The sequence below is a fragment of the Streptomyces sp. RLA123 genome (assembly GCF_056270165.1).
Map to the genome: position 1 here is coordinate 2,639,384 of NZ_JBWDOR010000003.1, position 57,671 is coordinate 2,697,054.

Here is a 57,671-nt window from a genome sequence, read left to right on the forward strand (position 1 = left end):
GGGCGAGGAGAACGGCCGTCAGGGCGGCCAGTTCCTCGTCGCTGGCGTGGCCGCGCTCGACGCGAACGAGCGCCGCGGCGGAGCTGTCGGCAGGAGTGCTCACGGGGTCGGTCTCCCTTACTGGGGCGGGTTGCCGTGCTTGCGGGACGGCAGGTCGGCGTGCTTGGTGCGCAGCATGGCGAGCGAGCGGATGAGGACCTCGCGGGTCTCCGCGGGGTCGATCACGTCGTCCACGAGGCCGCGCTCGGCCGCGTAGTACGGGTGCATCAGCTCGGACTTGTACTCCTTGACCATGCGGGCGCGCATGGCCTCGGGGTCGTCGGCGTCGGCGATCTGCCGCCGGAAGATGACGTTGGCGGCACCCTCGGCGCCCATCACGGCGATCTCGTTGGTGGGCCAGGCGTAGGTCAGATCGGCGCCGATCGACTGGCTGTCCATGACGATGTAGGCACCTCCGTACGCCTTGCGCAGGATCAGCGAGATCCGCGGCACGGTGGCGTTGCAGTACGCGTACAGCAGCTTGGCGCCGTGCCGGATGATGCCACCGTGCTCCTGGTCGACGCCCGGGAGGAAGCCGGGGACGTCCAGAAGAGTGATGAGCGGGATGTTGAAGGCGTCGCACATCTGCACGAACCGGGCCGACTTCTCGCTGGCCTCGATGTCCAGTACCCCCGCCAGGGAGGCGGGCTGGTTGGCGACGATGCCGACCACCTGGCCGTCGAGGCGGGCCAGGGCCACGATGATGTTGGTCGCCCAGCGCTCGTGGATCTCCAGGTACTCGCCCTCGTCGACGATCTCCTCGATCACCTGGTGCATGTCGTACGAGCGGTTGCCGTCGGCCGGGACGATGTCCAGCAGGACGTCGCCGCGCCGGTCGGCCGGGTCGCTGGTGGGGGCCGACGGCGGGTTCTCGCGGTTGTTCTGCGGCAGCATCGACAGCAGGTAGCGGACCTCCTCCAGGCAGGTCTGCTCGTCGTCGTACGCGAAGTGCGAGACGCCGGAGATCTCGGAGTGGACGTCGGCGCCGCCGAGCCCGTTCTGTGTGATCTTCTCGCCGGTGACGGCCTGGACGACGTCCGGGCCGGTGATGAACATCTGCGAGGTCTCGCGGACCATGAAGACGAAGTCGGTGAGCGCCGGGGAGTACGCGGCGCCGCCGGCGCACGGGCCGAGCATCACCGAGATCTGCGGGATGACACCGGAGGCGCGGGTGTTGCGCTGGAAGATGCCGCCGTACCCGGCGAGCGCGGAGACGCCCTCCTGGATGCGGGCGCCGGCACCGTCGTTCAGCGAGACCAGCGGGGCGCCGGCCGCGATGGCCATGTCCATGATCTTGTGGATCTTGGAGGCGTGGGCCTCGCCCAGCGCGCCGCCGAAGATCCGGAAGTCGTGCGCGTACACGAAGACGGTGCGGCCGTGGACGGTGCCCCAGCCGGTGATGACGCCGTCGGTGTACGGCCTCTTCGCCTCCAGGCCGAAGCCGGAGGCGCGGTGCCGGCGCAGCGGCTCGACCTCGCTGAAGGACCCCTCGTCGAGCAGCAGGTCGATCCGCTCGCGGGCGGTCAGCTTCCCCTTGGCCTTCTGGGCCTGGGTGGCCTTCTCGCTGGGGCCGAGCCGGACCTGCTCGCGGATGGCGTGCAGCTCCGTGACGCGCCCGCGTGCGTCGTTCGCCGGCTGGGCGGCTTCGCCGCCCTCCTCGGCCTCGGCGGGCTGGGTCGGCACCTCGTCCAAAACGCTCATGACATCGACCATACGAGCGCAGGGCCCTCGGAATCGGCGTCCACTTCGTACAGTGTCCGGACCCGCTTCATGGAGCATCTGGACAGAACCAACACAAGAAAAGCCCCGCACGGCGTGTGCGGGGCCCTTTCTTTGTAGCGGTCGTCCACCCGGACTTCAGTGAATGGCTAGCGTCCGGTCACCGCCGCGGCCAAGGCGAGGACACGCCGGGCGTCATCCACATGGAGGTTCTCGATCATCCGCCCGTCGACCGTGACGACTCCCCGGCCCTCGGCCGTGGCGGCCTCGAAAGCCTCGATGATGCGCCGCGCCTTGTCGGTTTCCTCCGGGGAGGGGGCGAAGACCCTGTTGCAGATCTCCACCTGCTTGGGATGGATCAGCGTCTTGCCGTCGAAGCCGAACCGCCGGCCCTGGACGCACTCCGCCTCGAAGCCCGCCAGGTCCTGCACGTCGTTGTGGACGCCGTCCAGGATCGCCTTGCCCGCCTCGCGGGCGCCGAGCAGGGCCAGCGACAGCCCGGTCAGCAGCGGGGCCCGGCCGGGGACGTGCTCGGCGTGGAGTTCCTTCGCCAGGTCGTTGGTGCCCATCACCAGCACCGTGAGCCGCTCGGAGGCGGCGGCGACGGCACGGGCGTCCAGCATGGCGCGCGGGGTCTCGACCATCGCCCAGATCGCGGTGCGGTCGGGTGCGCCCGCCGCCTCCAGGGCGCGCTCGACGGCGTGCACGGTGGCCGCGGAGTCGACCTTGGGGACGACCACGGCGTCGGGGCCGGCCTCGGCGGCCGCGCGCAGGTCGTCCTCGTGCCACGGGGTGCCGGGCGCGTTCACCCGGATGGCCAGCTCCCGCCGGCCGTACTCGCCGGAGGCGGCCGCCGCGGCGACGCGCTTGCGGGCCTCGGCCTTGGCGTCGGGCGTGACGGAGTCCTCCAGGTCGAGGATGAGCGCGTCGGTGGGAAGGGTCTTGGCCTTCTCCAGGGCGCGCTCGTTGGCGCCGGGCATGTACAGCACGGAGCGGCGGGGCCGCAGGGTCGCGTCGGTCACCGGCTCTGCTCCTTCCAGGCGGCCTCGTACGCCTCGGCCAGTTCGGGGTCCCTGGCCGCCAGGTCGTCGGCCAGGTCGACGACGACCTTGCACTGCTTCACGGTCGCGTCGTCCTGCATCTTGCCGTCGATCATCACCGCCCCGGTGCCGTCGCCCATGGCCTCGATGACCCTGCGGGCCCAGACCACGTCGGCCGGGGCCGGGGAGAAGACCCGCTTGGCGATCTCGATCTGCACCGGGTGCAGGCTCCACGCGCCGACGCAGCCGAGCAGGAAGGCGTTGCGGAACTGGTCCTCGCAGGCCGTGGTGTCCTTGATGTCGCCGAAGGGGCCGTAGTACGGCAGGATGCCGTGCGCAGCGCAGGCGTCGACCATGCGCGCGACGGTGTAGTGCCACAGGTCCTGCTGGTAGGTCAGCCGCGGCAGCTCGACATCAAGATCTTTCGGGTCCTCCCGCACGAGGTACCCCGGATGCCCCCCGCCGACGCGGGTGGTCTTCATCCGGCGGCTCGCCGCGAGGTCGGCCGGGCCGAGCGAGATGCCCTGCATCCGGGGGCTGGCGCCGGCGATCTCCTCGACGTTGGCCACGCCCGAGGCGGTCTCCAGGATCGCGTGCACGAGGATCGGCCGCCGCACACCGGCCCGGGCCTCCAGTTGGGCGAGCAGCCGGTCGACGTAGTGGATGTCCTCGGCGCCCTCGACCTTGGGCACCATGACGACGTCGAGCCGGTCGCCGATCTCGGTGACGAGCGTGATCAGGTCGTCCAGGACCCACGGCGAGTCGAGGCTGTTGACCCGGGTCCACAGCTGTGTGTCGCCGAAGTCGGTGGCCTTCGCGATGGTCACCAGGCCGGCCCGCGCGGCCTCCTTGCGGTCGGCGGCGACGGCGTCCTCCAGATTGCCCAGCAGGACGTCCACCGTGGGCGCGATGGCGGGGACCTTCGCCGCCATCTTCTCGTTGCTCGGATCGAAGAAGTGGATCATCCGCGACGGCCGGAACGGTACCTCCCGTACGGGGACCGGGGCCCCCACGGCCAGCGGTCGGAAGAAGTCCTTCGCGGAACGCATGCGGTCTCCCAGGGTTCGAGGGTGGGGAGCGTACGGCGCTCACCCTATGATCCGCCGGGGTTCCGCGTTACTGGTCAGTACGTGTGCCGTTGGTCACGGAGAGTCCACGGCCCGGCGGACGGCCGCCCGAAGTCGTGGTTCGCCGGTGCGCCGTACGGATGACGGCGCGGACCGCCCGCCGGGTTCGAGGACGTGGTCGAATGGGTTTCCACCGATCCGGGAGGGACACGACCGATGGCCGCCGTGACCGTGCACAGCCTCACCCATTACCCCGTGAAGGGCTGTGCGGGCGTGCCCGTCAGCCGTGCCGAGGTGACCGCGACCGGCCTGGCCCATGACCGGTTGTTCATGGTGGTGGACGCCGCCGACGGCACCTTCCGCAGCCAGCGCAAACTGCCGCGGATGGCCGTGGTGCGGGCCGAGGTGACCGACGACGGCAAGCACCTGGCGCTGTCGGCGCCCGGCGCCGGGGAGGTGCGGGTGGAGGTGGCGCACGAGGGGGCGCTGCGCGAGGTGAGCATGTTCGACCGGCCGCTGGGAGCGGCCGTCGATCAGGGCGAGGAGGCCGCCCGCTGGTTCTCGGACGCCCTGGGACAGCCCTCGCGGCTGGTGCGGGTGCGGCCGGGCTTCGACCGGGACGGCTGGGGCGAGCACCCCGGCAAGGTCGGCTTCGCGGACGCGCACGCCCTTTCCGTCGCCTCGCTGGCCTCGCTGGACGACCTCAACCGGCGCATCCGGGAGCGTGGCGGGGAGCCGGTGCCCGTCGACCGCTTCCGCGCCAACATCGTGGTCGCCGGCTGGTCCGCGCCGCACACCGAGGACCGGGTCCGCCGCATGACCGCCGGCGCCGCGGTGCTGGGCTATTCCGCCCGCGCGGTGCGCTGCTCGGTACCGATGGTGGACCAGGCCACCGGGCGCACGGCCGGGCCCGAGCCGGTGCGCACCCTGGCGGACTACCGCCGGGAACCGGAGTACGGGAACAAGGTGAGCTTCGCGATGAAGGCGGCCGTGCTGCGGCCGGGCGTCGTGGCGGTCGGCGACCCGATCGAGGTCGAGGCATGGGAGTGAGCACGGCCCGGCGGCGCACACCTCGCGCCGCCGGGCCGGGTCGACCGTACCCGTGTCGAGGTCAGCAGCCCCCGCAGTTGTAGTAGAGAACGTCCCAGTGGCTGCCCTCGTCGGCGTAGATGTTGCCCGAGCCCGACTTGTACTGGGGCGCGCCGTCACCGCGCAGGCCGATGTAACCGAACGAGCCGTGGATGTAGTTGGTGACGCAGGTGTTCTTGCCGTAGTCCAGCTTGTAGCCGTTCCAGTGCGAGTACGTGCCACTCGCGTGCCCCGTCTCGGTCCCGCCGGTGATGTTCAGGGCGCAGCCGGTCGCGTGCTTGAGCGTCACGGCGCCTTGCGCGGTGGCCTGGTTCAGCTGGTCGAACGACGTGCAGGTGGCGTTGTTGCGGTTGGAGCAGCCGCCGGACGACGACCAAGTGATCCCGGCGGACCGGAACATCGCCGTGGCCTGGGCGTGCGTCAGCTTCGTGACGGCGTACGCGTCGTGCGAAGCGGCGAGCCCGACGCCGGGCGCGAAGAGGACGCCGAGCGCGAGGACGAGCGCGCTCAGGACGTAGCGGAACTTCATGGGGGAACCCTCCTGCTGATGACCGTGCACCTGTGGGGCGGCTGTGCAGGTGGAGCAGGAGGAGTGTTCCCGCGTTCTACGCGCGTATGCGCGGGAGTTGAACGCGGCCGGCCTCACGCGGAAGGCCCCGCACAGCGTGCGGCGGGGCCTTCGCGGGCCGACCGGCCGGGCATCCGCCCGTTACGGGAGGTCGCAGATCTGCGTCCATCCGTTGTTGTATCCGTTGCGGTAGCCCGACTGGTAGTCCTGCCCGGGCTCCCTCGGGTTGAAGTTGAACCCGAACTGCTGGCACGATCCGGGGGCACCCCTCTGGGCATCCGCGAGTCCGTCCCTGCTCCCCTGCTGGAAGCCACGCTGAGTGGCGGTCAGCGCGGGCGCGACCTTGTCGTGCGAGGCCGTCGCCGCCGCGCCCACGTGCGTGGGGGCGGCCGAGGCCTGTGACATCACGGCCGGCGAGAACGCCAGAGCCGCGGCTGCTGCGAGCGGGCTGACCAGGAGTGCGATGGTTCGCTTCACGCGCATTTCGTATCTTCTTCCTTCGAGACCGGGAACGCGCAGACGGTGCCTCGACCTGGCCAGGCGCACGAAACATGCCGTGGTGGGCCAGGGAGCGTAAACTGCTGTGCGATGCGATGGGCACCGTCAAGCCGGCGGATTCCGGCTTCCGCCGCCGCTTGACTACGGCTTGTAAGGTCCGCAACGGCGGCGTCCGTATTTCGACGGTATCCACCCATGGGGGAAATGTCCACCTTTGGGCTAACGCACCTGATTGATGGGTCAACCGCCCCAACATCCTTTGCCGTAAAGGTGGATGCCTGCGGCAATCAATACGCGACACGTTGTGCCACAGGCATTTCTGACGGCCCATGGGAAATGGCATGGAAAAGCGGACGCGGGTCCGGGCCCGCGTCCGCATTCCCTTGCCGTGGTCCCCGGCCCGCGCGCTCAGTCCCGCCGCGGCTCGACCCCGGCGCGCAGCAGCCCGTACGCGTAGGCGTCGTCCAGCGCCTGCCAGGAGGCCGCGATGACGTTCTCGCCGACGCCGACCGTGGACCATTCGGACGTGCCGTCGGAGGTGGAGATGAGCACGCGCGTCGTGGACTCGGTGCCGTGCTTGCCCTCCAGGATGCGGACCTTGTAGTCGACCAGTTCCAGCTTGGCCAACTGCGGGTACGTGCGCTCCAGCGCGACACGCAGCGCCCGGTCCAGGGCGTTGACCGGGCCGTTGCCCTCCGCGGTGCCGACCATGCGCTGGCCGTCCGCCCAGACCTTGACGGTCGCCTCATTGGCGTGGATGCCGTCGGGCCGGTCCTCCACGATCGCGCGCCATGACTCGACGCGGAAGTAGCGCAGCGGCCGGCCCTCGATCTCCTCGCGCAGCAGGAGTTCGAACGAGGCGTCGGCCGCCTCGTAGGTGTAGCCCGCGAGTTCGCGCTCCTTGACCCGTCCGACGACCCGTCCGATCAGCTCGCGGTCGCCGCCGAGGTCGACGCCGAGCTCCTTGCCCTTGAGTTCGACGGAGGCGCGGCCCGCCATGTCGGACACCAGCATCCGCATGGTGTTGCCGACCAGTTCGGGATCGATGTGCTGGTAGAGGTCGGGGTCGACCTTGATGGCGGAGGCGTGCAGCCCCGCCTTGTGGGCGAACGCGGAGACTCCCACGTACGGCTGATGCGTGGAGGGCGTGAGATTGACGACCTCGGCGATCGCGTGCGAGATCCGGGTCATGTCGGCGAGCGCGCCCTCGGGCAGCACGGTGCGGCCGTACTTGAGTTCCAGCGCCGCGACGACGGGGAAGAGGTTGGCGTTGCCGACGCGCTCGCCGTAGCCGTTGGCGGTGCACTGCACGTGCGTGGCGCCCGCGTCGACCGCGGCGAGGCTGTTGGCGACCGCGCACCCGGTGTCGTCCTGGGCGTGGATGCCCAGGCGGGCGCCGGTGTCGGCGAGGACGGTGCGGACCACGGCGGTCACCTGCGCGGGCAGCATCCCGCCGTTGGTGTCGCACAGGACGACGACGTCGGCGCCCGCCTCGTGCGCGGCGCGGACGACCGCCTTGGCGTAGACCGGGTTGGCCTTGTAGCCGTCGAAGAAGTGCTCGCAGTCGACGAAGACCCGGCGGCCCTGGGAGCGCAGGTGGGAGACGGTGTCGCGGACCATCTCCAGGTTCTCCTCGAGCGTGGTGCGCAGCGCCAGCTCGACATGGCGGTCGTGCGCCTTGGCGACCAGCGTGATGACCGGGGCCCCGGACTCCAGCAGCGCCTTGACCTGCGGGTCCTCGGCGGCGTTGCCTCCAGGGCGGCGGGTGGCGCCGAAGGCGACCAGTTGTGCGTGGTGCAGATCGAGCTCGGTGGCGGCCCGGGCGAAGAACTCGGTGTCGCGCGGGTTGGCGCCGGGCCAGCCGCCCTCGATGAATCCCACCCCGAAGTCGTCCAGGTGCCGGGCGATCGTCAGCTTGTCGGCGACGGTGAGGTTGATGCCCTCGCGCTGCGCTCCGTCGCGCAGCGTGGTGTCGAAGACGTGGAAGCTGTCGTCCAGTACGGCCGTCATGGTCTGATCCAACTCCTGTCGGGTGAGTGGTTCCGGAAAACCGGGTTCCACTTGCCCCCAATTTCCCTCGCGCTGATTCGCGCCCGGCACGGGTGGGCCGGGAAACGAAAAAACCTCTCGCGGGTGCGAGAGGTCTGCGCGCGGGTCTGGGACACGGTGATCGCTTCCGCCGAGGTCTGCGGTGAGCGGTCACTGAGGACCGGCGCGCCTGCTGCCAATAATCATGACGAACGAGGGCACGCTCGCAGTCTGCCACACCCCCGCCGACGGGTGGGACACGGTCTCACTATGCGGGCGAGAGGGCCTCGTCCAGGAACTCCTAGACGTGCCCGAGCGCCTGTTCGCGGTCCATGCCCAGGAGCCCGATGACCAGCGGCACCCCGAAACCGTCCGGAAGAGCGCGCAGCCGCACGGTCGTCCGCTCGGGGTCCGCCGGCCGGAAGTCGCCGCGGGAGATGCCCTCGGCGAGCAGGGCGCCGATCCCGGCGTTGTGCTCCCAGGACGCCCACTCCTGGGCGCCCCAGCCGTTGAACGTCCAGTCTGCGGCGGCCAGTCCGCGCCCGCCGGTGAGGAAGGTGGGGCCGATGTCGCGCATCCAGGCGTCGTCCAGCGGCGCTTCGGCGACCGTGACGGCGGTGCCCAGCAGTTCCCCGGCCCCGGCCGGGGAACTGCTGGGCGGGCCACGACGGTCACCGGCTCGAAGCGGGCGTGGAAGCACGCGGGCGCCCTGGCTTCCACAGCACTCCGGCACCTGTTGAACGGCACTCCAAGAACCCGGCGGTATCCGCGTACTCGGGACAACGCGAAGCGGCCGCACCCGGTCCCGGAGGGAACTCCGGGACCGGGTGCGGCCGCTTCGGACGTCGGGCGACCCGCAGGGCGGGTCAGCCACCGAGCGGGTGCATCCAGCCGTGCACGTCCGGGGACTGCCCGGTCTGGATGTCCAGCAGGGCCTTGCGCAGCTTCATCGTCACCTCGCCGGACTTCCCGTCCGCGACGGACCAGTCGGCCCGCGTGGACTTCACGGAACCGACGGGCGTGATGACCGCCGCGGTGCCGCAGGCGAAGACCTCCGTCAGGGAGCCGTCTGCGTTGCCGTTCTTCCAGTCGTCGACGGAGATGCGGCCCTCGGCGACCTCGTAGCCCAGGTCCCCGGCGATGCGCAGGAGCGAGGCGCGGGTGATGCCGGGCAGCAGGGAGCCGGTCAGCTCGGGGGTGACGATCCTGTCCCCGTACACGAAGTACAGGTTCATGCCGCCCATCTCCTCGATCCAGCGGCGCTCGATCGCGTCCAGCCAGACGACCTGGTCGCAGCCGTGCTCGATGGCCTGCGCCTGGGCGACCAGGGACGCGGCGTAGTTGCCGCCGGCCTTGGCCGCGCCCGTGCCGCCGGGTGCGGCGCGCACGTACTCCTCGGAGAGCCAGACCGAGACCGGCTTGACGCCGCCGGGGAAGTAGGCGCCGGCCGGGGAGGCGATGACCATGAAGAGGTACTCGTTGGCGGGCCGCACGCCCAGGCCCACCTCGGTGGCGAACATGAAGGGCCGCAGGTAGAGCGACTGCTCGCCGGTGCTCGGCACCCAGTCCCTGTCTTGGGCGACCAGGGCGTCACACGCGGCGATGAAGGTCTCGACCGGGAGCTCGGGCATGGCCAGACGGCGGGCGGAGGCCTGGAAGCGCTCGGCGTTCGCCTCGGGGCGGAAGGTGGCGACCGAGCCGTCCGGCTGGCGGTAGGCCTTCAGGCCCTCGAAGATCGTCTGCGCGTAGTGCAGCGTCATGTTGGCCGGATCGATGGACAGCGGCGCGTACGGCACGAGCTCCGCGTCGTGCCAGCCCCGGCCCTCGGTCCACCGGATCGTCACCATGTGGTCGGTGAAATGGCGGCCGAACCCGGGGTCGGTGAGGATCGCCTCGCGCTGCGCGTGCGGCAGCGGATGCGAGGAGGGCTTGAGCTCGATCGTGGGGATCGTCATAGATGAAGTCCTTCGCGTCTGGTCATGGCGGACCGCACCCGCAGTCCTCCAAGGTCCCAGGACATCCGAGTTTCCCCTCGCACAGCGGCCCCACCGCCGATTATCGCAGCGGTGGGGCCGTGGACATACACGTGCGGCCCGAGAGGTCTTGGTCAGTCGTGATCGTGCGCTGACCGTCCGGGCCGACTGAGGGGGCTGACCCGGCGGTCAGCCGGCTACTCGCGCGGCCAGCGTGTCGCCGATCTCACTGGTACTGCGCGTACCGGAGCGCTCCGCGAGGTCCGCGGCGACCGCGGTCTCGATGCGCTCGGCCTCGGCGTCGTAGCCGAGGTGCTGGAGCAGCAGGGCGACGGAGAGGACCGTCGCGGTCGGATCGGCCTTGCCCTGGCCGGCGATGTCCGGGGCGGAGCCGTGCACCGGCTCGAACATCGACGGGAAGTCGCCGCCCGGGTTGATGTTCCCGCTGGCGGCGAGGCCGATGCCGCCGGTCACGGCCGCGGCGAGGTCGGTGAGGATGTCACCGAAGAGGTTGTCGGTGACGATCACGTCGAAGCGCTCGGGCTGGGTGACGAAGAAGATCGTCGCCGCGTCCACGTGCAGGTAGTCGGTGGTGACCTCGGGGTACTCCTCACCGACCCGGTCGAAGATGTTCTTCCACAGGTGGCCGGCGTGCACGAGGACGTTGTTCTTGTGCACCAGCGTCAGCTTCCTGCGCGGACGGGCCTGGGCGCGGGCGTAGGCGTCCCGGACCACCCGCTCGATGCCGAACGCGGTGTTGAGGCTGACCTCGGTGGCCACCTCGTGCGGCGTCCCGGTGCGCAGGGAGCCGCCGTTTCCGACGTACGGGCCCTCGGTGCCCTCGCGGACCACGACGAAGTCGATCCGCGGGTCACCCGCCAGCGGTCCCCTGACGCCCGGGTAGAGCTTGGAGGGACGGAGGTTGACGTGGTGGTCGAAGGCGAACCGCAGCTTCAGCAGCAGCCCGCGCTCCAGCACGCCGGAGGGGACGGAGGGGTCGCCGACCGCGCCCAGCAGGATCGCGTCGTGGCCCTTCAGCTGCTCCAGCTCCGCGTCGGGCAGGGTCTCGCCCGTCTCGTGCCAGCGCTTGGCGCCGAGGAGGTACTCCTTGGTCTCCAGCTTCACGTCCTGCGGGAGGACGGCGGACAGGACCTTGAGGCCCTCGGCCACGACTTCCTGGCCGATGCCGTCACCGGGAATCACTGCGAGGCTGATGCTGCGAGACATGCCGGTCACCTTACTCGGCCGTCCACTGGATGACACACGCTGTCCGGATGATGGGCACCCCGACCGCCCGGTCGGGCGGCGTCCGTACGGATGACGGGACGCCGCCGGACGGGCACGACGAGCGGGGCGCGCGAGTGGATCACTTCACCATCGCGCACACGGCCAGGTAGGCGAGGCGGCGCAGGCGTCGGAGGGGGTGGGGCACGGTGGCGGTCATCGCTGCTCGTGTCCCGTCGATCCGCCGTTGTCGCGCCGGTCGAGGGCGCGCTGCAGGGCTTCGGCGGCGTTCTTGCGGGCGGTCTCGTCCATGGTGAACATCTCCCGGGTCAGAAAGAGGAGGGTTGCGTCGCCATAGAACGGGGCGGGGAGCGGCGCTGCAGGGGGTGACCTGCCAGAGGCGCGCGGCTCACGTCCGCCGGTCGCTGGTGGAGCGAGACGTTCGGCTTCTACCAAGCTAGGACAGCACGGCTCGTCTGTCTCCACAATTACTCGGACTTCCTACTATCTGAGACGGCGAAGGCCCGGCATCCCCCGATCGGGGGATGCCGGGCCCTGCCCCTTGCGGGCTCTACCGGGCGGCCGGAGCTCAGCCCATGTGCGGGTAGCGGTAGTCGGTCGGCGGCACGAGTGCCTCCTTGATCGACCGGGTCGACGTCCAGCGCATCAGGTTCTGCGCGGCGCCCGCCTTGTCGTTGGTGCCGGAGGCGCGGCCGCCGCCGAAGGGCTGCTGGCCGACGACGGCGCCGGTGGACTTGTCGTTGATGTAGAAGTTGCCGGCCGCGAAGCGCAGCTTGGCCATCACGTCGGCGACGGCAGCGCGGTCACGGGCGACGACCGAGCCGGTCAGCGCGTAGGAGGCGACCGATTCCATCTGGGTGAGCATCGCCTCGAAGGCCCCGTCCTCGGCGTCGTCGTAGACGTGGACGCCCAGGACCGGGCCGAAGTACTCCTCGCGGAAGATCTCGTTCTCCGGGTCGGAGGAGGCCAGCACGGTCGGCCGGACGAACCAGCCGACGCTGTCGTCGTAGGTGCCGCCGGCGACGATCTCGACCGACGGGTCGGCCTTGGCGCGGTCGATGGCCGCCTTGTTCTTGGCGAAGGCACGGTCGTCGATGACGGCGCCGATGAAGTTGGTCAGGTCGCTGACGTCGCCCATGGTGAGGCCGTCGACCTCGGCCGCGAACTCCTCCTTGAAGCCGTTCTCCCACAGCGAGCGCGGGATGTAGGCACGCGAGCTGGCGGAGCACTTCTGGCCCTGGTACTCGAAGGAGCCGCGGGTCAGCGCGGTCTTGAGGACGGCCGGGTCCGCGGACGGGTGCGCGACGACGAAGTCCTTGCCGCCCGTCTCGCCGACGATCCGCGGGTAGCTGCGGTACTTCTCGATGTTGGTGCCGACCGTCTTCCACAGGTGCTGGAAGGTACGGGTCGAGCCGGTGAAGTGGATGCCGGCCAGGTCGGGGTGGACCAGCGCCACCTCGGAGACGGCGATGCCGTCGCCGGTGACCAGGTTGATCACGCCCTTGGGCAGCCCGGCCTCCTCCAGCAGCGCCATCAGCAGCACGGCGGAGTGCGTCTGGGTCGGAGAGGGCTTCCACACCACGACGTTGCCCATGAGCGCGGGCGCGGTCGGCAGGTTGCCGGCGATGGCGGTGAAGTTGAACGGGGTGATCGCGTAGACGAAGCCCTCGAGCGGGCGGTGGTCGAGGCGGTTCCACACACCGGGCGAGTTGGTCACCGGCTGCTCGGCCAGGATCTGCCGGGCGAAGTGCACGTTGAAGCGCCAGAAGTCGACGAGCTCGCAGGGGCTGTCGATCTCGGCCTGCTGCGCGGTCTTGGACTGGCCGAGCATCGTGGAGGCGGCGATCGTCTCGCGCCAGGGGCCGGCCAGCAGGTCGGCGGCGCGCAGGATGATCGCGGCGCGGTCGTCGAAGGACATCGCGCGCCAGGCCGGGGCGGCGGCGAGGGCGGCCTCGACCGCGTCGCGCGCGTCGTCCTGGGTGGCGTTGGCGTAGGTGCCGAGACGGGCCCCGTGGTTGTGCGGCTGGACGACGTCGAAGCGCTCGCCGCCGCCCATCCGCTTCACGCCGCCGATGGTCATGGGCAGCTCGACCGGGTTCCCGGCCAGCTCCTTCAGCTTCGCCTCCAGGCGGGCCCGCTCCGGGCTCCCCGGGGCGTAGGAGTGCACCGGCTCGTTCACCGGGGCGGGGACCTGGGTCACGGCGTCCATGAAAGACATCTCCTTGTGTCCTTGGGGGGTCGGGAAGTCAGCGGGTGGGGAGGAAGGACCGCAGGAAGAAGGCCAGGTTCGCCGGCCGCTCAGCGAGCCGGCGCATGAAGTACCCGTACCAGTCTGCGCCGTACGGGACGTAAATGCGCATGCGCTCGCCGTCCTCCGCCAGCCGCCGCTGCTCGGCGGTGCGAATGCCGTAGAGCATCTGGAACTCGTAGGAGCCCTGCTTGCGGCCGGCCCGGTGGGCCAGCTCCTGGGCGATCGCGATCAGCCGCGGGTCGTGGGAACCGACCATCGGGTAGCCGTCGCCCGCCATGAGGATCTTCAGGCAGCGCACGTAGGCCCGGTCGACCTCGGTCTTGTCCTGGAGGGCGACGGAGGCGGGCTCCTTGTACGCGCCCTTGACCAGGCGGACCCGGGAGCCGGCGACGGCCAGGCGGCGGGCGTCCTCCTCGGTGCGGAAGAGGTAGGACTGCAGCACCGCGCCCGTACCCGGGTGGCTCTCGCGCAGGTCGGCGAGGATCGCCAGCGTGGAGTCGACCGTGGTGTGGTCCTCCATGTCGAGCGTGACGGTGGTGCCGATCTCGCTCGCCAGCTCGGCGACCGGGCGGACGTTCTCCAGGGCGATCTCGTGACCGCCGACCGGCAGCGCCTGGCCGAAGGCGGAGAGCTTGACGGAGACCTCGGCGCGGGTGCCGGCGCCCTCCGGGCGCAGCGCCTCCAGCAGCCGCAGGTACGCGTCCCGGGTCGCCACGGCCGTCGCCTTGTCGGTGACGTCCTCGCCCAGGTGGTCGAGGGTGACCTCCAGGCCGGACGAGGTCAGCGACCGCACGGTCTCCATCGCGGGAGCCAGCTCGTCGCCCGCGATGAAGCGGTTGACCACCGGACGGGTGATCGGCGCGCCCGCGACGACGCGGCGCATACGGTCGCTGCGCGAGGCGGCGAGCAGTACGGGACCCAGCACGGTCTCCTCCTGGTGCAAGGGCTGCCCAGGGGACAGGCAGCGTCGTCCGTGAAATCTAGGGTCCGCCTACCCCGGTCGCCATCGACACCTGTCACGCGTGGCAACGGCATCCCTCATACAGATGTATGAGGGAGAATGACGGCGTGCGCGGTGACTACCAGGAGCTGGTCGACGAGGTGTCGGCGCTCCTCGGCGCCCCCGCGACCCTGGAGGACCGGGACTTCCGGCTGATCGCCTTCGGCGCGCACGACAGCGAGGACGACGCGGTGATGGACCCCGTCCGCACCCGTTCCATCCTGACCCGGCGCTCCACGGCCGAGGTCCGCGCCTGGTTCGAACGGTTCGGCATCGCACGCGCCACCGGCCCCGTCCATATCCCCGCGGGGACCGACGCCGGGGTCTTCCGGCCTCGCCTGTGCCTGCCGGCGCGGCACGGCGGCGTCGTTCACGGCTATGTGTGGCTGCTGGACAGCGCCGGGCACACCGCCGGGCGACTGGCCGCGGCCATGGAGGTGGCCGCCCGGATCGGCGCGCTGCTGGCCGACGAGTCCCGGGTCGGCGCCGACGCCGGCCGCGCCCTGGCCGCCCTCCTCACCGCCCGTCCCGGCCGCGGCCGGGACGGCGCCCGCGAGGAGTTGCGGGCGGCCCTGGGTCCCGACGCGGAGGAGGTGCACGCGCTGGTGTGCGTACTGCCGTGGGGGGCCGACGCCGCGGGCGAGGCCGGTGCCGAGGCTCCGGGACCGCGGACGGTGCCGGGGGCGGCGGCCTTGTGCGTACTCCCTCCGGGCGACATCGAGGGCTTCCCGCTGCCCGGGCTCGCGGCGCTCGTACGACTGAGGTCGGCATCGGTCCCGGCCCCCGCGGTGAGCGCGGCCGGCCGGCTGCTGGAGGGCAACGGCACCAGGCAGGCGGCGCCGGCCGCGCGGGCCGGGGTCAGCGCGCCCCGCCAGGGGCTGGACGCGCTGACCGGCGCCTGGCACGAGGCCGTGGCCGCCGCCCGGGCCGCCCGGGCCCAGCCACGGCTCGGCCCGGTCGCCGAATGGGGCGCGATCGGCCCGTACCGGACGCTCGCCACCTTGCCGTCCGGCGCGGTCGACCCGGCCGTACGGCCGCTGCTGGAACCCGCGCACGCCGAACTCGCGCGCACCGCGGAGGTGTTCCTCGACTGCGCGGGGCAGGCCGGGCGCACCGCCGGTGAGCTGCGGATCCACCGGCAGACCCTGTACTACCGGCTGACGCGCGTCGAACGGCTCACCGGACTGGATCTGGACGACGGCGAGGACCGGCTGCTGCTCCACATGGCACTCAAGGCCGCCCGCCTCTGCGACTGACCGGACTGTTGCCGACCGAAGGGGGCACAAGTAACGTGGCGCGGGGCCTCGGGGGGTTTGATCAACGCGCGTGGGACGCGGGCAGCTCCCGCGCCCGGCGCGGCGGACGGCGGGACAAGGGGATCGGGAACCGGTGACTCACTCCACGGAGGCGTTCGGGCGCGAGCGCACGGCCCAGCTGGGCACGCCCGCGAAGGGCTCCGCCGCCTGGCCGCGACCGGACCGCCGACTGGTGCTCTCCCTGCTGCTCCTGGCGCTGTCACTGACGGCCTTCACCGCCTTGTGCCTGTCGATGCCCGTGCCGATGGCCGACATGCAGGTCTACCGGGCCGAGGGCGCGGCCGTCGTGAACGGCACGGACCTGTACGGCTTCACTGTCACCGAGTGGGACCTGCCGGCGACCTACCCGCCCTTCGCCGCGATGCTCTTCGTCCCGGCGACCTGGCTGCCGATCCCACTGCTCAAGCTCGTCTTCATGGCCGGCAACCTGGCGCTGCTCGGCCTGCTCGCCCACCTGTCGTGCCAGTCCGCCGGCCGGCCGCGGTCGCGCAGTTCGCGCTGGACCGTGGTGGTGCTGGCGATGGCCCTCGGGCTGTGGCTGGAACCGGTGTTCCAGACCATGCTGTACGGCCAGATCAACCTGCTGCTCGCGGTGCTGGTGCTGTGGGACCTCAGCCGGCCGGACGGCGCCCGGGGCAAGGGCATCGCCATCGGCATCGCGGCCGGCATCAAGCTCACCCCGGCGATCTTCGCCCTCTATCTGCTGCTGACCGGCCGCCGCAAGGAGGCGGTCGTGGCGGGGGCGAGCTTCGCCGGCACGGCGCTGCTCGGCGCGCTGGCGCTGCCCGGCGCGACCGTCGACTACTGGACCCGCTGCATCTTCGACACCAGCCGGATCGGCAAGGTCTGGATCGTCGACAACCAGTCGTTGCAGGGGCTGGTGGCACGCACCCTGCACACCCCGCACCCGGGGATGGTCTGGGCGGCGGCGGCGTTCGCCGTGGCCTGCGCGGGGATGGCGCTGTCGGTGTGGCTGGGGCGGCGGGGCAACGAGGCCTGGGGCGTGGTGTGCTGCGCGGTGACGGCCCTGCTGATCACGCCGATCAGCTGGTCCCACCACTGGGTGTGGTGCGTGCCGCTGCTGATCCTGCTGGCCGCGGACGCGCCGCGCTGGGTGCTGCGGGTGACCGCCGTGGTGTTCCTCGCCCGCAGCCTGTGGCTCGTGCCGAAGGCCGGCGACCTCGATCTGCACCTGGCGTGGTGGCTGCAGCCGTTCGCGTCCCCGTACCCGGTGCTGGGGCTGCTGCTCCTGGCCGCGGTGGCCGTGCGCTTCCGGCCCTCCTCCCCCGGCGCGGCGGCCGCGACGCGGCAGGGGCGGCCGTCCCGGATCTCCCGGATCGGCCGCCCCCAGCGCAGCGGGACCGGGATCAGTTCTCGAGATTGACCGCGCGGGCCGAGGTGGCGCCGATCTCCGCGGCGATGTCGGCCAGCACCGGCGCCGGGATGGCGGTGTCGACCGTCAGCGCCACCAGCGCCTCGCCACCGGCCTGGTCGCGGGCCACCTGCATGCCGGCGATGTTGACGCCGCCGTCGCCCAGGACGCGGCCGATGGTGCCCACGACACCGGGCCGGTCGGTGTAGCGGAGGAAGGCCATGTGGTCGGCGAGGACCAGGTCCACGTCGTCGTCGCCGACGGCCACGATCTTCTGGATGTGCCTGGGCCCGGCGAGCGTGCCGGAGACCGAGACCTCGGTGCCGTCGGACAGGGTGCCGCGGACGGTGACCAGGTTGCGGTGGTCCGGGGACTCGCTGCTCGTGGTCAGGCGCACCTCGACACCGCGCTCCTGCGCGAAGAGCGGGGCGTTGACGTAGGACACCGTCTCGTCGACGACGTCCTCGAAGACGCCCTTGAGGGCGGACAGCTCCAGCACCTTCACGTCGTGCTGAGTGATCTCGCCGCGCACCTCGACGTCCAGGCGCACCGCGACCTCGCCGGCGAGCGCGGTGAAGATGCGGCCCAGCTTCTCGGCGAGCGGCAGGCCCGGACGGACGTCCTCGGCGATGACGCCGCCCTGGACGTTGACCGCGTCCGGCACGAGCTCGCCGGCCAGGGCCAGGCGCACCGAGCGGGCGACGGAGATGCCGGCCTTCTCCTGCGCCTCGTCGGTCGAGGCGCCCAGGTGCGGGGTGGCCACCACGTTGTCGAACTGGAAGAGCGGCGAGTCGGTGCACGGCTCCTTGGCGTACACATCCAGGCCCGCGCCGCCGACCCGGCCCTCCTTGAGCGCCGCGAACAGCGCCTCCTCGTCCACGATCCCGCCGCGCGCGGCGTTGACGATGCGGACGTGCGGCTTGACCTTGCGCAGTGCCTCGTCCCCGATCAGGCCGACCGTCTCAGGGGTCTTGGGCAGGTGCACCGTGATGAAGTCGGAGACCTCCAGCAGCTCGTCGAGGCTGAGGATCTTCACGCCCATCTGGGCGGCGCGCGCCGGCTGGATGTAGGGGTCGTAAGCGACGATCTTCATACCGAAGGCCGACATGCGCTGCGCGACCAGCGCGCCGATACGGCCGAGGCCGACGACGCCGAGGGTCTTCTCGGCCAGCTCGACACCCGTGTACTTGTTGCGCTTCCACTCGCCCTGCTTGAGCGCGGCATTGGCCGGGGCGATGTTGCGCGCGACGGAGATGAGCAGGCCGCAGGCGAGCTCGGCGGCGGTCACGATGTTGGAGGTCGGCGCGTTGACGACCATGACGCCGGCCTTCGTGGCGGCGGAGACGTCGACGTTGTCCAGGCCGACGCCCGCGCGGGCGACGACCTTGAGCTTGGGAGCGGCGGCTACGGCCTCGGCGTCGACCTTCGTGGCGCTGCGGATCAGGATGGCGTCGGCATCGGCGATCGCGCTCAACAGCTCGGCTCGGTCCGCGCCGTTGCAGTGCCGGATCTCGAAGTCCGGCCCCAGGGCCTCGACGGTGGCGGGAGAGAGCTCTTCGGCGATGAGTACGACGGGGTTGCTCACGTGAGTCCTCACTAGTCCCTGGCCGGCGGCCGCGTCCCGACGGCCGAAGGCGGTGGAGGGGAGATGGCATGCCGCGTGGAGACGCACGACGCTGTGAGCCTGACGCGCTTGTTAAGGGAGTGTATCGGCGGCCGGCCGCGTATCCTGCGCCATCCCGGAAGGATCACCCGCACGAGGGTGTACGACCTGGCCAGAACGGACGGTCCCGGGGGCGCGGCGCCTCCGGGACCGTACAAACCGCGGGAGGCATTACGCCTCTTCGTCCACCCAGCTCATGAGCTTGCGCAGCTTCTTGCCGGTGGTCTCCAGCAGGTGGTTCTCGTCGGCCTTCTTGTACTCGTTGTACTTCGGCAGGCCGGCGTTGTACTCGGCGATCCAGTTGTTGGCGAAGGAGCCGTCCTGGATCTCGCCGAGGATCTTCTTCATCTCCGCCTTGGTGGCGTCCGTGATGATGCGGGGGCCGGTGACGTAGTCGCCCCACTCCGCGGTCTCGGAGATGGACCAGCGCATCTTCTCCAGGCCGCCCTCGTACATGAGGTCCACGATGAGCTTGAGCTCGTGCAGGCACTCGAAGTACGCGATCTCCGGCTGGTAGCCGGCCTCGGTCAGGGTCTCGAAACCGGCCTTGACCAGAGCGGTGGTACCACCGCAGAGGATCGCCTGCTCGCCGAACAGGTCGGTCTCGGTCTCCTCGGTGAACGTCGTCTTGATGACGCCCGCGCGGGTGCCGCCGATCGCCTTGGCGTAGGACAGCGTGAGCGCGAAGCCGTTCCCGGTCGCGTCCTGCTCGACGGCCGCGATACAGGGAACGCCGCGACCCTCCTCGTACTGACGGCGCACCAGGTGGCCCGGCCCCTTGGGGGCGACCATGCACACGTCGACACCGGCCGGCGGCTTGATGAAGCCGTAGCGGATGTTCAGGCCGTGGCCGAAGAACAGCGCGTCGCCGTCCTTCAGGTTGTCCTTGATGGACTCCTCGTACACCTTGGCCTGGATCGGGTCCGGGACCAGGATCATGATGACGTCGGCCTCGGCTGCGGCCTCGGCCGGGGTGACCACACGCAGGCCCTGCTCCTCGGCCTTGGCCTTCGACTTCGAGCCCTCGTGCAGACCGACGCGCACGTCGACCCCCGAGTCGCGCAGCGACAGCGCGTGGGCGTGGCCCTGGCTTCCGTAGCCGATGACCGCGACCTTGCGGCCCTGGATGATGGACAGGTCGGCGTCGTCGTCGTAGAACAGCTCGGCCACTTGGGGTCTCTCCTTGGTTCTGGCGGGTTGCCCACACAGTACGTCCGTGGGCTGCGAACTAGTCTTGCGGTCTCGCTATGCGGTCCGGTCGAGGGCGCGCAGGGAGCGGTCGGTGATCGAACGGGCGCCGCGGCCGATCGCGATCGTTCCGGACTGGACGAGCTCCTTGATGCCGAAGGGCTCCAGCATCTTGAGCATGGCCTCCAGCTTGTCGGCACCGCCGGTGGCCTCGATGGTGACGGCCTCCGGGGAGACGTCGACGGTCTTGGCCCGGAACAGCTGCACGATCTCGACGATCTGGGAGCGCGACTCGTTGTCGGCGCGCACCTTCACCAGGACGAGTTCGCGCTGGACGGCGGAACCGGCCTCCAGCTCGACGATCTTCAGCACGTTGACGAGCTTGTTGAGCTGCTTGGTGACCTGCTCCAGCGGAAGGTCCTCGATCACGTTCACCACGATGGTGATGCGGGAGATGTCGGCGTGCTCGGTGGTGCCGACGGCGAGGGAGTCGATGTTGAAGCCGCGGCGGGAGAACAGGGCGGTGATCCGGGCGAGGACACCGGGCTTGTTCTCCACCAGGACGGAGAGCGTGTGCTTGGACATGTGTCGGTCTTCTCTCGGTCTCTCGGTCTCTGTCGGTCCTCAGTCGTCCACCGCGTCGGCGAAGTCCGGACGGACGTCGCGGGCGGCCATGATCTCGTCGTTGGAGGTGCCGGCGGCGACCATCGGCCACACCATGGCGTCCTCGTGGACGATGAAGTCGACGACCACGGGACGGTCGTTGATGGCGTTGGCCTTCTCGATGATCTCGTCGAGATCGGCGGGGTCCTCGCAGCGCAGGCCGACGCAGCCCATGGCCTCGGCCAGCTTCACGAAGTCCGGGACACGGGTGCCGCCCCGCGGGCTCGTGCTCGCCCCCGTGTGGGAGCCGCTGCCGGCGTTGGTCTCGCCGCCGTGCAGGACGGTGTTGGAGTAGCGCTCGTTGTAGAAGAGCGACTGCCACTGGCGGACCATGCCGAGGGCGCCGTTGTTGATGATGGCGACCTTGATCGGGATGTTGTTCAGCGCGCAGGTGGTCAGTTCCTGATTGGTCATCTGGAAGCAGCCGTCGCCGTCGATCGCCCACACGGTGGACCCGGGCATCCCGGCCTTCGCGCCCATCGCGGCGGGCACCGCGTAGCCCATGGTCCCGGCGCCGCCGGAGTTGAACCAGGAGTTCGGGCGCTCGAAGGAGATGAACTGCGAGGACCACATCTGGTGCTGGCCGACGCCGGCGGCGAAGAGGCTGCCCTCCGGGGCCAGCTCGCCGATGCGCTGGATGACCTGCTGCGGGGACAGGCTGCCGTCGGCGGGCAGGTCGTAGCCGAGCGGGTAGGTGTCGCGCAGACCGTTGAGCAGCTTCCACCACTCGGTGTAGTCGCCCCGGTGGCCGGCGTCGTGGTCTGCCTGGACGGCGACGATCAGGTCGGCGAGGACCTCGCGGGCGTCACCGACGATGGGCACGTCGGCGACCCGGTTCTTGGAGATCTCGGCCGGGTCGATGTCGGCGTGGACGATCTTGGCGTACGGGGCGAAGGAGTCCAGCTTGCCGGTGACCCGGTCGTCGAAGCGGGCGCCGAGGGCGACGATCAGATCGGCCTTCTGCAGCGCGGCCACGGCCGAGACCGAGCCGTGCATGCCGGGCATGCCGACGTGCTGGGCGTGGCTGTCGGGGAAGGCGCCGAGCGCCATCAGCGTGGTGGTCACCGGGGCGCCGGTCAGCTCGGCCAGGATCCGCAGCTCGGCCGTGGCGCGGGCCTTCAGGACGCCGCCTCCGACGTACAGCACGGGGCGCCGGGCCTCGTTGATCAGCCGGGCGGCCTCGCGGATCTGCTTGGCGTGCGGCTTGGTCACCGGGCGGTAGCCGGGCAGGTCGGTGACCGGCGGCCACGAGAAGGTGGTCTGCGTCTGGAGGGCGTCCTTGGCGATGTCGACCAGGACCGGTCCGGGGCGGCCGGTGGAGGCGATGAGGAAGGCCTCGGCGATGGTCCGCGGGATCTCGGCGGCATCGGTGACCAGGAAGTTGTGCTTGGTGATCGGCATGGTGATGCCGCAGATGTCCGCTTCCTGGAAGGCGTCGGTGCCGATCGCCTTGGACGCGACCTGGCCGGTGATCGCGACCATGGCGACGGAGTCCATGTGCGCGTCGGCGATCGGGGTGACGAGGTTCGTGGCCCCGGGACCGGAGGTGGCCATGCAGACGCCGACCTTGCCGGTGGCCTGCGCGTAGCCGGTGGCGGCGTGGCCGGCGCCCTGCTCGTGACGGACCAGGACGTGGCGCACCTTGGTCGAGTCCATCAGCGGGTCGTACGCCGGAAGGATCGCGCCACCCGGGATGCCGAACACCGTGTCGGCGCCGACCGCCTCCAGCGAGCGGATGAGGGACTGGGCGCCCGTGACGCGCTCGGCGGTGACGGGCTGCGGCGCGGCGCCGCGGGCCCGCGGCTGCGGGTGGTGGGCCCCGGTGGCCTGCTCGGTCATCTGCTTCTCATCTCTCAGAAGTTTGAGGGTGGAGAGGGTGGTATGTCTGAATCCCAGGCAACAAAAAACCCCTCGTGCCCAGGGGCAAGCGAGGGGAGCGCGTCGGTGCTTCCACGAGGCGGGATGTGGCCCCGGGTCAGCCGACGCGCTTTCCAAGTACGAGAATTCGGGTGCGCATGGCACTGACCTTCCTCCTGCGGCCTGCGGGGTGTCAAGCGGGTGGGACGGGCGTCTCAGCATTCGAGAGAATCTCGTCCGGGGCGCACGTGCCGTGCGCGGGCGTCCTGCCGCCCGCCAGGAGCCCGGTGTCCCCGGGGACGGGGTAGCCGCCCCGGGTCAGCGAGGAGCGCAGCCGGTGCTCGTCCAGGGGACCCGAGAATGCCATGCCCTGCCCGTGTGTGCACCGCATCTCACGCAGCGCGAGCACCTGCTCTGGGCGGTCCACCCCCTCGGCCACCGAACGGATGCCGAGGTCCTCGGCGATGCCCAGCAGACCCGTGGTGATCTTGCGCAGCCGGGCGGACTCCACGACGCCCTCGGTCAGGCCCCGGTCCAGCTTGAGGACGTCCAGCGGCAGCCGCCGCAGGGCGTTCATGGGCGCGTAGCCGGTGCCGAAGCCCTCCAGGGCGATCCGCACGCCGAGGCGGCGCAGCGCGGTCAACCGGCGCTCCAGCTCGTCGAAGGAGATGCGCGGGTCCTGGTCGGCGAGCTGCAGCACCAGGGCGCCCGGCGGCAGCTCGTGCTTGTGGAGCATCGCCTCGATGTCCTTGGTGGGCAGCTCGCGGTGCATCAGCCGGCGGGTGGAGAGCCGGACGGCGACGGGGACCGGGAGGCCCGCCGTGTGCCGCAGGGCGGCCAGCCGCACGGCCTCCTCCAGCAGCCAGCGGGCCAGCTGGGAGGTGCGGTCGGTGTCCTCGGCGACACGGAGGAACTCCGCGGGGGTGAAGAGGATGCCCTGGGCGGAGCGCCATCGGGCCTGCGCCTCGACCGCGGTGACCTCGCCGCTGTGCAGGTCGACCACCGGCTGGTGGAGCAGCGCGAACTCGCCGTCGCGCAGCGCCGAGCGCAGGCGTCCCGCCAGCTCGGCCCGGCGTACGACCTCGGCCTGCATGGCGGGGGCGTACATCTCCACCCGGCCCTTGCCGGCCTGCTTGGCCCGGTACATCGCCAGGTCGGCGTTGCGCAGCAGCTCGCCCGGGCTGACGCCTGCGTCGGCGAAGGCGACGCCGATGCTGGCGGCCACCCGCACCTCCGTCCCGGTCACGCGGTAGGGCTCGGAGAGCGCGGCCCGCAGCCGGTCGGCGACCTGGTGCACCTGGTACTCGCGCAGATGGCGGTCGGCGCTGGTACCGCAGATGAGGGCGGCGAACTCGTCGCCGCCGAGGCGGGCCGCGGTGTCGCCGGCCCGCACCGACTCCTGGAGCCGGCGGGCGGCCTGGACGAGCAGCTCGTCGCCGGCCTGGTGGCCCACGGTGTCGTTGACCGCCTTGAAGCCGTCGAGGTCGATGAAGAGCACCGCGGTGGTGCCGGGCTCGCCGTCGCCGGCCCGGCGGCCCCCGAGGGCCTGCCGGATGCGCTCGGTGAACAGGGCGCGGTTGGGCAGGTCGGTCAGCGGATCGTGCGAGGCGTTGTGCTGCAGTTGCGCCTGGAGCCGGACGCGCTCGGTGACATCACGGCTGTTGAAGATCAGGCCGCCCTGGTAGCGGTTGACGCTGGACTCGACGTTGAGCCAGCTGCCGTCGCCGTGGTGGATGCGGCACTCGATGCGCGTGGCGGGCTCCTGCGCGGGATGCGCGGCCAGGAAGCGGCGCACCTCGTGCAGCACGCGCCCGAGGTCGTCGGGATGGATGTGGGAGGCGAACTCGGTGCCGACCATCTCCTCCGCCTCCCGCCCGTACACACCCGTGGCGGCGGGGCTGACGTAGCGCAGCACGCCGATGGGCGAGGCGATCATGATGACGTCGCTGGAGCCCTGCACCAGGGACCGGAAGTGGTTCTCCTTCTGGGCGAGCTCTTGGGCCAGGGAGATGTTGTCGAGCAGCATGATGCCCTGGCGCACCACCAGGGCGAGCACCACGGTGCAGCCGGCGAACAGCACCACGCGGTCGATCCTCCGGCCGTCGATGGCGTTGTAGAGGATGCCGAGGACGCAGACCGCGGCGGCGAGGTACGGCGTGAGCGCGGCCAGGGAGCCGCTCGCGGGGCGCGGCTGGGGCGCGGGGCGCCGCTCGGCGGTCTTCTCCCGGCTGGCCACCCAGGGCGCGTACGCCAGCAGCATGCTGCCCGCGAACCAGCCCGCGTCGAGGATCTGGCCGGAGCGGTAGTGCTCGCGCAGGAGGGGCGAGGTGAACAGGGCGTCGCACAGCACCGTCAGGGCGAGCGAGGCGATGGCGGTGTTGACCGCCGCGCGGTTGGCCGAGGAGCGCCGGAAGTGCAGCGCCAGCACCATGCTGACGAGCAGGATGTCGAGCAGCGGATACGCCAGTGACAGGGCGACACACGCGGTGCTCCGCCCGTCCCACAGCGCGGCCTGCGCGAGCGCCAGCGTCCAGGACAGGGTGACCAGTGAGCCGGCGATGAGCCAGGCGTCCAGTCCCAGGCAGACCCAGCCGGCCCGGGTCACCGGGCGCTTGGCCAGCACGAGCAGGCCGATGATCGCGGGTGGGGCGAAGAGCAGGAAACAGAAGTCGGCGAGCGAGGTGCGCGGTACGTCCTCGCGCAGCACGACCTCGTACCAGCCCCAGATGCCGTTGCCGAGCGCGACCATGGCGGACGAGACGGCGAACAGCACCCAGGCGGGCCGCTGTCGCCGGGCCACGGTGCGGATGTACGCCAGACACGAGACGGTGGCCGCCAGGGCGGCACCGGAGAGCCCGAAGTCCCCCATCACCACGGCCAGGTCCTCGGATCCCCATCCGAGGGCGGCGCCGGTCGCGTAGCCGCCGCAGAGCACGGCGATGACGAACTGCGGCAGGAGCCCGGCCCGGCTCTCGGGGACCGGGGCCCCCGCGAGAACCGCCCCTTGGGTACTCACGGCGTCGTCCGGGAATGCCGTGAGCGCTCCCGGCGTGGTGTGCCGTCGTCCCGCTTCCGGTGCTCTCTCCATCGGCCGCACATCGCCCGTCGCCCCCCATCAAGTCCTGAGCCGTCCCGCGCCCGTTCGCGGCATTCCATGCCACGCCGGTCGCGTTCCCCCAATCCGGGACGATACACCAGAGTGGTCACTCAGGGACATAGTTCCTCTACACAGCGTGACGGGCAAGCGACTCTGAGGGGCTTTCCAGTCACCCGGTGCCACAAGGGAGTTAAGGACCCGTCAGGTCGTGGTCACGATGTTGGCCAGGTTCTCACCCGCCGCGAACCTGCGCAGTTGCTCGCGCAGCAGCAGCTTGGCCCGCGGAAGGAAGGCGGACGTACTGCCGCCGACGTGCGGGCTGATGAGGACGCCGGGGGCGTGCCAGAGCGGGTGCCCGGCGGGCAGCGGCTCCGGGTCGGTGACATCGAGTGCCGCGCGCAGCCGGCCGGACGTCAGCTCGGCGAGCAGCGCACCGGTGTCCACCACGGGCCCGCGGGCGACGTTCACCAGCAGGGCGCCGTCCTTCATCCGGGCCAGGAACCCGGCGTCCACCAGCCCCCGGGTGGCCTCGGTCAGCGGGGTCGACAGGACGACCACGTCGGCGGCGGGCAGCAGGGCGGGCAGGTCCCCCAGGGCGTGCACCGGTCCGCGCGGGGAGCGGCGTGCCAGGCGGGCGACCCGGACGATGTCGCACTCGAAGGGCGCGAGCCGGTCCTCGATGGCGGCGCCGATGGATCCGTGGCCGACGATGAGGACGCTCTTGTCGGCCAGTGCCGGGTAGAACCCGTCGTGCCACTCCTCGGCGTCCTGCCCGCGCACGAAGCGCGGGATGCCGCGCAGGGAGGCCAGGGTGAGCGCCAGGGCCAGCTCCGCGGTGCTCGCCTCGTGCACACCGCGGGCGTTGCACAGGCGGACGCCGGGGGGCAGCTCCGACAGGTGCGGCAGCACATGGTCCACGCCGGCGCTGAGCGTCTGCACCACCTGAAGGCCCGTCATCCTCGCGAGCGGGCGGCCCGCGACGTCCGCGCCCTTCATGTAGGGCACCACGTAGAAGTCGGCCTCCGCCGGGTCGCCGGGGTAGTCCTCGGCGCCGTCCCACAAGAGGTAGTCGACGGTGTCCGGGAGCCCGTCGATGCCCTCGGCGGGGATCGGCAGCCATGCGGTGGGGCGGTGGTTCCGGGTGATGTCAGCCATGGTCAGGAGGCTATGACACAGTAGGGCGGCGCGAGAGGTCAGCGGAGGTCATCCAGGTGGAGCGCAGGACGGTCGGGGCGGCGGCTCTCGAGGTGGGCGCCGTGGGACTGGGGTGCATGCCGATGAGCTGGGCGTACACCACCTCGCAGCAGGACGGGGAAGCGTCCCTGCGGACCGTGCACGCGGCGCTCGACCGGGGCGCGACCCTGCTGGACACCGCCGACATCTACGGCCCGTTCACCAATGAGCTGCTGCTCGGGCGGGTGCTGAAGCAGCGCCGGGACGAGGCGTTCGTCTCCACCAAGTGCGGGCTGCTGGTGGGCGAACAGCACCTGGTGGCCAACGGGCGGCCCTCCTATGTGCGGCGGGCCTGCGACGCCTCGCTGCGGCGGCTCCAGACGGACGTGATCGACCTCTACCAACTGCACCGCTCGGATCCGGAGGTGCCGGTCGAGGAGACCTGGGGCGCGATGGCGGAGCTGGTCACGGCCGGCAAGGTGCGTGCGCTGGGATGGTGCGCGGTGGGCGCGCGGCCGGCACGCCGCTCCGGGTCGCGGATCTACGACGAGACGCTCGCCCACCTGCGGCGGGTGCAGCAGGTGTTCCCGGTCAGCTGTGTCCAGGCCGAACTGTCGGTGTGGTCGCCGGACGCGCTGGCCGAGCTGCTGCCCTGGTGCACGCAGCGCGGGGTCGGCTTCATGGCGGCGATGCCGCTGGGCAACGGCTTCCTGACGGGCACGCTCACCCCGGGCCAGGGCTTCGAGCGGGACGACAAGCGGGCACGGCACCCGCGGTTCACCGCAGAGATGATGGCCGCGAACCAGCCGATCGTGGCGGGACTGCGCCGGGTGGCCGAGGCGCGCGGCGCCACGCCGGCGCAGGTGGCGCTGGCCTGGGTGCTCGCCCAGGGACCGCAGGTGGTGCCGGTGCCGGGGACCAAGCGGGAGCGGTGGGCGGCCGAGAACGCCGGTGCGGCGGAACTCACCCTGACCACGGAGGACTTCACCGAGATAGCCGGCCTGCCGCCCGCGCGCGGCTCCTGGGACTGAGCACGGCTTTTCCCGCCGCGGCGGGAACCCGCAACGGCCGGGCGGTGTAGTGACGGATGTGATGTGCTTGAAGTCCGTACCGCAGGACCTCCGGGAGGGAAGCGTGGGACGCCGTGCCGCAGCCGTCGCCGCCGTGCTGGCCAGTGCCGCGCTGCTGACGACGGGATGCTCCTCCGCCGGGGACCCGTTGACGGCCCCGGCGACCTCCGATCCGGCGGCCTCCGCCCCGGCGGACCCGGCCCCGCCGTCCGGCGGTTCGGTGGCTCCCGCAGCACCGGCCATGGGCTCGGTGAAGGTCGTCGGTACCGTGGCCACCGGGCTGAACACCCCGTGGGGCGTGGCGGTCCTTCAGGACGGCGGGCTGCTGGTCGGCTCACGCGACACCGGCAGGATCGTCCGCGTGGATCCCGACACCGGCCGCACGACCCCCGCCGGCACGGTGCCCGGGGTCTCCTCGGGCGGCGAGGGCGGCCTCCTGGGGCTGGCGGTCTCCCCCGGCTTCGCGACCGACCACCTGGTGTACGCGTACTTCACCACCGACTCCGACAACCGCATCGCCCGCATGCTCTACGACCCGAAGAAGCCGGCCGGCGAACAGCTCGGCGCCCCCGACACCATCCTGCGCGGCATTCCGCACGGCGCCATCCACAACGGCGGCCGGATCGCCTTCGGCCCGGACGGGATGCTGTACGCGGGCACCGGCGAGAGCGGCGACCGCGGCCTGGCCCAGGACAAGAAGTCCCTCGGCGGCAAGATCCTGCGCATGACGCCGGACGGCCAGCCGGTGCACGGCAATCCCGAGGCGGACTCCCTCGTCTACTCCTACGGCCACCGCAATGTGCAGGGCCTGACCTGGGACGCCCAGGGGCGGCTGTGGGCATCGGAGTTCGGCCAGGACACCTGGGACGAGGTCAACCTCATCGAGCCGGGCAGGAACTACGGCTGGCCCGTCGTCGAGGGGCTCGCCCACCGTGCGGGCTACGCCGACCCGATCGCCACCTGGCACACCGACGACGCCTCCCCCAGCGGCATCGTCTGGTCCAAGGGCTCCTTGTGGATGGCCTCGCTGCGCGGCGCCCGGCTGTGGCGCATCCCGCTGGCGGGCACGAAGGCCGCGGCGAAACCCCAGGCCTTCCTCGTCGGCACGTACGGACGGCTGCGCACGGTCGTGGCCGGACCCGACGGCGATCTGCTGCTGACGACGAGCAACACCGACGGCCGGGGGGAGCCCCGCAAGGGCGACGACCGCATACTGCGACTGAAGGCCGGCTGACGACGACACCCCGGGGGTGCGATGTTCGTGCGGGCCCGGCCGGGCATCTCGTGCAGGTACATCGCCGACTCCTTGGGGACGGGGCGCATGGTCAACCGGCTTCCCTCTCCGGTGACTTCAGCCTCGTCCCCAAGGCGGGGGCGCCACATCGGGCAACCTCCCAGGCTCGGCGGCCGGGATGCCTTGGACGGCCCCGGCGCGTGCCCAGGTCAGCCGCCGCTGGGAGCAGCGGGGGCGGTCTGAGCGGGCACGGTGGGCAGTGAGGCGAACAGGTCGAAGTACATTCCGACCGCTATCAGCAGACCGAGGACACCGAGCACGAGCCCGCCCCAGGCGAGGGCGCGCACCCACGGGGCGGAGTCCCGCACGGCGAGCAGCAGGACACCCGCGACGATGAGGGCCACCAGCGCGAAGGCACCGTTGACCGCGGCCACCGTGTGCCAGGGCGCGGCGTATATCTGGTTGATCTGCTCGGCGGGGGTCGCGGAGGAGGCGCCGATCTGCCCGACGAGCTCACGGCGGGCGGACAGGACGGTGCCCATCCAGGTGCCGGTCAGGGAGATCAGGCCGAGGGCGGCGCCGACGACGGCCGCGGCGCCCGGGAGGACGGCGCCGGAGCGGGCGGCGGGGGTGTCCCCGTTCCCTTCGTCCTCGGCGAACTCGTCGTCCGCGTCGGTGTCGTCGGCGTTCTGGGCGTTCTTGGTGGTGCCGGCCTTCTCGGCCTGCTCTGTCTTCTCGGCGTGCTCCGTGCTCGTGCTGGTCTCGGTCTGCGCGCTGTTCTCGGGGGCGGCGTCCGCCGTGGCGCCGTCGGACACGGTCTCCACGGCGTCGGTGTTCGTGCCGGCTGCCGCGTCCGCGGTCTTGGTGGTCTCCATGAGCCGCAACCGTAGGGTCAAATTCTGAGAACTTCCTGAGAATCCACGCTTTCGGGCCCCCCGGACCCGGCGCAAGTGCCTTGCGGACCCTCGATGCAGATCCTCGGCAGGTGCCGGTCCAGCCGTTCGGGCAGCCACCAGTTCCACCGCCCCATCAGGTGCATCAACGCCGGGACCAGCAGCGTCCGCAGAACGAAGGCGTCCAGGGCGACGGCGGCGGCCAGGCCGATGCCGAACATCGCGATCACCCGGTCACCGCTGAGCACGAAGGCCAGGAAGACGGAGATCATGATGACCGCAGCGGAGTTGATCACGCGGCTGGTCTCGGTCAGGCCGACCCGGACGGCGCGGCGGTTGTCGTGCGTCTCCCGCCACTCCTCGTACATACGGCTCACCAGGAAGACCTGATAGTCCATCGAGAGCCCGAAGAGTACCGAGACCATGATCACCGGAAGGAAGGGCTCGATCGGCCCGGCGGCCCCGAGCCCCAGCAGCTCACTGCCCCAGCCCCATTGGAAGATCGCCACCACGATCCCGAAGGAGGAGGCCACGGCGGCCATGTTCATGACCGCCGCCTTGAGCGGGATGCCGATGCTGCGGAACGCCAGCAGCAGGAGCACACAGCCGAGGCCGATCACCGAGCCGACGAACAGCGGAAGTTTGCCGACGATCACCGAGGCGAAGTCCGCGTAGCCCGCGGTGACGCCGCCGACGTACACCTCCAGCGAGCTGCCCTCGGTGGCCTCGGGGATGACGTCCTGGCGCAGGTGGGTGACGAGCCGGTCGGTCGCCTGGTCCTGCGGGGCAGTGGTCGGGACGACGTCCAGGACCTTCAGCCCGTTGCCGTGCTGCGCGGACTCACTGTGGACGGCGGCGACGCCCTCGGTGCGCCGGAGGACGTCGGTGAGTCGCTCCAGGGCCGCCCGGTCGGCCGCGTCGCCGGACTTGGCGACCAGCTGCAGCGCTCCGTTGAAGCCGGGCCCGAAGCCGTCCGAGAGCATGTCGTACGCCTGCCGGGTGGAGGTCCCCGTGGCGTCGTTCCCCTGGTCCGAGGCGCCCAGGTGCAGGGACAGGGTGGGCACCGCCAGCAGCAGCATCACGGCGGCGGCGACCGCCGCGAGGATCCGGGGGTGCCTCTCGACGAAGGCGGACCAGCGGGCGGCGAGGCCGGTGGGCAGCTGGGGTGCGGGGCCGTGCTCGGCGAGCCGGCGGCGCTCCCGGCGGCTGAGTGCCCTCATGCCGATCACACCGAGCAGGGAGGGCAGCAGCGTCACCGAGGCGGCGACGGTGAGGATCACGGTGAGGGACGCGGCGACAGCGACGCCGTTGAGGAAGGACAACCGCAGGATCAGCATGCCGAGCAGCGCCGCGCACACCGTGCCGCCCGCGAAGACCACCGCCCGCCCGGTCGTGGCGACCGCCTGCTGCGCGGCCTCGCGCACCGCCAGCCCCTGTTTGAGCCCCCTGCGGTGCCGGGTGACGATGAACAGGGCGTAGTCGATGCCGACGCCCAGCCCGACGAGCATGCCGAGCATGGGCGCGAAGTCGGCGACCCGCAGCACGTGGCCGAGCAGTTCGATGGCCATGTACGCGGTGCCGACGCTGACCAGCGCGGTGATGATCGGCAGGAACATCGCGAAGAGCGAGCCGAAGGCCAGCAGCAGCACCACGGCCGCGACGGCGACACCCACGACCTCGCTCATGTGTCCGCCGCCGCCCTCGGTGAGCGCGATGGCGCTGCCTCCCAGGGCGACCGAGGTGTCGGCGTCGGCGGCCGCCTTCGCGGTGTCGACGACCTTCTGCACCTCGCCCGCGTGCAGTTCCTCCGACGGCTGGTCGAACATCACCGTGGCGTAGGCGGTGTGACCGTCCCGGCTGATCTGCCCGGCGCCCTCGGTGCTGTACGGGCCGGTGACCGAGGCGACCCCGGGGAGCGCCGCGACCTCCTCCAGGGCTCCGGTCAACCGTTCCCTGACGGGCGCCGCGCTGACGGTGCCCCGGCCGGTGTGCCAGACGATGGTGTCGCTGTCACCGGAGGACCCGGGGAAGGCCTCCTTGAGCAGGGCGGTCGCCTTGCTGGAGTCCGTTCCCTTGATGTCGTAGTCGTTGGAGTACGCGGAGCCGGCGACGAGTGCCGCCGCGGACAGGCCGACGAGGGCGGCCAGCCACAGGACGACGACGAGGAGACGGCGGTCGAGGCACCAACGGGCCAGTGCAGCCATACCTGCTCCTCCCTGGAGGTTGCGTGGATCTTTCCGGGAGGAGAAGGCCCCACGAAGAACACCACGTTCGTCTTCGACTGAACCAGGAAGAGCTGATCGTTGGCCGGTTTCGTGCCTTGAATCACACGCTCCGAGGGGAATTTATCGCGGCCTTATCGCCCGTGGACCTGCGACAACGCCGAAGGGGCGGGCCCCCGCCAACGGGAGCCCGCCCCTTCCTGCGTTGCCGCGCCGGCCGTACCGGCCGCGCGGGGATCAGCCCTGTACGCCGAGCCTCTCCAGCACCAGTTCGCGGACGCGCTTGGCGTCCGCCTGGCCACGGGTGATCTTCATGACGGCACCGATGAGCGCGCCGGCCGCGGCCAGGTTGCCGCCGCGGATCTTGTCGGCGACCGCCGCGTTGGCCGCGATGGCCTCGTCCACGGCGGCGCCGAGCGCGCCCTCGTCCGAGACGACCTTCAGACCGCGCTTGTCGACGACCTCGTCCGGCTCGCCCTCGCCGTCCAGCACGCCCTCGATGACCTGGCGGGCCAGTTTGTCGTTGAGCGAGCCCTCGGCCACCAGCGCCGACACCCGGGCCACCTGGGCGGGGGTGATCGGCAGGGCGGTCAGCTCGACGCCGTCCTCGTTGGAGCGGCGGGCCAGCTCGCCCATCCACCACTTGCGGGCGGAGGCCGAGTCGGCCCCGGCCTCGATGGTGGCGACGATCGGGTCGATCGCGCCCGCGTTGAGCACCGACTGCATCTCGTGGTCCGAGATGCCCCAGCCCTCCTGGAGGCGCTTGCGCCGCACGCGCGGCAGCTCGGGCAGGCCCGCACGCAGTTCCTCGACCCACTCCCGGGCCGGGGCCACGGGGACGAGATCGGGCTCCGGGAAGTACCGGTAGTCCTCCGCCTCCTCCTTGATGCGGCCGGAGGTGGTGGAACCGGTGTCCTCGTGGAAGTGCCGGGTCTCCTGGACGATCGTGCCGCCCGAGGAGAGCACCGCCGCGTGCCGCTGGACCTCGAAGCGCACGGCCCGCTCGACGCTGCGCAGCGAGTTGACGTTCTTGGTCTCGCTGCGGGTGCCGAACTTCTCACGGCCGATGGGCCGCAGCGACAGGTTCACGTCGCAGCGCATCTGGCCCATCTCCATGCGGGCCTCGGAGACGCCCAGCGCCTTGATCAGCTCGCGCAGCTCGGTGACGTACGCCTTGGCGACCTCGGGCGCGCGCTCGCCGGCGCCCTCGATCGGCTTGGTGACGATCTCGATCAGCGGGATGCCGGCCCGGTTGTAGTCCAGCAGCGAGTGCGAGGCGCCGTGGATGCGGCCGGTGGCGCCGCCCACGTGGGTCGACTTGCCGGTGTCCTCCTCCATGTGGGCGCGCTCGATCTCCACACGGAAGACCTCGCCGTCCTCCAGCTGCACGTCGAGGTAGCCGTTGAAGGCGATCGGCTCGTCGTACTGGGAGGTCTGGAAGTTCTTCGGCATGTCCGGATAGAAATAGTTCTTCCGGGCGAAGCGGCACCACTCGGCGATCTCGCAGTTGAGCGCGAGACCGATCTTGATGGCGGACTCGATACCGCCCGCGTTGACGGCCGGGAGCGCGCCGGGCATGCCCAGGCACACCGGGCACACCTGGCTGTTCGGCTCCGCGCCCAGGGTGGTCGCGCAGCCGCAGAACATCTTCGTCTTGGTGCCGAGCTCGACGTGGACCTCAAGGCCCATCACCGGGTCATAGGACGCGAGCGCGTCCTCGTACGACACCAGGTCCGTGACGGTCACAGTGTTGATACCTCTCAGTTCCCCGTCAGGATGACAAAACGTCGTGGTCGCCGCCGTCGCCGAGGCGGCGCAACTGGCGGACCAGCAGGGCGACTCCGGTCGCGATGGCCGCGGCGCTGACGACCGCGTCGATCAGCAGCAGCGTGTCGCTCTCGGCCCGGCTCTTCTTCAGCTGCCGCGCGACACTGACCGCGCCGAAGAGCGTGGTGCCGATGGACAGGTAGGTGCCGGACTTGCCCTTCTTGAAGCCCTTGGCCTTCTCGAGCTTGCTCACTGCGCCTCCTCTTCGCTCGCTTCTCCGCCCGCACGGCGAAGAGGTGCGGCTTTCGTGCTCGTCTGCGGCTCAGCGGCCGTGTGTGCGACGCTCACAGGATCGGTGCCTCCTCCAGCAGCGGGTGCCCCCAGCGTGCGGTGAACGCCGCCTCGACGGCCGCACCGACACGGTAGAGCCGGTCGTCGGCCATGGCCGGGGCGATGATCTGCAGCCCGACAGGGAGCCCGTCCTCGGACGCGAGGCCGCAGGGCACGGACATGGCGGAGTTGCCCGCCAGGTTGGCCGGGATGGTGCACAGGTCGGCGAGGTACATCGCCATGGGGTCGTCCACGCGCTCCCCGATCGGGAAGGCGGTGGTCGGGGTGGTCGGCGAGATCACCACGTCGACCTGCCCGAAGGCACGCTCGAAGTCCCGCGAGATCAGGGTGCGGACCTTCTGGGCGCTGCCGTAGTACGCGTCGTAGTAGCCGGAGCTGAGCGCGTACGTGCCGAGCATGATCCGGCGCTTGACCTCCGGACCGAAGCCGGCCTCGCGGGTGAGGGCGGTGACGTCCTCGGCGCTGCGGGTGCCGTCGTCACCGACGCGCAGGCCGTAGCGCAGGCCGTCGAAGCGGGCCAGGTTGGACGAGGCCTCGGACGGCGCGATCAGGTAGTACGCGGCCAGCGCGTACTGGAACGACGGGCAGGACAGCTCCACGACCTCGGCGCCGAGCTCGCGCAGCAGCTCGACGGATTCGTTGAACCGCTCCATGACGCCGGCCTGGTAGCCCTCGCCCGCGAACTCCTTGACGACGCCGACCCGCATGCCCTTGACGTCGGCGTTGCGCGCGGCCTCGACGACCGGCGGGACCGGCGCGTCGATGGAGGTGGAGTCCATCGGGTCGTAGCCCGCGATGACCTCGTGCAGCAGCGCGGCGTCCAGCACGGTGCGGGCGCAGGGGCCGCCCTGGTCCAGGGAGGAGCTGAACGCCACCATGCCGTAGCGGGAGACACCGCCGTAGGTCGGCTTGACGCCGACGGTGCCGGTGACGGCGGCCGGCTGGCGGATGGAGCCGCCGGTGTCGGTGCCGATGGCCAGCGGGGCCTGGAAGGAGGCGAGGGCGGCGGAGGAGCCGCCGCCGGAACCGCCGGGGATCCGGGTCAGGTCCCACGGGTTGCCGGTCGGGCCGTAGGCGCTGTTCTCGGTGGAGGACCCCATGGCGAACTCGTCCATGTTGGTCTTGCCGAGGATGACGATGCCGGCCTGCTTGAGGCGGGCGGTCAGCGTCGCGTCGTACGGCGGGATCCAGCCCTGGAGGATCTTGGAGCCGACGGTCGTCGGGATGCCCTTGGTGGTGAAGATGTCCTTCAGGGCCAGCGGGACGCCCGCGAGGGGGCCCAGCTTCTCGCCCGCGGCGCGCTTGTCGTCGACGGCCTTGGCCGCCTTCAGGGCGCCCTCGGTGTCCACGTGCAGGAAGGCGTGCACCTTCTCGTCGACCGCGGCGATGCGGTCCAGATGGGCCTTGGCGACCTCCACGGCGGAGGTCTGGCCGGATGCGACGGCGGCCGCGGTCTCCGCGGCGGTGAGCCTGGTCAGTTCGCTCATCGTGATCAGTCCTCCCCCAGGATCTGCGGCACCTTGAAACGCTGCTGCTCCTGTGCGGGGGCGCCGGACAGCGCCTCCGCCGGGGTCAGGCTGGGCCGGACCTCGTCAGGGCGCATGACATTCGTCAGCGGCAGCGGGTGGGAGGTCGGCGGTACGTCCTCGCCGGCCACCTCGGCGACGCGGGCGACCGCGCCGATGATGGCGTCGAGCTGTCCGGCGAAGTGGTCGAGCTCTTCGTCCTTCAGCTCAAGACGCGACAGCCGTCCGAGGTGGGCGACCTCCTCGCGCGTGATGCCTGGCATGCAGCGATCCTCTGGGGGTGAGTTCGGTCTTTTCGCGCCCAATCCTATGGGCGCGGGCGCCCCGGGGGCGAAACGGTTTGCGCTTCCCGCCGTCCGCGGGTCCCTCCCGCCGCCCCTGGGGCCCGTGACGCCCCTGCGGCGAACGGGAATGAGGCGCCGCTTTCCCGGGGCGTGGCAGTAGGCCGCCCGGGCGCAAGCAGCCAGGTCACTGGGCGTCGGGGACGGCGGCGCGCTCCTTGGCGGCTTCCAGCTCGGCGGGGCGGTGCCAGCCGACGTGGCTGCGCAGCCGGAGCCAGGCGGTGGCCTCGTCCGGGGGCATGGCGGCGGCGACGAGCCATCCCTGGATGGCGTCGCAGCCGAGGTCGCGCAGGCGCTCCCAGGTCCTGTCGTCCTCGACGCCCTCCGCCACGACGAGGAGGCCGAGGGAGTGCGCGAGGTCGATCGTGCAGCGCACGATCTCCGCGTCCTCGGCGTCGACCACGAGGCGGGCGACGAACGAGCGGTCGATCTTGAGTTCGCTCACCGGCAGGCGCCGCAGGTGGACCAGCGAGGAGTAGCCGGTGCCGAAATCGTCCAGGGACATCTTCACGCCGTGCCCGGTGAGCCCGGCCATCGTGTCCGCCGCGCGCTGCGGGTCGTCCAGGAGCACGTGCTCGGTGATCTCCAGTTGCAGTGCCCCCGGCGGGACTCCGTGCCGGGCCAGCCGGGCCGCGACGGCCCCGGCGAAGCCCGGCGAGTGGACGTCACGCGGGGAGACGTTGACCGCCACGGGCACGTCGAGGCCCATCGCACGCCAGCGGGCGACCTGGCCGAGCGCGGTCTCCAGGACGTACTCGGTCAGTTGCAGCATCAGCCCGGAGGTCTCGGCGATGGCTATGAACTCCTCGGGGCTCACCCTCCCCCGCTCGGGATGCACCCAGCGCACGAGCGCCTCCAGCCCGGCGACCTGCCCGTCGAAGCGCACCTTGGGCTGGTAGTGGAGCTCGACCTCGCCCCGGTCCAGGGCGCGGCGCAGGTCGCCGAGGAGGCCCAGCCGGTCGGGTGTGTTGCCGTCGCGGGAGGACTCGTAGACCTCGACCCCGCTGCGGTCACGTTTCGCCTGGTACATCGCGACGTCGGCGCGGCGCAGCAGTCCCTCGGCGTCGGAGGCGTGGTCGGGGAAGACGGCGACCCCGGCGCTGGCCTCCAGCACCAGGGTCAGGCCGTCGAGGCTGAGCGGTGAGCCGAGCGCCGCGACCAGGGTCCGGGCGATGCGCTGGGCGCGGGTGGGCGAGTCGCAGGTGGGGAGGAGGACGGCGAACTCGTCGCCGCCGAGCCGGGCCGCCTCGGCGCCGCGCGGCAGGGCCAGCCGCAGCCGGTCGGCGATCTGCAGCAGCAGGCGGTCGCTCGGCCATGTGGCCGAGGGTGTCGTTGACGGAGCGGAACTTGTCGAGGTCGATCAGGACGAGCGCGGTCCGTTCGCCCGCGCGGTCGGCGTCGTCGAGCGCGGTCCAGGTGCGTTCCAGCAGCCACTGACGGTTCGGCAGTCCGGTCAGCGGATCGCGCAACTGCTCCTCGGCACGTGCGTGGGCGATCCACAAGGTGGAGTCCAGTGCGATGAGCGGCACGGCGAACAGCGGCAGCAGCAGCGGCAGATCGGCCGCCACGATGATGATCAGCGGGGAGATCCCGAGCAGCGCCACACCGACGAAGCCCTGGCGTATCAGGGCGGTCCTGGCCACCGTCGGCAGGGCGCCGGCGCGCGGCACGATCGCATACCACAGGAGGGTCCGGGTAGCAGCCAGGTAGGCGAGGGCGGCGCCGAAGACCGAAGGGATCGCTCCCATCCCCCAAGTGGCGGGTTGCCAGGGGCCTTCGACGGTCGGGTGGATTCCGAACCCGGACAGCGCGAGCGAGGCGGCGCCGATGCCGAGGATGTCCACGGCGCCGTGCAGCAGTGCCTGCCGCCAGCGGTGCCGGCGGGCCGTGCCGACCAGCACCACGACGGCCAGGCTGACCAGGACCGCGGGCACCCAGCCGTAGAGCAGCAGCATCGCCAGGGTCAGGGCGGCGCCGGAGCCGGTGCCGCCCCACCAGCGGTCGCGGCCCATCGCGACGAGGTGCCCGACGATGATGCCGGTGAGAACGGCGAACGCCCAGCCCACGTCACCGCCGGGGAAGAACGCGGCGCCGTCCAGCACCATCCGGACGACGCCCACGAGAAGGGCCGCCGTGGCCGCGCCGACGACCGCGTACCGCAGCGCCGCGGCGGGCAGCACCGGCACGGTCTGCCTGCGCAGCCGTGGCGCCGGTCCGGCGCCGTCCGTCGGTTCCATGCCGTCCCTCTCGCAGCCGCGTGTGCCGTCGAACCACACGCCCTGCCCGCGGCGTGGAGCCGTGGAACTGCTGCAGGGCTGATGCCCGGAAGGCGCGTCTCTCAACAGTAGGCCGCGAAAGGCTGTCACGGGCACCGATCGGCGGGGGTTGCCCGAATGGACCCCAGCCACCCGGATCGTTCTGGTATGGGCCGAACGGGTGGTGATGGGACGTCACTCGGCGGGGTTCACGGCGGCCTCCCGGGCGGCGTCGGCGCCCTGCTCCAGCAGGACGGCGAACCCGGCCTCGTCCAGGATCGGCACCTTGAGCTGCACGGCCTTGTCGTACTTGGAGCCGGGGCTGTCGCCGACCACCACGAAGTCGGTCTTCTTGGACACCGAGCCGGTGACCTTGGCGCCGCGGCCGGTCAGTTGGTCCTTCGCGCCGTCGCGGGTGTGCGTGGCGAGGGTGCCGGTGACGACCACGGTCAGCCCTTCCAGGGGACGCGGCCCCTCCTCCGAGCCCTCCTCGGTGAAGCGGACACCGGCCGCCTTCCACTTGCGCAGGATCTCGCGGTGCCACTCCTCCTCGTGCCACTGCTTGAGGGAGGCGGCGATGATCCCGCCGACCCCGTCCACGCCGGCCAGCCGCTCCTCGTCCGCGGCGAAGACGGCGTCCAGGTCGCGGAACTCGCGGGCGAGCGCCTCGGCGGCGACGGGGCCGACGTGACGGATCGACAACCCGGCGATGATGCGGGCGAGCGGCTGCTCCTTGGCCTTCTGGATGTTCTCCAGCATGGCCACCGCGTTCTTCTTCAGTTCGCCCTGCTGGTTGGCGAAGACCGGGACGACCTTCTCCTGACCCGTCTTCGGGTCGCGCTTGGGCAGGCCGCTGTTCTGGTCCAGGACATGGGCGCGGATGGGCAGCAGTTGTTCGGGGGTGAGGTCGAACAGGTCGCCCTCGTCGCGCAGCGGCGGGTCGGCGGGCTCCAGCGGACCGGTCAGCGCGGCGGAGGCGACGTAGCCGAAGTTCTCGATGTCCAGGCACCTGCGACCGGTCAGATAGAACACCCGTTCCCGGATCTGCGCCGGGCAGCCCCGCGCGTTGGGGCAGCGGAGGTCGATGTCGCCCTCCTTCATCGGCCGGAGCGCGGTGCCGCACTCCGGGCACTGCGCGGGCATGACGAACGCGCGCTCGCTGCCGTCGCGCAGGTCCACGACCGGTCCGAGGATCTCGGGGATGACGTCGCCCGCCTTGCGCAGTACGACCGTGTCACCGATCAGCACACCTTTGGCCTTGACCACGTCCTGGTTGTGCAGGGTGGCGAACTCGACCTCGGAGCCGGCGACCGTGACCGGCTCGACCACGGCGTACGGCGTCACCCGGCCCGTGCGTCCGACGCCGACCCGGATGTCGACCAGCTTGGTGTTGACCTCCTCCGGGGCGTACTTCCAGGCGATGGCCCACCGCGGCGCGCGGGCGGTGGAGCCGAGCCGGCCCTGCAGCGGGATCTCGTCCACCTTGACGACGATGCCGTCGATCTCGTGCTCGACGTCGTGGCGGTGCTCGCCGTAGTAGGCGATGGCCTCCTTGACCCCGGCGATCGTGTCCACGACGCGGGCGTACTTGGTGGTGGGCAGGCCCCACCCGTGCAGCAGCTCGTAGGCGTGCGACTGGCAGTCGATCGTGAACCCCTCGCGGGCGCCGATACCGTGCACCACCATGTGCAGCGGCCGGCTCGCGGTGACCCGCGGGTCCTTCTGGCGCAGGGAACCGGCGGCGGCGTTGCGGGGGTTGGCGAAGGGCTTGTCGCCCGCCTCGACCAGGCGGGCGTTGAGCTCCTCGAACTCCTCCATGGGGAAGAAGACCTCGCCGCGGATCTCGACCAGGGCGGGCACCCGGTCCCCCGTCAGCCGGTCGGGGATATCGGCGATCGTGCGCACATTGGGCGTGATGTCCTCGCCGGAGCGGCCGTCGCCGCGGGTGGCGGCGCGCACCAGGCGCCCGTCCTCGTACGTGAGGTTGACGGCGAGGCCGTCGACCTTGAGCTCGCACAGGAAGTGGTAGTTGCCGCCGCCTCCGGCCGGGGGCCGAGCTCGCCGGCGAGCCGGTCCGCCCAGGCGTCGAGCTCCTCCTCGGTGAAGGCGTTGTCCAGGGAGAGCATGCGCTCGCGGTGCTCGACCGAGGTGAACTCGGTCGCGTAGGCGCCGGCGACCTTCTGGGTCGGCGAGTCCGGGGTGCGCAGCGAGGGGTACTCGTCCTCCAGTGCCTCCAACTGCCGCAGGAGCTTGTCGAAGTCGGCGTCGCTGACGACCGGCTGGTCCTTGACGTAGTAGCGGAAGCGGTGCTCCTCGACCTGCTCGGCCAGCGAGGCGTGCAGTTCGCGCGCCTTCGCCGGCACGTCCTCGTTCCTGGCGCCCTCGGGGATCTCGGAGTTCTCCACGTACACGTCCTTCCTCACTCAGGGCTCACTCAGGGTTGTCGACGAGCGAGCGTGCCGCCTTCGCGCAGTGCGTGAGCGCGGCACGGGCATAGGCCGGGGAGGCCCCTGCCAGACCGCAGGACGGGGTGACCGCCACGGAAGTGCCCAGTGCCTCCGGGGACAGCCCCAGCCTGCGCCACAGCGCCCGAACACCACTGACGCTACCGGCAGGGTCCGACAATGGGGCGTCGGTGCCGGGCACGACACCGGTGAAGAGCGCGGTCCCCGCCTCGGCCGCCTCCCCGAAGGCGTCCCAGTCACGCTCCGTGAGTAGCGAGAAATCGAACGACACCCCGGCCACCCCGGCCCGCCGCAGCAGCGCGAACGGCACGTCCGGCGCACACGAGTGCACGATCACCGGTACGCCGCCCACCGCGGCCATGACGTCCCGCAGCGCGCCCTCGACCGCACCGCGGTCGGCCGCGCGGTGCGTCCGGTAGCCGCTGGCCGACCTGACCTGCCCGCGCAGCACGGCGGTCAGCGACGGCTCGTCCAGCTGAAGCACGGGACGCACCCCCGGGATCCGGCGGCGCACGTCCTCGACGTGCAGCCGCAGTCCCTCGCCGAGCGACTCCGCCAGGTCGCGGCAGGCGCCCGGGTCGGACAGGGCCGCCTCGCCGTTCTTCAGCTCGACCGCCGCCGCAAGCGTCCACGGGCCGACCGCCTGGATCTTCAGCGGGCCCAGGTAGCCCTGGGTGAACTCCTCCAGCGCGTCCAGGTCCTCACCCAGCCACGCCTTGGCGCGCCGGGTGTCGCGGCCCGGCCGGTCCCCGAACCGCCAGCCGCTGGGCTCCACCCGCGCGTACAGCTCGACGAGCATGCCGAGGCTGCGCCCGATCATGTCGGCGCCGGGGCCGCGCGCGGGCAGTTCCGGCAGGAACGGCAGCGCCTCCACCGCGCCTGTCGCGGTGCGCGCGGCCTCCCGCGCGTCCCCGCCCGGCAGGGAGCCGACGCCGGTGGCCGTGCCCGGGGGCAGTACGAACCGCATCTCCTCACCCATCGCCACCGGTCAGGCTCCCGGGCGGATCGTCAGGTCGTTGACCTCGGCGTCGCGCGGGAGGTCGACGGCGGTCAGGATCGCCGTCGCGACCGACTCCGGGTCGATCCAGCGGGAGGCGTCGTACGGCTTGCCCTCCTGCTGGTGCACCTTGGCCTGCATGGGCGTCGCGGTGCGCCCCGGGTAGACGGAGGTCACCCGCACCCCGTCGGCGTGCTCCTCCTCGCGCAGCGAGTCCGCGAGCGCCTTGAGGCCGTGCTTGCTGGCCGCGTAGGCGCCCCACTGCGCGTGGGCGTTGAGGCCGGCGCCGGAATTGACGAACACCACGTGCCCGCGGGAGAGCCGCAGTTGGGGCAGCAGGAGACGGGTCAGCTCGGCGGGGCCGACGAGGTTGGCCGCGAGGGTCTGGTTCCAGATCTTCGGGGTCAGCTCGCCGACCGGGGCGAGGTCCACCACGCCCGCCACGTGCAGCAGGGAGTCCAGCCGGTCCGGCGGCTCCTGGTGGCCCAGCGCCCACGACAGCCGCTCGGGTTCGGCCAGGTCCCCGACGAGCGTACGGGCGCCGGGGAGGCTGTCGGCCAGCTCCTTGGCGCGTCCGGCGTTGCGGGCCAGCAGCCACAGCTCGTCGCCGCGGTCGAGCAGGCGCCGCGCCACGGCGGCGCCGATGCCGGAACCGGCTCCGGTGATCAGGTGAATCGACATGGCCCCATGCTCGCATCACCTGGGCTCACACGACGCCCGCGGCCTCCTCCAGATATGCCAGCGCCGCGACCTCGTCCTCCGCGAAGAACACCAGGTCGGTCAAGGGCAGCGGCAGGAAGCCCTCCGCGTCCATGCGCTGGAACTGCTGCTTGAGCCCGTCGTAGAAGCCCGCGGTGTTGAGCAGGACGACCGGCTTGGCGTGCAGGCCGTGCTTCTTCAGCTCCAGGATCTCGGTGGCCTCGTCCAGCGTGCCGGTGCCGCCCACCATGATCACGACAGCGTCGGCGCGGGCCAGCAGCTCCGCCTTGCGCTCGGCGAGGTCCGCGGCGATCACCATCTCGTCGGCGTCCTTGCGGGCCTTGGCCGCCAGGAACGTCACGGAGACCCCGACCAGCAGGCCGCCGTGCTCCTGCACCCCGTCGGCCACCAGCTTCATCAGGCCCACGTCCGAGCCGCCCCACACCAGCGTGTGGCCGCCCTTGCCGATCAACTCGGCGAATCTGCGGGCCGGTTCCGTGTAGCGGGCGTCCAGGTCGGCGGCGGAGAGGAAGACACAGATGTTCATACGGGCCAGTCTTCCGCATCACCGGGCCGCACCGGGCGTCCGACGGAGGCGGTGCCCCGGTCCGGTCCGGTCCGGTCAGGCCGGGGCGGCGGCGCGGGCGCGGCGCTCGGTGGCGGCGATGGTGGCCGAGCCGACCACGCGGGTGCCGTCGTACAGCACGACCGCCTGACCCGGCGCGACCCCGCGGACGGGATCGCCCGTGAAGCGGACGCGCAGCTCCTCCCCCGCCAGCTCCGCCACGACCGGCACGTCCTCGCCGTGCGCGCGCAGCTGCGCGGTGTACGTCCGCGGACCGTCCACGACCGGCGCGGTGCCGCACCAGCGCGGGCGGATGGCGGTGAGCGCGATGACGTCGAGGGCATCGGCGGGGCCGACCGTGACGGTGTTGTTCACCGGAGAGATGTCCAGGACGTAGCGGGGCTTGCCGTCGTCCGCCGGGACGCCGAGCCGCAGGCCCTTGCGCTGGCCTACGGTGAAGCCGTAGGCGCCGTCGTGGGTGCCCAGGCGGTTGCCGTCCTCGTCGAGGATGTCGCCCTCGGCGGTGCCGAGCCGCCGGGCGAGGAAGCCCTGGGTGTCGCCGTCGGCGATGAAGCAGATGTCGTGGCTGTCCGGCTTCTTCGCCACGGACAGACCGCGGCGGGCCGCCTCGGCGCGGATCTCGCCCTTGGTGGTGAGGGTGTCGCCGAGCGGGAACATCGCGTGCGCCAGCTGCCGCTCGTCCAGGACGCCGAGAACGTACGACTGGTCCTTGGCGGCGTCGGAGGCGCGGTGCAGCTCGCGGCTGCCGTCGTCGCCCACGAGGACCGTGGCGTAGTGGCCGGTGCACACGGCGTCGAAGCCGAGGGCGATCGCCTTGTCCAGCAGCGCCGCGAACTTGATCTTCTCGTTGCAGCGCAGGCACGGGTTGGGAGTGCGGCCGGCGGCGTACTCGGCGACGAAGTCGTCGACGACGTCGGCGCGGAAACGCTCGGCGAGGTCCCAGATGTAGAAGGGGATGCCGATCACATCGGCGGCCCGGCGGGCGTCGTTGCTGTCCTCGATCGTGCAGCAGCCGCGCGCGCCGGTACGGAACGACTGGGGGTTCGCGGACAGCGCCAGGTGCACGCCGGTCACGTCGTGCCCCGCTTCGGCGGCACGGGCGGCCGCGACGGCCGAGTCGACTCCACCGCTCATCGCGGCGAGCACGCGGAGGCGACGGCCGTCGCCAGGGCCTGTGGGTGCACCGGGGAAGTCAGTCATAGCGCTGTCAACAATACGCGCGCCTCAGGACAGTCCGGCGCTGCGGGCGCGGGCGACGACCGGGGTGATGGCGGTCACGAGGGCGTCGACGTCGGCGGGGGTGGAGGTGTGGCCGAGGGAGAAGCGCAGGGAGCCGCGGGCGAGGTCGGGGTCGGCGCCGGTGGCGAGGAGGACGTGACTGGGCTGGGGGACACCGGCGGTGCAGGCGGAGCCGGTGGAGCACTCGACCCCCTGGGCGTCCAGCAGGAGGAGCAGGGAGTCGCCCTCGCAGCCGGGGAAGGAGAAGTGCGCGATGGAGGCGAGACGGCCCTCCGGGTCGGGGTCGCCGTTGAGGATGACGTCGGGAACGGCGGCGCGGACCCGGGCGACGAGGTCGTCGCGCAGGGCGCCGACGTCCCGGGTGAACTCCTGGCGGCGCTCGGCCGCGGACGTGCCGGCGACGGCGAAGGAGGCGACCGCGGGAACGTCGAGCGTGCCGGAGCGCACGCCGCGCTCCTGGCCGCCGCCGTGGAGCAGCGGCACGGGGCCGACCTCGCGGCGCAGCACCAGGGCGCCCACGCCGTAGGGCCCGCCGACCTTGTGGCCGGTGACGGTCATCGCGTCGAGCCCGCAGGCCGCGAAGTCCACCTCGGCCTGGCCGAGCGCCTGGACGGCGTCGGAGTGCAGGGGTACGCCGAACTCCCGCGCGACGGCGCTGAGTTCCTTGATCGGCATGATCGTGCCGACCTCGTTGTTGGCCCACATCACGGTGGCCAGGGCGACATCGTCCGGGTCGCGGGCGATGGCCTCGCGCAGCGCTTCCGCGTGCACACGCCCGTATCCGTCGACGGGCAGCCACTCCACGCGCGCGCCCTCGTGCTCGGCGAGCCAGTCGACGGCGTCCAGGACGGCGTGGTGCTCGACGGGGCTGGCCAGCACGCGCGTGCGCCGCGGGTCGGCCTCGCGCCGCGCCCAGTACAGGCCCTTGACGGCGAGGTTGTCGGCCTCGGTGCCGCCCCCGGTGAAGACGATCTCGCTGGGCCGGGCGCCGAGCGCCGCGGCCAGTGCTTCGCGGGACTCCTCCACCGTGCGCCGGGCCCGTCTGCCGGCCGCGTGGAGGGAGGAGGCATTGCCGGTGACGGCGAGATGCGCGGTCATCGCCGCCATGGCTTCCGGCAGCATCGGTGTCGTGGCGGCGTGGTCGAAGTAGGCCATGGTGACCCCGATTCTACGGGTCCCCCGACCGCGCGGAGCCGCCCCGGCGGCCCGTCAGGACCCTGGTGCCGGGCAGGACAGGCACCGTCCGGCACGCGCCGTGGCACGTCTCACACGGCGGCGTCCTCCTCGGCCCGGCTGCGCCGGTGCCAGGCGCGCGGGGCGCGCCAGTGGAAGCGCATCGCCAGCAGCCGCAGCCCGAAGGCAACCACGACGGCGACGACACCGGTGGCGGGGGTCAGCGCCCCGAAGTGGATGAGCAGGGCCACGATGGAGGCCCCGGCGATGGCCGGCACGGCGTACAGGTCGCGGTCCCAGCGCAGCAGGGACGGCACCTCGTTGCCGAGCAGGTCGCGCAGGACACCGCCGCCGACCGCGGTGGCGAGGCCGAGCGTGGCGGAGGCGGTGAGGTTGAGGCCGTGGTCGTAGGCCTTGGTGGTGCCGGTCACACAGAACAGGCCGAGCCCGGCGGCGTCGAAGACGCTGATGGTGGTGTTGATCCGCTCCACGTGCGGGTGGAGAAAGAACACCACCGCGGTCGCGATGAGGGGGGTCAGGAAGTACCCGAGGTCGGTGAAGGCGGCCGGCGGGACCGCCCCGATGATCAGGTCCCTGATCAGCCCTCCGCCCAGCGCCGTGACCTCGGCGAGCACCGCCATGCCGAACACGTCGTAGTTCTTGCGTACGGCGAGCAGTGCGCCGGAGATCGCGAAGACGAAGATTCCGGCGAGGTCGAGCGTGTGCTGGACGGAGGGGCTGAACAGTTCGGTGTGCACCGGTCCCATTGTGCCGGGGGGCCGGTCGGGTCGATCAGGCCTTTCCTGCGGCCTTCCGCGCGGGTCCCGTCCCGCCACCGGACTCCCCGCCGGCGTTCTCGGGGTGGTGGCAGGCCACCTGGTGGCCGGTGGCCAGTGCGACCAGCGGCGGCTCGGTGGTCTTGCACACCTCGGTCGCCTTCCAGCACCGGGTGTGGAAACGGCAGCCCGGCGGCGGCGCGATCGGCGACGGGACGTCACCGGTGAGCAGGATGCGCTCCCGCTCCGTCCGGCGCTTGGGGTCCGGCACCGGCACCGCGGAGAGCAGGGCGTTGGTGTACGGGTGCATCGGCTTGGTGTAGAGGTCTTCGCGGTCGGCGACCTCGACGACCTTGCCGAGGTACATGACCGCGATGCGGTCCGACACGTGCCGGATGACCGACAGGTCGTGCGCGATGATCACGTACGTCAGGCCGAGCTCCGACTGGAGGTCGTCCAGGAGGTTGACCACCTGGGCCTGGATGGAGACGTCCAGCGCGGAGACCGGCTCGTCCGCCACCACGAGCTTCGGCTTGAGCGCCAGCGCGCGGGCGATGCCGATGCGCTGCCGCTGGCCGCCCGAGAACTCGTGCGGGTAGCGGTTGTAGTGCTCGGGGTTGAGGCCGACCAGCTCCAGAAGGTTCTGTACTTCCTTCTTGATGCCGTGCTCGGTCTGCACCTTCTGCAGCGTGAACGGCGCCCCGACGATCGTGCCGACGGTGTGACGCGGGTTCAGCGAGGAGTACGGGTCCTGGAAGATCATCTGCACGTCGCGGCGGAGCGGGCGCATACGGCCCGTGCCGAGGTGCGTGATGTCCCGGCCGTCGAACTCGACGGTCCCGCTGGTCGGTTCGAGCAGCCGGGTGATGAGCCGGCCCATGGTGGACTTGCCGCAGCCGGACTCGCCCACCACACCCAGGGTCTCCCCCGCGTTGACGTGGAAGTCGATGCCGTCGACGGCCTTGACCGCGCCGACCTGACGCCGCAGCAGACCCTTGGTGATCGGGAAGTGCTTGACCAGGCCGCTCACCTTGAGCAGGGCATCCGACCCGTCGGCGGTCGGCTCCTGGGGGATCGTCATCTCCTGGCCTTTCACAGCTTCGGCGCAATCTCTTCGGTCCAGATGCGCTCCCGGTCCGCCGTACGCAGGTGGCACGCCGCGAGGTGCCCGGCGCCGACATCGCGCAGCTCCGGCACGACCGTGGTGCTGGCGCCGTCGGTGAGCCCCGCGTACGGGCAGCGCGGGTGGAAGGCGCACCCGGAGGGCACGTTGATGAGGCTGGGCGGCGACCCCTTGACCGGGATCAGCCGGTCCGTGCGCTCGCGGTCGATGCGCGGCATCGAGCCCAGCAGGCCCCAGGTGTAGGGGTGCTGCGGCTCGTAGAACACCTTCTCGGCGCTGCCGCGCTCCACGCACCGGCCGCCGTACATCACCAGCAGGTCGTCGGCGAGCTCCGCCACGACGCCCAGGTCGTGGGTGATCATGATGACCGCGGAGCCGAACTCCTTCTGCAGATCCCGGATGAGGTCCAGGATCTGCGCCTGCACGGTGACGTCGAGCGCGGTGGTCGGCTCGTCGGCGATCAGCAGCTCCGGGTTGTTGGACAGCGCCATGGCGATCATCGCGCGCTGCCGCATACCGCCGGAGAACTGGTGCGGGTAGTCCGCGAAGCGCTTGGCGGGCTCGGGGATGCCCACCCGGTCGAGCATCTCCACGGCCCGGACACGGGCCGCCTTCTTGCTCACCGCGTGGTGCACCCGGTACGCCTCGACGATCTGCGCGCCCACCGTGTAGTAGGGGTGCATCGCGGACAGCGGGTCCTGGAAGATCATCGCCATCTTGCTGCCGCGCAGCCGCCTGACATGGTCCTGGTCGGCCCCGATGAGCTCCTCGCCGTCCAGCCAGACCTCACCGGAGATCGTGGCCTTGGCCGTGCGGTGCAGACCCATGATCCCGAGTGAGGTGACCGACTTGCCGGAACCCGACTCGCCGACGATGCCGAGCGTGCGGCCGCGCCGGAGGTCGAAGCTCAGCCCGTCCACCGACTTGACCAGGCCGTCGTCGGTGTTGAAGTGGATCTTCAGGTCGCGCACCGAGAGGAACGCGCCGTCGGCGTCCGGGAGGACGCCGGGCCCGGGCTCCCCGACCGCCAGGGACGCCCGGGGCTGCTGCGCCGGGACGGCGGCCGCCGGAGCGGCGGCCTCCTCGCCGGCGGAGGCGTCCGCCGCGACGCCCTCGGGGGACGCGGTGTCCACGACCGTCTCCGTGCCGGAACCGTCCTTCGCGGACGTGGCCTCCACGGAAGCCTTCGAGGAGGCTTCCGTGGCCCCGGACGAGCCGTTCGAGGTGCTGTCGGCGGTGCTCACGAGAACCTCACCCTGGGGTCGATGGCGGCGTACACAAGGTCCACCAGGAGATTGCAGACGACGATGAAGAAGGCGGCGACCAGGGTCACACCCAGCACGATCGGCAGGTCGTTGTCCTGGACGCCGGAGACGGCGTAGGCGCCGATCCCATGGAACGAGAACACGTTCTCCGTGATGACCGCGCTGCCGATGAGCAGACCGAAGTCCATGCCGAAGATGGTGACGATCGGGGTGAGCGCGGCCCGCAGACCGTGCCGGACGACGACCTTGCGCTCCCGCAGGCCCTTGGCCCGCGCGGTGCGGATGTAGTCCTCACCCATCGTCTCCAGCATTCCGGCCCGGGTGAGCCGGGCGTACAGCGCGGAATAGAGGAAGGCGAGGGTGCACCAGGGAAGCAGCAGGTTCCATGCCCAGTCCGCCGGATTCTCGGTGAACGGCACGTAGTTGATGCCGTCCCCCCAGATCGGGATCTGGAACTGGAACACACCGAGCACCAGGATGCCGGTGAAGAAGATGGGGAGGGAGACGCCCGCGAGGGCCACACCCATCGAGAGGCGGTCGAAGAGCGAACCCCGCTTGAGCGCGGAGACCACACCCACCGCCACACCGCTGATCACCCAGAAGACCGCCGCGCCGATGGCCAGCGAGAAGGAGACCGGGATGCGGTCCTTGAGCTGCGGCCAGACCTCGACATGGGACTTGAAGGAGTAGCCGAAACAGGGGGCGTTGCAGTGGGTGGCGTCCGGGCCGAACTTGTAGTCGGCGCCGACGACCAGTCCCTTGAGGAAGTGCCAGTACTGCTGGTACAGCGGCAGGTCGAACCCGAGGTTCTTCTTGACCGCTGCGATGGATGCGGGGTTGGCGTCCTTGCCCACGTACTGGGTCGCCAACTGGGTGGTGGTCTGGCCGCCCAGGCGGGGGACCAGGAAGAAGATCGCAAAGGTGACTGCGCTGACGACCAGCAGCAGGATCACCGCGGCGAACACGCGTCGAATGATGTACGCAGCCACAGCCGTGCGGCGTCGGGCCCGCCGGACCGGGGGGTCACCCGGTCCGGCGGGACACCGATGCCTTCACCTGCCTTCCGATTACTTGGACGAACCCATCAGCAGGTAGTCGTACATTCCGAGGTACGCCTGGGTCACCGTGACGTTGGTGGCCGACGGCGGACGGTAGAGGAGGTTCTTGCGCCACAGCAGCGGCACCACCGAGGCGTTCTCCATGACCATCTTGTCGATGTCGCCCCAGGCCTTGGTGCGGGCCGCGGAGTCGGTGTTCGCGATCGCGTCGGCCAGGGCCTTGTTGATGGCCGGGTCGTTCAGCTCCATCAGGTTGTTGCCACCCGAGGGCTTGATCGCGGAGCCGTCGACGATCTGGTCGAGGAAGCCGTAGCCGGTCGGCCAGTCGGCACCCCAGGCCATCATCATCAGGCCGATCTTGTGCTGGTGCACGTAGCTCGGCACACCGACGTAGTTCGAGAAGTACTTGCCGGCCGGGAAGGTCTGGATCTTGGCGTCGATGCCGACCTTCTTGAGCGAGGCCTGGATCGCGGTGGCCATGGCGACCTCGGACGGGCGGTCCGTGCGCGCCGTCAGCGTGGTGCTGAAGCCGCTCGGCTTGCCGCAGGCGGTCAGGGACGCCTTGGCCTTGGTCGCGTCACCCTTGTCGCCCGGGGTCTCGTACAGGTTGAACTTGTTGAAGCCGTTCACCGACGGCGGGATCAGCGTGGAGGCGACGTCGCCCTTCACGCCACCACCCGCGGCCGCCTGGACCGAGGCCTTGTCGAGCGCCCACTGGACGGCCTTGCGGCAGTCGGCGTTGTCGAACGGCGCGACGTTGACGTTCATCGCCAGGTACGAGGTCGCACCGGCGATGGAGTTGTCGCTGTTCTTCAGGTTCTTCGGGCTGGTGAGGATCTTCGGCTGGGTCTGCGGCTGCACACCGGCGCCGGCACCGTCGACCGTGCTGTTGTCGGCCAGCAGGTTGTTGTCGATGGTGAGCGGGTTGACCTTCAGCTTCAGCACGAACTTGTCCGGCAGCGCCGTACGGATCGGGTCCGTCGCCTTGTCCCACTGCGGGTTGCGGACCAGCGTGGCACCCGAACCCTCGGTGTACGAGGAGAACTTGTACGGGCCGGTGGACTGGATGTGCTGGACGTACGTCGCGCCCGTGTCCTTCGCCGCCGGCACGGGGGCCGTCTGCGAGAAGGTCGCCAGGTAGTCGAAGTCCGCGAAGGGCTTGCTGAGGTGGAAGACGATGGTCTTGTCGTCCGGGGTCTCGATGGACTTCAGGCCCTCGGGGGACTTGTCCTTGTACGGACCCTGGTACTTGTCGCCACCCTCGAGGTAGGCCTTGAAGTACGTCGGGCCGTTGGCCATGACCTCGGGCGCGAAGTTGCTGCGCTCGACCGCGTACTTCACGTCCTTGGACGTGACCGGAGTGCCGTCCTCGAACTTGACGCCGTCACGGAGGGTGTAGGTCCAGGTCTTGGCGTCCGCGGACGCCTTGCCCAGGCCGGTGGCCAGGTCCGGGACGAGCTCGAGGCCCTCCTTGCCCGCGGCGGGCTTGAACGTCAGCAGAGTGCGGCCGTACAGACGGGAGAAGTTCTGCACCCAGCCGTAGTACGTGTTGCCCGGGTCCAGGGAGTCCGGCACGTCGGAGTCCTCCATCGTGACCGTCCCCCCCTTCTTGTCCGACTTGTTGACGATCTGGGTCAGCGCGGCGTCCTTGGCGGCCGTGCTCTTGCCGCTGCTCGAGCCGCCGCTCTTGTTGCCACTGCTGCACGCCGACGCGCCCAGGGCCATTGCCGTGGCAAGCGCCACGATGGCCGTTGCTTTTCTGCTGTTCATGCCGAGGTAAGCCCCCTCATTCGGTGATGTTGCTGCACTGCGGAGCGCATTGACCGCGCGCCGAGTCACTTGCTGCGGGGGTCGAGGGCGTCTCGCAGCCCGTCGCCCAGCAGGTTGAACGCCAAGACGGTGATGAAGATGGCCAGGCCCGGCACGAACATGTACTGCGGGTCCGCCTGGAACACGTCGACCGCGCTGGTCAGCATGTTGCCCCAGGATGCCTGCGGCGGCGCGATACCGACCCCGAGGAAGCTCAGCGCCGCCTCGAAGAGGATGTTGGTCGGGATCAGCAGCGTCGAGTAGACGAGGATCGGCGCCACCAGGTTGGGGAGCAGTTCCCGGAAGAGGATGAACGGCCCGCGGGCGCCGAGGCTGCGGGCCGCGTCCACGAACTCGCGCTCCCTCAGGCTCAGGGTCTGGCCGCGCACGATGCGTCCCATGTACGGCCAGTTGAAGAAGCCGATGACGAAGATCAGCACGCAGATCCGCAGCGGCAGCCCGTTCAGCCCGAAGGCGCCGTCCTGCAGCGAGGCCGAGATGGAGATGGCGAAGAGCAGGAGCGGGAACGCCAGGAAGATGTCCATCATCCGGCTGATCAGGCTGTCGACCCAGCCGCCGTAGTAGCCGGCGACGATGCCGAGAACGGTTCCGATCACGTTGGAGAGGATCGTCGCGCCGGTGGCGACCAGGAGCGAGATCCAGGAGCCCTCGATGATGCGGGCCAGGATGTCGCGTCCGAACTGTGGGTCCACACCCAGCGGGTGGTGCCAGCTCATGCCGCCCCAGCCGCCCTTGGGGGACAGCAGTTCGGCATCGACCAGATCCTGGTGGAACGCGTTGGGGTCGAGATGGAAGACCATCTCGATGGGCTTGGCAAGTACCGCCAGCAGCACCAGGAGGATCACGACGATGCCACCGGCCACGGCCACCTTGTCACGCTTGAAGCGCATCCAGGCGATCTGGCCGAGGGAACGTCCCTCGATCTGGCTCCGGGTGGCCCCGCTCAGCACAGCCTCCGGCGGTGCCTCGGTCTGTGAAGCGGTGGTCTCTATCGGTGCGGTCATGGTGAAACTGACCCCTCTCGCCGGCGGGTTACCGGCGCGCGCCCGCCGCTGTAGCGGCTTTACTCATCGATGGTGCTGGTGGTGCTGAGGTGCTGTGGCAGGTGAAAGCAGAGGTTTGAAACCCCCTTGGCGGGTGAGTCTGGATGCTGGCCGCGATCACACACCAGACCTGACGGTGAATGTATGCGCAACCGTGATGTGGTGACGGTTCGCCCGTTATTACCACGGTGTTACGCGCGTTGACAGATCGCCGGGAGTGCTCCCGAGTCGCTACCGTCGGACCCATGAATGATCGGCTGCGCGCGGTGTGCGACCTCATGGTCCCGGTGGTCAGGGAGATGGCAGGGCTACACGAGTACGACGGTCAGGTCCAGGATCTGTCACCGGACGGCGTGCGCCGCGGCCTGTCCGCGCTGACCCACGCGCGACGCCGCGAAGCGGCCCTTCCGGACACGCACGACGAACGGCACTTGTCGGTCTTCGAGGACACCCTCAAGGTCCAGTACGGCGAGCTGGAGCTGCACCGGCGTGATCCCTATCCCCATTTGTCGAACCTCGAACTGACCGCCTACGACCGGGAGTACGCGTCGCACGAGGAGCTCGCGGAGGCCCGCAGACGGCATCTGGCGCAGTGGCCGGACGCGGTGGACGCGGCCGTCGCGTCCCTCGACCGGGTGAGTGCGCCCGTCGCCGGGGCACTCCTCGGGGCGGTCCGCGGGCTGGCCGCCGGCCTCGACCCGGAGCAGGAGCCGGAGGCCGGTCCCGCGCTCGCCGCGCACCGCCGGCTGGTGGACCACATCGCCCGCGCCGCCGAGACCGGCGACCCCGACCCGCGGCTCGGCGGCGAGGCTCTCGCCCTGCTGATGGGCAGTCAAGAGGGTCTGCCGGTGGACCTGTCCGCGCTCGCGGAGGAGGCGGAGCGCGAACGCGACCGGCTCACCGAGCTGTTGACCGAGTCCTGCCGGCAGCTCGACCCGGAGCACACCGTCGGCGAGCTGATCCCGCGGCTGCTCGCCGACCATCCCGGCGCGGAGGGGGTGATCCCCGAGGCCGCCCGGCTCACCGAGGAGGTCATCGAGTTCACCCGGCGCCGGGGACTCGTGCCGTGGCTCGACGGGGACTGCCTCGTGGGCCCCGCGCCGCCGTCGCGGCGCTGGTCCATGGCGATGATGACCTGGGCCGCCCCGGAGGAGGCCGACAGCGCCTCCTGGTACCACGTCACCCCGCCGGAGCCGGACTGGCCGGAGGAGGATCGCGAGGAATGGCTGTCGGTCTTCAGCCGCACCAGCCTGCCCGCGATCACCGTGCACGAGGTCGCGCCCGGGCACTTCGCCCACGGCCGGGCGCTGCGGCACGCACCCACCCAGGTCCGGCGGGTCCTGCACTCGCTCTCCTTCTGCGAGGGCTGGGCCCACTACGCCGAGGAGGTCTGCCTGGAGGAGGGCTTCCGCTCCCGCGACCCGCGCTTCGCCATCGGCGTGGCCCTCGAGGCGCTCGTCCGCGTCACGCGGCTCGTCTGCGCCATCGGACTGCACACGGGGGCGATGACGCTGGAGGAGGCCACCTCGCGGTTCATGCGCGACGCCCACCTCGCGCGCGCGGGCGCCGCCTCCGAGGCCCGCCGGGGAACGTTCGACGCCGCCTACGGGCGGTACACCTGGGGCAAGTTGGAGATCATGCGGTTGCGCGAGCGGGCCCGGCGGGAGTGGGGCCGGGACTTCACCTTGCAGCGGTTCCACACGTCCCTGCTGGAGCTCGGCAGCCCGCCGCTCGGACTGATCTCCGCGGTGCTCTGACGGGCCCCCGGAGGCGGCCGAGGGCGGACCGGTGAGCCGCCTTGAGAGGGCTCAGTGGCGCTGCGGCGCCCAGCCCTGGACGGCGCTCGCGGCACCGCCGCCCGCGTGGGCGTCACGGTCGTAGAAGGGTGACGCGGCGGCCCGCATCCACATGCCGACGGGGTCGTACTCGTCGGCGAGCGGGACCGCCGCGACGGGCAGCCCCTGGGGCACCGCGGCGAGGGCGGACTGCATCATCAGACGCACCGTCTCCGCGGACTGGGGGCCGGCGTCGTAGAGGTCGACGCCGATCGCGAGATACGGCTCGCCGACGGTCGGCTGGACCCAGGCGCGCCGCAGCGAACGCACCGCGGGGGTGCGGTGGGCCTGCTGGGACAACAGGGCGTAGTACTGCGGGATCTGGAGCGCGGGCTCGGCTATCCGCAACGGCCCCGCGGGGGCCTGGTCCAGGCCGAGACCGATCCGGCGCAGGTCGAGCCAGGGGACGCCGACCCCGCCGCCGGGGGCGTGCGGGTTGAGCCACAGGCCCCAGCGGTCCGGGAAGAGCGAGGCGGCGATCTCCCGGCCGGACACGACCTCGTGGGCGCGGCTCCAGCCGCTGGCGGCCAGTTCGCGCGAGGAGGTCACACAGGGGGCGTAACCGAAGCCGCCCACCTCCATGTTGCCGTACTGCGCGTCCGCGCCGCCGGGCGTGCCCTGCCACAGCAGCATCCAGACCTCGCCGTCGGCGAGGGAGCGCAGCAGCGTCTCGTACGCGTCGAACCTACCGGGCGTCACCTGCCGCAGCGCATGCTCCAGCCCACCGTCCCCTCCCGCGCCCGCGCCCACGTGACCCGCCCTTCCGCCTCTGCGTCGTCTGCTGCCTCGCCTGCCGGACCAAGGTTATGCGCCGGTGCCGACAAAGAAGGGTCGCACGCGCTCGACCATCCAGTCCCCCACGGGGTCCTGTGCGACGTCGAGGAGGACGAGATTGACCTGCCACGGCACCTGGACGGCGCCGAGCGCGCGCCCGAGCGCGGTCATCGCGGCGACCCGGTCCTCCTCCTGCCAGCGGTCGAGCTCGACGCCGATGAAGAGCGCGGCCGGGTCCCCCTCGACGCTGGCCAGGGCCCGACGCGCGGTGAGGACGACCGGGGTGACCGCGAACTCGCCCGCGGCGGCGGCCAGGAACTCCACCGGCTCGTCGTCCGGCGAGGGCTCCCACAGCCGCACCCGGGCGCCGGTCGGCGTGCCGGGCTCACGGCCGGTGCGGCACAGTTCCATGACGGCCGGCGGCGGCAGCGGAATCCCCACCGCGCCCCCGGGGTTGACGGCGATCCCCACCTGCGGCGGCAGTCCGCGGGCGAACTCCCGGGCCGGGGCGACGGCGAAGTCCATGCCCTGCGCGGCATGGAGGAACTGCTGCTCGGAACTGAACACCGGGACGAAGGCGCCCCCGCCGAGCTCGATGGTGGGCAGGTCCAGATCGGAGTTGGCCTGGCTGCCGCCGGCCGGGAGCGGGATCCACAACTCCGAGCGGCCGAGCACCTCCAGGACCCGGGCGGTCGCGCCGGGATCGCCGAGGGCCGCGGTGAGGACTTCCTCAAGTTCGTTGGCGGGCCAGGTGCCGGCGGCCGGTCCGGCGGCGAACGCCGGGGCGAATCCGTCGGGTATCCGCTGCCCAGGGATGTTCACTGCGTCTCGCCTCGCAATATCCGGTCGTGGTGCCCTCTCCCAAAACCCTATCCGCAGGCGGGCCGCACGGACCCCTCCGGGCCTGGAACCGTCACACTCTGCGACCGTCCGGTTGCGAGGGGTCATGACTTCTCACAAGGTGGGGCAGGCAAGTACAAAACCCTCACTTGGGAGATTCCTCAATATGCGCATCACCAGGACCACCTCCGCCCTCATAGCGGCCGCCGTCTGCGGCTCGCTGACGATGGGCCTCACCGGCGGTGTCGCGAGTGCCCACGCCCCGGTCCGGATCTCGGCCGTTCACCTGGCGGCTGCCGCCGACGCGGCGGAGACCGGCCGTGCCGAGCTCATCGCCAAGCTGGGTGACACGCTGTCGATCGGCGCGAAGCTCACTCAGGAGGCCCAGGCCCAGGCTCCCGACTCCGCGAAGCTCGATGAGCTCCGCCAGGGCCTGGAGGAGGCGACCCAGCAGTTGTCCACGGTCGTCGACCAGTCCGCCTCCCCGGCCGACCCGTCGCAGACCGACCAGTCCGGCGCCGACCCGGCGGCCGGGTTCCCGGCCGACCCCACTGCCGACCCGCAGTCCGCCGACGTCGCGGAGCCCGCCGACGGCGCCGAGCGCGCGGCGGACGCCGTGTCCGACGTCCAGAAGCAGCTCGACAAGCTGGTGGCCGACGTCGCCACGCTGCTGAAGGCGGTCCTGGCCAAGGACCTCGCGGGGGTGACCGCCGGCGTGACCACCGTCGTCGGCGACCTGCAGGCGCTTTTGCTGTCCGTGCCGAAGCTGCTGACCGGTGCGCTCCCCCTTCCCATCCCCCTGCCGCTGGAGGACGGGTCGGCGCAGGACCCGCAGGCTCCCGACGTCCTGGCGCCCCAGGACCAGGCTGCGAACCCGCAGGCTCCCGACGTCCTGGCGCCCCAGGACCAGGCTGCAAACCCGCAGGCTCCCCAGATGCCCGTGGCCCCTGCCCCGCAGGTCCAGTAGTCCGGGCAGTCACCGCACCACCGTGGCGGCCCGGCCGCTCAGCCGTCGAAGTCGATGGCCTCGAGCCGCCGGGCCGCTTCGCGGTCCAGCAGCACCGCCGAGGTGCACGCGGCCGGCAGCCGGCCCTTTTCCGCCGCGCGCAGCAGCCGCCGCGAGGCCCGCTGGTGCCGGGCCATGGCGTACGCAGACACCCCCCGCCCCCGCACGCGCTGCCCGTCCAGGGCGGCCTCCACGGGCACGTCGAGCAGCACCAGGTGCATCCCCCGGCCGCGGCGCCGGGCCTCCCGGCCGACCCAGGCCCGTACCCACGGCAGGGTGCCGCAGTCGTGCAGGGCGACACCGGCCCCGGAACGCAGGGCCCGCCACAGCCCCACGTAGTGGGCCAGCCGCACCAGGGGGCGGTAGGCGGCGTACGGCAGCAGGCGCGGCATCCGGGTCTGCCAGCGCTCGCGCACGTCCTGGGAGTCGATCAGCCAGGCGTCACCGGACACGCGGC

At 71.4% G+C, this 57,671-nt stretch carries 44 protein-coding genes and 3 pseudogenes (2 of these 47 running past the window's edge); 7 read left to right on the forward strand and 40 right to left on the reverse strand.

Annotated elements, in window-relative coordinates:
• From RV983_RS11805 to RV983_RS11820, 4 genes are all read right to left on the reverse strand, one after another.
• On the reverse strand, window positions 1–103 hold the 5' portion of the coding sequence (locus RV983_RS11805) for an acyl-CoA carboxylase epsilon subunit (protein ID WP_319659784.1). Its footprint begins 116 nt before the window's first position; only the first 103 of its 219 coding nucleotides appear in the window; the start codon lies at window positions 101–103; its stop codon lies beyond the left edge, outside the window.
• A gap of 14 nt (window positions 104–117) precedes the next feature.
• Window positions 118–1,740, reverse strand: a complete 1,623-nt coding sequence (locus RV983_RS11810; RefSeq protein ID WP_475985751.1) for an acyl-CoA carboxylase subunit beta — start codon at window positions 1,738–1,740, stop codon at window positions 118–120.
• Between the two features lie 167 nt (window positions 1,741–1,907).
• Complete coding sequence (locus RV983_RS11815; protein ID WP_475985752.1) at window positions 1,908–2,780, reverse strand: HpcH/HpaI aldolase/citrate lyase family protein; 873 nt, start codon at window positions 2,778–2,780, stop codon at window positions 1,908–1,910.
• Window positions 2,777–3,847 carry an HpcH/HpaI aldolase/citrate lyase family protein gene (locus RV983_RS11820; RefSeq protein ID WP_475985753.1) on the reverse strand — a complete coding sequence of 357 codons (1,071 nt, stop codon included), beginning with the start codon at window positions 3,845–3,847 and terminating at the stop codon, window positions 2,777–2,779. Before RV983_RS11820 ends, RV983_RS11815 begins: the two co-directional genes overlap by 4 nt.
• A 234-nt stretch (window positions 3,848–4,081) precedes the next feature.
• Between RV983_RS11820 and RV983_RS11825 the strand changes: the two genes are divergently transcribed.
• Complete coding sequence (locus RV983_RS11825) at window positions 4,082–4,915, forward strand: MOSC domain-containing protein (protein WP_475985754.1); 834 nt, start codon at window positions 4,082–4,084, stop codon at window positions 4,913–4,915.
• Between the two features lie 61 nt (window positions 4,916–4,976).
• On the opposite strand, the gene RV983_RS11830 is transcribed toward RV983_RS11825, so the two are convergent.
• From RV983_RS11830 to RV983_RS11865, 8 genes and pseudogenes are all read right to left on the reverse strand, one after another.
• On the reverse strand, window positions 4,977–5,483 hold the full coding sequence (locus RV983_RS11830; protein WP_475985755.1) for a hypothetical protein: 507 nt from the start codon (window positions 5,481–5,483) through the stop codon (window positions 4,977–4,979).
• 180 nt (window positions 5,484–5,663) lie between these two features.
• Window positions 5,664–5,999 carry a hypothetical protein gene (locus RV983_RS11835; protein WP_475985756.1) on the reverse strand — a complete coding sequence of 112 codons (336 nt, stop codon included), beginning with the start codon at window positions 5,997–5,999 and terminating at the stop codon, window positions 5,664–5,666.
• Between the two features lie 429 nt (window positions 6,000–6,428).
• Window positions 6,429–8,030, reverse strand: coding sequence for a citramalate synthase (cimA, locus tag RV983_RS11840; RefSeq protein WP_475985757.1), 1,602 nt, complete (start codon window positions 8,028–8,030; stop codon window positions 6,429–6,431).
• 460 nt (window positions 8,031–8,490) lie between these two features.
• Window positions 8,491–8,735 (reverse strand): annotated as a pseudogene (locus RV983_RS11845) (agmatine deiminase family protein); the annotation flags it as partial.
• Window positions 8,736–8,914: 179 nt separating this feature from the next.
• Window positions 8,915–10,003: a branched-chain amino acid aminotransferase gene (locus tag RV983_RS11850; RefSeq protein ID WP_475985758.1), complete on the reverse strand. Its 1,089-nt coding sequence runs from the start codon at window positions 10,001–10,003 to the stop codon at window positions 8,915–8,917.
• Between the two features lie 207 nt (window positions 10,004–10,210).
• Entirely contained in the window at window positions 10,211–11,248 is a 1,038-nt protein-coding gene (locus RV983_RS11855) for a 3-isopropylmalate dehydrogenase (protein WP_475985759.1), read from the reverse strand.
• A 586-nt stretch (window positions 11,249–11,834) separates the two neighbouring features.
• Entirely contained in the window at window positions 11,835–13,475 is a 1,641-nt protein-coding gene (gene pruA, locus RV983_RS11860) for an L-glutamate gamma-semialdehyde dehydrogenase (RefSeq protein WP_475985760.1), read from the reverse strand.
• Window positions 13,476–13,512: 37 nt separating this feature from the next.
• Window positions 13,513–14,442, reverse strand: a complete 930-nt coding sequence (locus RV983_RS11865) for a proline dehydrogenase family protein (RefSeq protein ID WP_475985761.1) — start codon at window positions 14,440–14,442, stop codon at window positions 13,513–13,515.
• Window positions 14,443–14,567: 125 nt separating this feature from the next.
• Here RV983_RS11865 and RV983_RS11870 point away from each other — a divergent pair, with 125 nt between their 5' ends.
• Together RV983_RS11870 and RV983_RS11875 are read left to right on the forward strand one after the other, a co-directional pair.
• Complete coding sequence (locus RV983_RS11870) at window positions 14,568–15,773, forward strand: PucR family transcriptional regulator (protein ID WP_475985762.1); 1,206 nt, start codon at window positions 14,568–14,570, stop codon at window positions 15,771–15,773.
• A 133-nt stretch (window positions 15,774–15,906) separates the two neighbouring features.
• A complete protein-coding gene (locus RV983_RS11875; RefSeq protein WP_475985763.1) occupies window positions 15,907–17,217 on the forward strand; it encodes a glycosyltransferase 87 family protein in 1,311 nt (436 codons plus the stop codon).
• Here the strand turns inward: RV983_RS11875 and serA are convergent.
• From serA to RV983_RS11905, 6 genes are all read right to left on the reverse strand, one after another.
• The gene (serA, locus tag RV983_RS11880; RefSeq protein WP_475985764.1) at window positions 17,201–18,790 is read right to left on the reverse strand and encodes a phosphoglycerate dehydrogenase; all 1,590 of its coding nucleotides are present in this window, start codon (window positions 18,788–18,790) and stop codon (window positions 17,201–17,203) included. The two genes, RV983_RS11875 and serA, sit on opposite strands and share 17 nt — an antisense overlap.
• Before the next feature lie 249 nt (window positions 18,791–19,039).
• Window positions 19,040–20,038 carry a ketol-acid reductoisomerase gene (ilvC, locus tag RV983_RS11885; protein WP_475985765.1) on the reverse strand — a complete coding sequence of 333 codons (999 nt, stop codon included), beginning with the start codon at window positions 20,036–20,038 and terminating at the stop codon, window positions 19,040–19,042.
• A 75-nt stretch (window positions 20,039–20,113) separates the two neighbouring features.
• Entirely contained in the window at window positions 20,114–20,641 is a 528-nt protein-coding gene (ilvN, locus tag RV983_RS11890) for an acetolactate synthase small subunit (protein ID WP_475985766.1), read from the reverse strand.
• A 39-nt stretch (window positions 20,642–20,680) separates the two neighbouring features.
• Window positions 20,681–22,558 carry an acetolactate synthase large subunit gene (locus RV983_RS11895; protein ID WP_475985767.1) on the reverse strand — a complete coding sequence of 626 codons (1,878 nt, stop codon included), beginning with the start codon at window positions 22,556–22,558 and terminating at the stop codon, window positions 20,681–20,683.
• A gap of 211 nt (window positions 22,559–22,769) precedes the next feature.
• The gene (locus RV983_RS11900; RefSeq protein ID WP_475985768.1) at window positions 22,770–25,592 is read right to left on the reverse strand and encodes a putative bifunctional diguanylate cyclase/phosphodiesterase; all 2,823 of its coding nucleotides are present in this window, start codon (window positions 25,590–25,592) and stop codon (window positions 22,770–22,772) included.
• Between the two features lie 282 nt (window positions 25,593–25,874).
• A complete protein-coding gene (locus tag RV983_RS11905; protein WP_475985769.1) occupies window positions 25,875–26,828 on the reverse strand; it encodes a 2-hydroxyacid dehydrogenase in 954 nt (317 codons plus the stop codon).
• Between the two features lie 56 nt (window positions 26,829–26,884).
• Here RV983_RS11905 and RV983_RS11910 point away from each other — a divergent pair, with 56 nt between their 5' ends.
• Together RV983_RS11910 and RV983_RS11915 are read left to right on the forward strand one after the other, a co-directional pair.
• The gene (locus RV983_RS11910; RefSeq protein WP_475985770.1) at window positions 26,885–27,877 is read left to right on the forward strand and encodes an aldo/keto reductase; all 993 of its coding nucleotides are present in this window, start codon (window positions 26,885–26,887) and stop codon (window positions 27,875–27,877) included.
• Window positions 27,878–27,938: 61 nt separating this feature from the next.
• Window positions 27,939–29,150: a PQQ-dependent sugar dehydrogenase gene (locus tag RV983_RS11915; RefSeq protein WP_475985771.1), complete on the forward strand. Its 1,212-nt coding sequence runs from the start codon at window positions 27,939–27,941 to the stop codon at window positions 29,148–29,150.
• 209 nt (window positions 29,151–29,359) lie between these two features.
• Here RV983_RS11915 and RV983_RS11920 read toward each other — a convergent pair whose 3' ends face one another.
• The 19 genes and pseudogenes from RV983_RS11920 to RV983_RS12010 all read right to left on the reverse strand — a co-directional run bounded on the left by RV983_RS11920 (window position 29,360) and on the right by RV983_RS12010 (window position 52,720).
• A complete protein-coding gene (locus tag RV983_RS11920; protein ID WP_475985772.1) occupies window positions 29,360–30,025 on the reverse strand; it encodes a hypothetical protein in 666 nt (221 codons plus the stop codon).
• A 17-nt stretch (window positions 30,026–30,042) separates the two neighbouring features.
• Window positions 30,043–32,247: an MMPL family transporter gene (locus tag RV983_RS11925; protein WP_475985773.1), complete on the reverse strand. Its 2,205-nt coding sequence runs from the start codon at window positions 32,245–32,247 to the stop codon at window positions 30,043–30,045.
• Between the two features lie 255 nt (window positions 32,248–32,502).
• Window positions 32,503–34,011, reverse strand: a complete 1,509-nt coding sequence (gene gatB, locus RV983_RS11930) for an Asp-tRNA(Asn)/Glu-tRNA(Gln) amidotransferase subunit GatB (RefSeq protein ID WP_475985774.1) — start codon at window positions 34,009–34,011, stop codon at window positions 32,503–32,505.
• 25 nt (window positions 34,012–34,036) lie between these two features.
• Window positions 34,037–34,285, reverse strand: coding sequence for a hypothetical protein (locus RV983_RS11935; protein ID WP_475985775.1), 249 nt, complete (start codon window positions 34,283–34,285; stop codon window positions 34,037–34,039).
• A 91-nt stretch (window positions 34,286–34,376) separates the two neighbouring features.
• On the reverse strand, window positions 34,377–35,870 hold the full coding sequence (gatA, locus tag RV983_RS11940; protein ID WP_475985776.1) for an Asp-tRNA(Asn)/Glu-tRNA(Gln) amidotransferase subunit GatA: 1,494 nt from the start codon (window positions 35,868–35,870) through the stop codon (window positions 34,377–34,379).
• Between the two features lie 5 nt (window positions 35,871–35,875).
• Window positions 35,876–36,172: an Asp-tRNA(Asn)/Glu-tRNA(Gln) amidotransferase subunit GatC gene (gatC, locus tag RV983_RS11945; protein ID WP_319659825.1), complete on the reverse strand. Its 297-nt coding sequence runs from the start codon at window positions 36,170–36,172 to the stop codon at window positions 35,876–35,878.
• A gap of 205 nt (window positions 36,173–36,377) precedes the next feature.
• Window positions 36,378–38,487: pseudogene (locus RV983_RS11950) on the reverse strand (putative bifunctional diguanylate cyclase/phosphodiesterase).
• Between the two features lie 213 nt (window positions 38,488–38,700).
• Window positions 38,701–40,895: pseudogene (gene ligA / locus RV983_RS11955) on the reverse strand (NAD-dependent DNA ligase LigA).
• Window positions 40,896–40,935: 40 nt separating this feature from the next.
• A complete protein-coding gene (locus RV983_RS11960; RefSeq protein WP_475990290.1) occupies window positions 40,936–41,949 on the reverse strand; it encodes a methionine synthase in 1,014 nt (337 codons plus the stop codon).
• 9 nt (window positions 41,950–41,958) lie between these two features.
• On the reverse strand, window positions 41,959–42,648 hold the full coding sequence (locus RV983_RS11965) for an SDR family oxidoreductase (protein WP_475985777.1): 690 nt from the start codon (window positions 42,646–42,648) through the stop codon (window positions 41,959–41,961).
• 25 nt (window positions 42,649–42,673) lie between these two features.
• A complete protein-coding gene (locus RV983_RS11970) occupies window positions 42,674–43,213 on the reverse strand; it encodes an LOG family protein (RefSeq protein ID WP_475985778.1) in 540 nt (179 codons plus the stop codon).
• Between the two features lie 75 nt (window positions 43,214–43,288).
• Window positions 43,289–44,452, reverse strand: coding sequence for a tRNA 2-thiouridine(34) synthase MnmA (gene mnmA, locus RV983_RS11975; protein WP_475985779.1), 1,164 nt, complete (start codon window positions 44,450–44,452; stop codon window positions 43,289–43,291).
• Between the two features lie 24 nt (window positions 44,453–44,476).
• Window positions 44,477–45,646 carry a cysteine desulfurase family protein gene (locus RV983_RS11980; protein WP_475985780.1) on the reverse strand — a complete coding sequence of 390 codons (1,170 nt, stop codon included), beginning with the start codon at window positions 45,644–45,646 and terminating at the stop codon, window positions 44,477–44,479.
• A 110-nt stretch (window positions 45,647–45,756) separates the two neighbouring features.
• Entirely contained in the window at window positions 45,757–46,422 is a 666-nt protein-coding gene (locus RV983_RS11985; protein ID WP_475985781.1) for a trimeric intracellular cation channel family protein, read from the reverse strand.
• Between the two features lie 34 nt (window positions 46,423–46,456).
• Entirely contained in the window at window positions 46,457–47,521 is a 1,065-nt protein-coding gene (locus RV983_RS11990; protein WP_475985782.1) for an ABC transporter ATP-binding protein, read from the reverse strand.
• An 11-nt stretch (window positions 47,522–47,532) separates the two neighbouring features.
• The gene (locus RV983_RS11995; RefSeq protein WP_475990291.1) at window positions 47,533–48,594 is read right to left on the reverse strand and encodes an ABC transporter ATP-binding protein; all 1,062 of its coding nucleotides are present in this window, start codon (window positions 48,592–48,594) and stop codon (window positions 47,533–47,535) included.
• 209 nt (window positions 48,595–48,803) lie between these two features.
• The gene (locus RV983_RS12000) at window positions 48,804–49,817 is read right to left on the reverse strand and encodes an ABC transporter permease (RefSeq protein WP_475985783.1); all 1,014 of its coding nucleotides are present in this window, start codon (window positions 49,815–49,817) and stop codon (window positions 48,804–48,806) included.
• Between the two features lie 78 nt (window positions 49,818–49,895).
• Window positions 49,896–51,656, reverse strand: coding sequence for an ABC transporter substrate-binding protein (locus RV983_RS12005; protein ID WP_475985784.1), 1,761 nt, complete (start codon window positions 51,654–51,656; stop codon window positions 49,896–49,898).
• A 65-nt stretch (window positions 51,657–51,721) separates the two neighbouring features.
• Complete coding sequence (locus tag RV983_RS12010; protein ID WP_475985785.1) at window positions 51,722–52,720, reverse strand: ABC transporter permease; 999 nt, start codon at window positions 52,718–52,720, stop codon at window positions 51,722–51,724.
• Between the two features lie 284 nt (window positions 52,721–53,004).
• Between RV983_RS12010 and RV983_RS12015 the strand changes: the two genes are divergently transcribed.
• Window positions 53,005–54,516 (forward strand): DUF885 family protein, encoded by a 1,512-nt coding sequence (locus RV983_RS12015; protein ID WP_475985786.1) that lies wholly within the window; start codon window positions 53,005–53,007, stop codon window positions 54,514–54,516.
• A 51-nt stretch (window positions 54,517–54,567) separates the two neighbouring features.
• Here the strand turns inward: RV983_RS12015 and RV983_RS12020 are convergent, their stop codons facing one another.
• A complete protein-coding gene (locus tag RV983_RS12020) occupies window positions 54,568–55,344 on the reverse strand; it encodes an enhanced serine sensitivity protein SseB C-terminal domain-containing protein (RefSeq protein WP_475985787.1) in 777 nt (258 codons plus the stop codon).
• Window positions 55,345–55,398: 54 nt separating this feature from the next.
• Window positions 55,399–56,169 carry an enhanced serine sensitivity protein SseB gene (locus tag RV983_RS12025; protein WP_475990292.1) on the reverse strand — a complete coding sequence of 257 codons (771 nt, stop codon included), beginning with the start codon at window positions 56,167–56,169 and terminating at the stop codon, window positions 55,399–55,401.
• A 205-nt stretch (window positions 56,170–56,374) separates the two neighbouring features.
• Between RV983_RS12025 and RV983_RS12030 the strand changes: the two genes are divergently transcribed.
• Window positions 56,375–57,175 (forward strand): hypothetical protein, encoded by an 801-nt coding sequence (locus RV983_RS12030; protein ID WP_475985788.1) that lies wholly within the window; start codon window positions 56,375–56,377, stop codon window positions 57,173–57,175.
• Between the two features lie 38 nt (window positions 57,176–57,213).
• On the opposite strand, the gene RV983_RS12035 is transcribed toward RV983_RS12030, so the two are convergent.
• On the reverse strand, window positions 57,214–57,671 hold the 3' portion of the coding sequence (locus RV983_RS12035) for an AAA family ATPase (RefSeq protein ID WP_475985789.1). 232 nt of this gene lie beyond the right edge of the window; only the last 458 of its 690 coding nucleotides appear in the window; its start codon lies beyond the right edge, outside the window; it ends in the stop codon at window positions 57,214–57,216.

What these genes read in the sequence shown, in the direction of transcription:
- ilvN (WP_475985766.1), bottom strand. Translation starts at nt 20,641, where the DNA reads ATGTCCAAGCACACGCTCTCCGTCCTGGTGGAGAACAAGCCCGGTGTC.
- mnmA (WP_475985779.1), bottom strand. Translation starts at nt 44,452, where the DNA reads ATGACTGACTTCCCCGGTGCACCCACAGGCCCTGGCGACGGCCGTCGC.
- RV983_RS11990 (WP_475985782.1), bottom strand. Translation starts at nt 47,521, where the DNA reads ATGACGATCCCCCAGGAGCCGACCGCCGACGGGTCGGATGCCCTGCTC.
- RV983_RS11970 (WP_475985778.1), bottom strand. Translation starts at nt 43,213, where the DNA reads ATGAACATCTGTGTCTTCCTCTCCGCCGCCGACCTGGACGCCCGCTAC.
- RV983_RS11810 (WP_475985751.1), bottom strand. Translation starts at nt 1,740, where the DNA reads ATGAGCGTTTTGGACGAGGTGCCGACCCAGCCCGCCGAGGCCGAGGAG.
- pruA (WP_475985760.1), bottom strand. Translation starts at nt 13,475, where the DNA reads ATGGACGCCGTGACCCAGGTCCCCGCCCCGGTGAACGAGCCGGTGCAC.
- RV983_RS11925 (WP_475985773.1), bottom strand. Translation starts at nt 32,247, where the DNA reads ATGGCTGCACTGGCCCGTTGGTGCCTCGACCGCCGTCTCCTCGTCGTC.
- RV983_RS12005 (WP_475985784.1), bottom strand. Translation starts at nt 51,656, where the DNA reads ATGAACAGCAGAAAAGCAACGGCCATCGTGGCGCTTGCCACGGCAATG.
- RV983_RS11915 (WP_475985771.1), top strand. Translation starts at nt 27,939, where the DNA reads ATGTGCTTGAAGTCCGTACCGCAGGACCTCCGGGAGGGAAGCGTGGGA.
- RV983_RS11895 (WP_475985767.1), bottom strand. Translation starts at nt 22,558, where the DNA reads ATGACCGAGCAGGCCACCGGGGCCCACCACCCGCAGCCGCGGGCCCGC.
- RV983_RS11905 (WP_475985769.1), bottom strand. Translation starts at nt 26,828, where the DNA reads ATGGCTGACATCACCCGGAACCACCGCCCCACCGCATGGCTGCCGATC.
- RV983_RS11960 (WP_475990290.1), bottom strand. Translation starts at nt 41,949, where the DNA reads ATGGGTGAGGAGATGCGGTTCGTACTGCCCCCGGGCACGGCCACCGGC.
- RV983_RS11965 (WP_475985777.1), bottom strand. Translation starts at nt 42,648, where the DNA reads ATGTCGATTCACCTGATCACCGGAGCCGGTTCCGGCATCGGCGCCGCC.
- RV983_RS11820 (WP_475985753.1), bottom strand. Translation starts at nt 3,847, where the DNA reads ATGCGTTCCGCGAAGGACTTCTTCCGACCGCTGGCCGTGGGGGCCCCG.
- RV983_RS12015 (WP_475985786.1), top strand. Translation starts at nt 53,005, where the DNA reads ATGAATGATCGGCTGCGCGCGGTGTGCGACCTCATGGTCCCGGTGGTC.
- RV983_RS11870 (WP_475985762.1), top strand. Translation starts at nt 14,568, where the DNA reads ATGAGGGAGAATGACGGCGTGCGCGGTGACTACCAGGAGCTGGTCGAC.
- RV983_RS11830 (WP_475985755.1), bottom strand. Translation starts at nt 5,483, where the DNA reads ATGAAGTTCCGCTACGTCCTGAGCGCGCTCGTCCTCGCGCTCGGCGTC.
- cimA (WP_475985757.1), bottom strand. Translation starts at nt 8,030, where the DNA reads ATGACGGCCGTACTGGACGACAGCTTCCACGTCTTCGACACCACGCTG.
- RV983_RS11855 (WP_475985759.1), bottom strand. Translation starts at nt 11,248, where the DNA reads ATGTCTCGCAGCATCAGCCTCGCAGTGATTCCCGGTGACGGCATCGGC.
- RV983_RS11825 (WP_475985754.1), top strand. Translation starts at nt 4,082, where the DNA reads ATGGCCGCCGTGACCGTGCACAGCCTCACCCATTACCCCGTGAAGGGC.
- RV983_RS11850 (WP_475985758.1), bottom strand. Translation starts at nt 10,003, where the DNA reads ATGACGATCCCCACGATCGAGCTCAAGCCCTCCTCGCATCCGCTGCCG.
- RV983_RS12010 (WP_475985785.1), bottom strand. Translation starts at nt 52,720, where the DNA reads ATGACCGCACCGATAGAGACCACCGCTTCACAGACCGAGGCACCGCCG.
- gatA (WP_475985776.1), bottom strand. Translation starts at nt 35,870, where the DNA reads ATGAGCGAACTGACCAGGCTCACCGCCGCGGAGACCGCGGCCGCCGTC.
- RV983_RS12030 (WP_475985788.1), top strand. Translation starts at nt 56,375, where the DNA reads ATGCGCATCACCAGGACCACCTCCGCCCTCATAGCGGCCGCCGTCTGC.
- RV983_RS11980 (WP_475985780.1), bottom strand. Translation starts at nt 45,646, where the DNA reads ATGGCCTACTTCGACCACGCCGCCACGACACCGATGCTGCCGGAAGCC.
- RV983_RS11920 (WP_475985772.1), bottom strand. Translation starts at nt 30,025, where the DNA reads ATGGAGACCACCAAGACCGCGGACGCGGCAGCCGGCACGAACACCGAC.
- gatC (WP_319659825.1), bottom strand. Translation starts at nt 36,172, where the DNA reads ATGCCAGGCATCACGCGCGAGGAGGTCGCCCACCTCGGACGGCTGTCG.